The 57671-nt window shown below is 40.9% G+C and carries 57 protein-coding genes (2 of these 57 running past the window's edge); 26 read left to right on the forward strand and 31 right to left on the reverse strand.

The features are described from left to right. Both ctaD and coxB read right to left on the reverse strand, forming a co-directional pair. Positions 1-439 carry the beginning of a cytochrome c oxidase subunit I gene (gene ctaD / locus ACOFKR_RS04760; protein ID WP_419802874.1) on the reverse strand. It extends 1232 nt beyond the left edge of the window, so 439 of the gene's 1671 nt are visible here — the first part of the coding sequence; it begins with the start codon at positions 437-439; its stop codon lies beyond the left edge, outside the window. After that, a complete protein-coding gene (gene coxB / locus ACOFKR_RS04765; protein ID WP_419802875.1) occupies positions 439-1413 on the reverse strand; it encodes a cytochrome c oxidase subunit II in 975 nt (324 codons plus the stop codon). The genes ctaD and coxB overlap by 1 nt, the downstream gene beginning before the upstream one ends. A gap of 920 nt (positions 1414-2333) precedes the next feature. Between coxB and ACOFKR_RS04770 the strand changes: the two genes are divergently transcribed. Together ACOFKR_RS04770 and ACOFKR_RS04775 are read left to right on the forward strand one after the other, a co-directional pair. Then, positions 2334-3470, forward strand: coding sequence for a glycosyltransferase family 1 protein (locus ACOFKR_RS04770; RefSeq protein WP_419802876.1), 1137 nt, complete (start codon positions 2334-2336; stop codon positions 3468-3470). A gap of 210 nt (positions 3471-3680) precedes the next feature. Continuing rightward, the gene (locus tag ACOFKR_RS04775; RefSeq protein WP_419802877.1) at positions 3681-4130 is read left to right on the forward strand and encodes a PA2169 family four-helix-bundle protein; all 450 of its coding nucleotides are present in this window, start codon (positions 3681-3683) and stop codon (positions 4128-4130) included. Positions 4131-4284: 154 nt separating this feature from the next. Here ACOFKR_RS04775 and ACOFKR_RS04780 read toward each other — a convergent pair whose 3' ends face one another. Then, positions 4285-4878: a thymidine kinase gene (locus ACOFKR_RS04780; protein ID WP_419802878.1), complete on the reverse strand. Its 594-nt coding sequence runs from the start codon at positions 4876-4878 to the stop codon at positions 4285-4287. Positions 4879-4964: 86 nt separating this feature from the next. Here ACOFKR_RS04780 and ACOFKR_RS04785 point away from each other — a divergent pair, with 86 nt between their 5' ends. After that, positions 4965-5945, forward strand: a complete 981-nt coding sequence (locus ACOFKR_RS04785) for a hypothetical protein (RefSeq protein ID WP_419802879.1) — start codon at positions 4965-4967, stop codon at positions 5943-5945. Positions 5946-6025: 80 nt separating this feature from the next. Here the strand turns inward: ACOFKR_RS04785 and rodA are convergent, their stop codons facing one another. The 6 genes from rodA to purH form a co-directional block, all read right to left on the reverse strand. Further along, positions 6026-7294 (reverse strand): rod shape-determining protein RodA, encoded by a 1269-nt coding sequence (rodA, locus tag ACOFKR_RS04790; RefSeq protein WP_419802880.1) that lies wholly within the window; start codon positions 7292-7294, stop codon positions 6026-6028. Then, positions 7287-9275, reverse strand: coding sequence for a penicillin-binding protein 2 (mrdA, locus tag ACOFKR_RS04795; protein WP_419802881.1), 1989 nt, complete (start codon positions 9273-9275; stop codon positions 7287-7289). Before mrdA ends, rodA begins: the two co-directional genes overlap by 8 nt. Beyond that, entirely contained in the window at positions 9276-9791 is a 516-nt protein-coding gene (locus ACOFKR_RS04800; RefSeq protein ID WP_419802882.1) for a rod shape-determining protein MreD, read from the reverse strand. Beyond that, positions 9788-10615: a rod shape-determining protein MreC gene (mreC, locus tag ACOFKR_RS04805; protein ID WP_419802883.1), complete on the reverse strand. Its 828-nt coding sequence runs from the start codon at positions 10613-10615 to the stop codon at positions 9788-9790. The genes ACOFKR_RS04800 and mreC overlap by 4 nt, the downstream gene beginning before the upstream one ends. 90 nt (positions 10616-10705) lie before the next feature. Next, the gene (locus ACOFKR_RS04810) at positions 10706-11728 is read right to left on the reverse strand and encodes a rod shape-determining protein (protein WP_419802884.1); all 1023 of its coding nucleotides are present in this window, start codon (positions 11726-11728) and stop codon (positions 10706-10708) included. Between the two features lie 83 nt (positions 11729-11811). After that, a complete protein-coding gene (purH, locus tag ACOFKR_RS04815; RefSeq protein WP_419802885.1) occupies positions 11812-13338 on the reverse strand; it encodes a bifunctional phosphoribosylaminoimidazolecarboxamide formyltransferase/IMP cyclohydrolase in 1527 nt (508 codons plus the stop codon). Positions 13339-13503: 165 nt separating this feature from the next. On the opposite strand from purH, the gene ACOFKR_RS04820 reads away from it, so the two are divergent. Then, positions 13504-13920 carry a hypothetical protein gene (locus ACOFKR_RS04820; RefSeq protein ID WP_419802886.1) on the forward strand — a complete coding sequence of 139 codons (417 nt, stop codon included), beginning with the start codon at positions 13504-13506 and terminating at the stop codon, positions 13918-13920. 53 nt (positions 13921-13973) lie between these two features. Here the strand turns inward: ACOFKR_RS04820 and purN are convergent, their stop codons facing one another. From purN to ACOFKR_RS04840, 4 genes are all read right to left on the reverse strand, one after another. Continuing rightward, positions 13974-14576 carry a phosphoribosylglycinamide formyltransferase gene (gene purN / locus ACOFKR_RS04825; protein WP_419802887.1) on the reverse strand — a complete coding sequence of 201 codons (603 nt, stop codon included), beginning with the start codon at positions 14574-14576 and terminating at the stop codon, positions 13974-13976. Positions 14577-14607: 31 nt separating this feature from the next. Then, positions 14608-15096 (reverse strand): hypothetical protein, encoded by a 489-nt coding sequence (locus tag ACOFKR_RS04830; RefSeq protein ID WP_419802888.1) that lies wholly within the window; start codon positions 15094-15096, stop codon positions 14608-14610. 71 nt (positions 15097-15167) lie between these two features. Further along, positions 15168-15548 (reverse strand): response regulator, encoded by a 381-nt coding sequence (locus tag ACOFKR_RS04835; protein WP_419802889.1) that lies wholly within the window; start codon positions 15546-15548, stop codon positions 15168-15170. Between the two features lie 26 nt (positions 15549-15574). Next, the gene (locus ACOFKR_RS04840; RefSeq protein ID WP_419802890.1) at positions 15575-16171 is read right to left on the reverse strand and encodes a hypothetical protein; all 597 of its coding nucleotides are present in this window, start codon (positions 16169-16171) and stop codon (positions 15575-15577) included. On the opposite strand from ACOFKR_RS04840, the gene ACOFKR_RS04845 reads away from it, so the two are divergent. Beyond that, positions 16171-16311 (forward strand): hypothetical protein, encoded by a 141-nt coding sequence (locus ACOFKR_RS04845; protein ID WP_419802891.1) that lies wholly within the window; start codon positions 16171-16173, stop codon positions 16309-16311. The two genes, ACOFKR_RS04840 and ACOFKR_RS04845, sit on opposite strands and share 1 nt — an antisense overlap. A gap of 9 nt (positions 16312-16320) precedes the next feature. Here ACOFKR_RS04845 and ACOFKR_RS04850 read toward each other — a convergent pair whose 3' ends face one another. Both ACOFKR_RS04850 and ACOFKR_RS04855 read right to left on the reverse strand, forming a co-directional pair. Beyond that, positions 16321-17460 (reverse strand): lactonase family protein, encoded by a 1140-nt coding sequence (locus ACOFKR_RS04850; RefSeq protein WP_419802892.1) that lies wholly within the window; start codon positions 17458-17460, stop codon positions 16321-16323. 69 nt (positions 17461-17529) lie between these two features. After that, entirely contained in the window at positions 17530-18915 is a 1386-nt protein-coding gene (locus tag ACOFKR_RS04855) for a pseudouridine synthase (RefSeq protein WP_419802893.1), read from the reverse strand. Positions 18916-19160: 245 nt separating this feature from the next. On the opposite strand from ACOFKR_RS04855, the gene ACOFKR_RS04860 reads away from it, so the two are divergent. Then, the gene (locus ACOFKR_RS04860; protein WP_419802894.1) at positions 19161-19901 is read left to right on the forward strand and encodes a lytic transglycosylase domain-containing protein; all 741 of its coding nucleotides are present in this window, start codon (positions 19161-19163) and stop codon (positions 19899-19901) included. Positions 19902-20388: 487 nt separating this feature from the next. Next, a complete protein-coding gene (locus ACOFKR_RS04865) occupies positions 20389-20559 on the forward strand; it encodes a hypothetical protein (protein ID WP_419802895.1) in 171 nt (56 codons plus the stop codon). A 424-nt stretch (positions 20560-20983) separates the two neighbouring features. Here ACOFKR_RS04865 and ACOFKR_RS04870 read toward each other — a convergent pair whose 3' ends face one another. After that, positions 20984-21232 (reverse strand): hypothetical protein, encoded by a 249-nt coding sequence (locus ACOFKR_RS04870; protein WP_419803660.1) that lies wholly within the window; start codon positions 21230-21232, stop codon positions 20984-20986. On the opposite strand from ACOFKR_RS04870, the gene ACOFKR_RS04875 reads away from it, so the two are divergent. From ACOFKR_RS04875 to ACOFKR_RS04885, 3 genes are read left to right on the forward strand one after another with little or no spacing between them, the layout of a single operon-like run. Beyond that, positions 21179-21907 carry an acyl-CoA desaturase gene (locus ACOFKR_RS04875; RefSeq protein WP_419802896.1) on the forward strand — a complete coding sequence of 243 codons (729 nt, stop codon included), beginning with the start codon at positions 21179-21181 and terminating at the stop codon, positions 21905-21907. The genes ACOFKR_RS04870 and ACOFKR_RS04875 overlap by 54 nt on opposite strands. Then, positions 21907-23046 carry an alpha/beta hydrolase fold domain-containing protein gene (locus tag ACOFKR_RS04880; protein WP_419802897.1) on the forward strand — a complete coding sequence of 380 codons (1140 nt, stop codon included), beginning with the start codon at positions 21907-21909 and terminating at the stop codon, positions 23044-23046. Before ACOFKR_RS04875 ends, ACOFKR_RS04880 begins: the two co-directional genes overlap by 1 nt. A 54-nt stretch (positions 23047-23100) precedes the next feature. Beyond that, the gene (locus tag ACOFKR_RS04885; RefSeq protein WP_419802898.1) at positions 23101-23568 is read left to right on the forward strand and encodes a thioredoxin family protein; all 468 of its coding nucleotides are present in this window, start codon (positions 23101-23103) and stop codon (positions 23566-23568) included. A gap of 193 nt (positions 23569-23761) precedes the next feature. On the opposite strand, the gene araA is transcribed toward ACOFKR_RS04885, so the two are convergent. From araA to ACOFKR_RS04905, 4 genes are all read right to left on the reverse strand, one after another. Then, a complete protein-coding gene (gene araA, locus ACOFKR_RS04890; protein WP_419802899.1) occupies positions 23762-25252 on the reverse strand; it encodes an L-arabinose isomerase in 1491 nt (496 codons plus the stop codon). An 82-nt stretch (positions 25253-25334) separates the two neighbouring features. Next, positions 25335-26033, reverse strand: coding sequence for an L-ribulose-5-phosphate 4-epimerase (locus ACOFKR_RS04895; RefSeq protein WP_419802900.1), 699 nt, complete (start codon positions 26031-26033; stop codon positions 25335-25337). 20 nt (positions 26034-26053) lie between these two features. Beyond that, on the reverse strand, positions 26054-27733 hold the full coding sequence (locus ACOFKR_RS04900) for a ribulokinase (RefSeq protein WP_419802901.1): 1680 nt from the start codon (positions 27731-27733) through the stop codon (positions 26054-26056). 233 nt (positions 27734-27966) lie between these two features. After that, positions 27967-28674: an NUDIX hydrolase gene (locus ACOFKR_RS04905; protein ID WP_419802902.1), complete on the reverse strand. Its 708-nt coding sequence runs from the start codon at positions 28672-28674 to the stop codon at positions 27967-27969. Positions 28675-29072: 398 nt separating this feature from the next. Between ACOFKR_RS04905 and ACOFKR_RS04910 the strand changes: the two genes are divergently transcribed. The 6 genes from ACOFKR_RS04910 to ACOFKR_RS04935 all read left to right on the forward strand — a co-directional run bounded on the left by ACOFKR_RS04910 (position 29073) and on the right by ACOFKR_RS04935 (position 37548). Next, complete coding sequence (locus ACOFKR_RS04910) at positions 29073-30617, forward strand: alpha-N-arabinofuranosidase (protein ID WP_419802903.1); 1545 nt, start codon at positions 29073-29075, stop codon at positions 30615-30617. A 233-nt stretch (positions 30618-30850) separates the two neighbouring features. Continuing rightward, positions 30851-31456, forward strand: coding sequence for a hypothetical protein (locus tag ACOFKR_RS04915; protein WP_419802904.1), 606 nt, complete (start codon positions 30851-30853; stop codon positions 31454-31456). 121 nt (positions 31457-31577) lie between these two features. Further along, positions 31578-33449 (forward strand): DNA topoisomerase IV subunit B, encoded by a 1872-nt coding sequence (locus ACOFKR_RS04920; RefSeq protein ID WP_419802905.1) that lies wholly within the window; start codon positions 31578-31580, stop codon positions 33447-33449. 1010 nt (positions 33450-34459) lie between these two features. Beyond that, entirely contained in the window at positions 34460-35161 is a 702-nt protein-coding gene (locus ACOFKR_RS04925) for a peroxiredoxin-like family protein (RefSeq protein ID WP_419802906.1), read from the forward strand. Between the two features lie 234 nt (positions 35162-35395). Continuing rightward, positions 35396-35848 (forward strand): thioredoxin family protein, encoded by a 453-nt coding sequence (locus tag ACOFKR_RS04930; RefSeq protein WP_419802907.1) that lies wholly within the window; start codon positions 35396-35398, stop codon positions 35846-35848. A gap of 365 nt (positions 35849-36213) precedes the next feature. Continuing rightward, positions 36214-37548, forward strand: coding sequence for an alpha-L-fucosidase (locus ACOFKR_RS04935; protein ID WP_419802908.1), 1335 nt, complete (start codon positions 36214-36216; stop codon positions 37546-37548). A 16-nt stretch (positions 37549-37564) separates the two neighbouring features. Here ACOFKR_RS04935 and ACOFKR_RS04940 read toward each other — a convergent pair whose 3' ends face one another. Continuing rightward, positions 37565-37798 (reverse strand): hypothetical protein, encoded by a 234-nt coding sequence (locus tag ACOFKR_RS04940; RefSeq protein WP_419802909.1) that lies wholly within the window; start codon positions 37796-37798, stop codon positions 37565-37567. A 168-nt stretch (positions 37799-37966) separates the two neighbouring features. Continuing rightward, a complete protein-coding gene (locus tag ACOFKR_RS04945; protein ID WP_419802910.1) occupies positions 37967-38395 on the reverse strand; it encodes a nuclear transport factor 2 family protein in 429 nt (142 codons plus the stop codon). 305 nt (positions 38396-38700) lie between these two features. On the opposite strand from ACOFKR_RS04945, the gene ACOFKR_RS04950 reads away from it, so the two are divergent. Further along, positions 38701-41394, forward strand: coding sequence for a DNA gyrase/topoisomerase IV subunit A (locus tag ACOFKR_RS04950; protein WP_419802911.1), 2694 nt, complete (start codon positions 38701-38703; stop codon positions 41392-41394). 22 nt (positions 41395-41416) lie between these two features. Here ACOFKR_RS04950 and ACOFKR_RS04955 read toward each other — a convergent pair whose 3' ends face one another. The 8 genes from ACOFKR_RS04955 to ACOFKR_RS04990 all read right to left on the reverse strand — a co-directional run bounded on the left by ACOFKR_RS04955 (position 41417) and on the right by ACOFKR_RS04990 (position 48431). After that, a complete protein-coding gene (locus tag ACOFKR_RS04955) occupies positions 41417-41842 on the reverse strand; it encodes a hypothetical protein (protein ID WP_419802912.1) in 426 nt (141 codons plus the stop codon). Positions 41843-41844: 2 nt separating this feature from the next. Beyond that, the gene (locus tag ACOFKR_RS04960; RefSeq protein ID WP_419802913.1) at positions 41845-42069 is read right to left on the reverse strand and encodes a hypothetical protein; all 225 of its coding nucleotides are present in this window, start codon (positions 42067-42069) and stop codon (positions 41845-41847) included. A 74-nt stretch (positions 42070-42143) separates the two neighbouring features. Next, positions 42144-43523, reverse strand: coding sequence for an aspartate kinase (locus ACOFKR_RS04965; RefSeq protein WP_419802914.1), 1380 nt, complete (start codon positions 43521-43523; stop codon positions 42144-42146). 136 nt (positions 43524-43659) lie between these two features. Beyond that, positions 43660-44400, reverse strand: a complete 741-nt coding sequence (locus tag ACOFKR_RS04970) for a hypothetical protein (RefSeq protein ID WP_419802915.1) — start codon at positions 44398-44400, stop codon at positions 43660-43662. 379 nt (positions 44401-44779) lie between these two features. Continuing rightward, positions 44780-45820: a hypothetical protein gene (locus tag ACOFKR_RS04975; RefSeq protein WP_419802916.1), complete on the reverse strand. Its 1041-nt coding sequence runs from the start codon at positions 45818-45820 to the stop codon at positions 44780-44782. 166 nt (positions 45821-45986) lie between these two features. After that, positions 45987-46868 carry a class I SAM-dependent methyltransferase gene (locus tag ACOFKR_RS04980; RefSeq protein WP_419802917.1) on the reverse strand — a complete coding sequence of 294 codons (882 nt, stop codon included), beginning with the start codon at positions 46866-46868 and terminating at the stop codon, positions 45987-45989. An 82-nt stretch (positions 46869-46950) separates the two neighbouring features. After that, positions 46951-47703, reverse strand: coding sequence for an ABC transporter ATP-binding protein (locus ACOFKR_RS04985; RefSeq protein ID WP_419802918.1), 753 nt, complete (start codon positions 47701-47703; stop codon positions 46951-46953). Then, positions 47700-48431: an MlaE family ABC transporter permease gene (locus ACOFKR_RS04990; protein ID WP_419802919.1), complete on the reverse strand. Its 732-nt coding sequence runs from the start codon at positions 48429-48431 to the stop codon at positions 47700-47702. Before ACOFKR_RS04990 ends, ACOFKR_RS04985 begins: the two co-directional genes overlap by 4 nt. A 71-nt stretch (positions 48432-48502) precedes the next feature. Here ACOFKR_RS04990 and ACOFKR_RS04995 point away from each other — a divergent pair, with 71 nt between their 5' ends. From ACOFKR_RS04995 to ACOFKR_RS05010, 4 genes are all read left to right on the forward strand, one after another. Continuing rightward, positions 48503-49204 carry an SDR family oxidoreductase gene (locus tag ACOFKR_RS04995; RefSeq protein WP_419802920.1) on the forward strand — a complete coding sequence of 234 codons (702 nt, stop codon included), beginning with the start codon at positions 48503-48505 and terminating at the stop codon, positions 49202-49204. A gap of 21 nt (positions 49205-49225) precedes the next feature. Beyond that, positions 49226-49738, forward strand: coding sequence for a PspC domain-containing protein (locus ACOFKR_RS05000; RefSeq protein ID WP_419802921.1), 513 nt, complete (start codon positions 49226-49228; stop codon positions 49736-49738). A gap of 3 nt (positions 49739-49741) precedes the next feature. Beyond that, complete coding sequence (locus ACOFKR_RS05005) at positions 49742-50722, forward strand: LiaF transmembrane domain-containing protein (RefSeq protein WP_419802922.1); 981 nt, start codon at positions 49742-49744, stop codon at positions 50720-50722. A 365-nt stretch (positions 50723-51087) separates the two neighbouring features. Further along, on the forward strand, positions 51088-52305 hold the full coding sequence (locus tag ACOFKR_RS05010) for a peptidoglycan DD-metalloendopeptidase family protein (protein WP_419802923.1): 1218 nt from the start codon (positions 51088-51090) through the stop codon (positions 52303-52305). A 79-nt stretch (positions 52306-52384) separates the two neighbouring features. Here the strand turns inward: ACOFKR_RS05010 and ACOFKR_RS05015 are convergent, their stop codons facing one another. Further along, entirely contained in the window at positions 52385-52804 is a 420-nt protein-coding gene (locus ACOFKR_RS05015; protein ID WP_419802924.1) for a nucleoside-diphosphate kinase, read from the reverse strand. A gap of 123 nt (positions 52805-52927) precedes the next feature. Here ACOFKR_RS05015 and ACOFKR_RS05020 point away from each other — a divergent pair, with 123 nt between their 5' ends. The 5 genes in view from ACOFKR_RS05020 to ACOFKR_RS05040 are tightly spaced (at most 53 nt apart) and all read left to right on the forward strand, a layout consistent with a single transcriptional unit that may run on beyond the window. Further along, the gene (locus tag ACOFKR_RS05020; protein WP_419802925.1) at positions 52928-53938 is read left to right on the forward strand and encodes a DHH family phosphoesterase; all 1011 of its coding nucleotides are present in this window, start codon (positions 52928-52930) and stop codon (positions 53936-53938) included. Positions 53939-53940: 2 nt separating this feature from the next. Continuing rightward, the gene (locus ACOFKR_RS05025) at positions 53941-54930 is read left to right on the forward strand and encodes an FKBP-type peptidyl-prolyl cis-trans isomerase (protein WP_419802926.1); all 990 of its coding nucleotides are present in this window, start codon (positions 53941-53943) and stop codon (positions 54928-54930) included. A 50-nt stretch (positions 54931-54980) separates the two neighbouring features. Then, a complete protein-coding gene (locus tag ACOFKR_RS05030; protein WP_419802927.1) occupies positions 54981-55988 on the forward strand; it encodes an FKBP-type peptidyl-prolyl cis-trans isomerase in 1008 nt (335 codons plus the stop codon). Positions 55989-56041: 53 nt separating this feature from the next. Further along, complete coding sequence (locus tag ACOFKR_RS05035) at positions 56042-56809, forward strand: TatD family hydrolase (protein ID WP_419802928.1); 768 nt, start codon at positions 56042-56044, stop codon at positions 56807-56809. A gap of 44 nt (positions 56810-56853) precedes the next feature. Continuing rightward, positions 56854-57671, forward strand: the 5' portion of a protein-coding gene (locus ACOFKR_RS05040; RefSeq protein ID WP_419802929.1) for an asparaginase. It continues 202 nt past the right edge of the window; 818 of the gene's 1020 nt are visible here — the first part of the coding sequence; it begins with the start codon at positions 56854-56856; its stop codon lies off the right edge, out of view.

Consider the following 57671-nt stretch of genomic DNA (forward strand, 5'->3'; position numbering starts at 1 on the left):
CTGCATCAGGTGCACCACCTGCTATGAAACTGAAATAAAGAAGGCCGCCGCCAAAAAAAGTTGACCACAAGCTAAAAGCATTTAACCTTGGGAAAGCCATATCATTTGCCCCGATCATCAGCGGCAGTAAATAAGTTGCAAAGCCGAATATTGCCGGGGTCAGCACAAAAAATATCATGGTGGTGCCATGCATGGTAAACAACTGATTGTAAATTTCCGGTGCTACCAGGTGGTTGTTAGGTATAGCCAATTGCAGCCGTACTATCAATATCTCTATACCGCCTACAATTAGGAACAACACGGAAAGCCACAGGTACATGGTGCCGATTTGTTTATGGTCAACAGACGAAATCCATTGCAAAAGCCCTTGACTGCTGCTGAGGCTCAAATCAGGAATAGGCTGATCCGGTTCCGGTACTTCTAAATATCCTTCTTTCATTATTTCAGGTGCGACAAGTAAGCGGTTAATGCACGTAAACTATCTCTGCCAAAAATAAAGCGTGGCATGTTGGCACCTGGCTTAACTTTCTGTGGGTCTGATAACCAGCGGTATAAGTTTTCCGGATTATTGGCCATTAAGCCAGTTAGCATTGTGGTGCGGCTGCCAAAATGAGTAAGGTCAGGACCCTGCAAACCCTTTGCGCCACTGCCGTTAATGCTGTGGCAACTGCTGCACGAAGCATTAACAAACAAAGCCTGACCTGCTTTGGCCATAGAATCTGTAGGTGCTTTCCCGGCAAGTGCGTTGGCAGCAAGCCAACGCTTGTAATCAACAGGCTGCTGGGCCACTACCCGGATACGCATCCAGGCGTGCTGCTGCCCGCAAAACTCACTGCAAGCCCCTTCATAAATGCCTGGTTTATTAATTGTTACCCATAAATAATTAGTTACTCCTGGGATCATATCCATTTTACCGCCTAAAGCCGGTACCCACCAGTCATGTATCACATCTGCTGCATTTAATTGCAACAACAATTGCCGCCCAACAGGTAAATGTATTTCGTTAGCGGCTGTAACTTTCGCTGCCGGGTAATCGGCCTGCCACCACCATTGATGACCGGTGATGATAACATCCGGTTTCCGATTATCGCGGGCTGGCAACACGGCACTCATCACGCTTAACGACCAGAAGAAAAAACCAATAACCAATAGCATTGGGATACCTATCATCAGCATTTCAAGCTTACGGTTGCCGCCTGTTTGTTTAGGTTCGGCTGTACCGGTTTTGGCCCTAAATTTAACAGGAATATAAACAGAAAGAACAACTACCAGCAACATAACGGCCGAAGAAGCCCAGATGAAACCATTGGTCAGCCCTTTTATTTTTTCTGCCTGCGGCGACGCAGAATCAAAAATAGTTTGTGCATTGTGCAACAAGACATTATATAACACGCCCATCAGTTTGATTTCCAATTTGATTTGGCCATTAGCGTTAGATTATTTAGTGAAAAGTTTTAAAAAAAGTACCGGTAAATGTTATTTGTTTAAACCGCTAAAAAGAATGTATGGACTTGTCCGATGAGTTAAATGTACAACAAGGTACAAACAAAATTCATTAAGTTAATGAATATAAAATTTATTTTTATTCAATATGTTTTCAAAACAGATTGTGTATAAGAATTATTACACAATAACCTGTATGGCATTACTGATCTGTTTGAACTTCGTTCAAAAACTTTCTGTGCTTCTTTTACAGCCTAAAATTTGGCAGGTTTTTCTATCTGCAACAATTATAAAAACAAAATTTACCGGTATAAAAGAAGCATCGTCGATTTAATACCTAAATTTAAACAGACTATCTAATTTCATTTAAAACTTTACATGCTTCTTTTACCACATAAAATTTGGTGAGTGTTATGGATTTTACTATCGGCAATAATCAAAGGGCAAAAATCAGGCAGTAAAAGAAGTATTATAAACCCGTCAACATAAAATTGAACAGCTTCTTAAAATTGGATAAAATCCTGCTTTTTTCTTTGATCTAAAATTCCAATTCAAGAACAATTTTAAGGCGATAAAAGAAGTATTCAAATTGTACTATAATTTTTACAAAATTTCAGAAGTATAAATTTTGTAAAAACACTGGTTTTTTTTGGTGCTCCTGTTGCGGATCATAAAAAAGTTTGTATATTAGAAACCGATTTAATTTGTGTTGTTAATTGCATCTAAATTAACTTCTGTTTTAAGCTGATACACGTCATTAATTGTAGCTCGTTTTCTGATGTAAGTTACAATTAATCAGCCCTTTTTATTTTATAAAAAAATTTACGTGCAGCTCGAACAAAACATTTTAAATTCTGTTTAATCACATAATCTTTCAGTACATACAACACATGAAAAAATTACCAGCAAACCTGCTTTGCCTTTCGCACCTTAGATGGGATTTTGTTTATCAACGCCCACAACATTTATTGACCCGTTTTTCTGAAATATTCAATACTTATTTTTTAGAAGAACCCATGCACGATGCGAAAGATGATGCTTATTTGGATATATCCAAAAGGTTGCCAAACTTGTGGGTTGTTGTACCGCATATCCAATCCGGATTATCCAAGGCTGAAGAAAAGCTGGTGATGAAACAATTGATGGACAATTTTATGGAAAATGAAGATGGCGAAGATTTCCTGTTTTGGTATTATACGCCAATGGCCTTGTCTTTTACAGAACAATTAAACCCGGGTTTAATTGTTTACGATTGCATGGACGAACTGTCTTTGTTTAAAAACGCACCGGCCGAATTGAAAGATTTGGAGAAAAGGTTGATGGCAAAATCTGATGTTGTGTTTACAGGCGGCCAGTCTTTATACGAAGCCAAAAAACATCAACACGCCAACATTCATGCTTTCCCAAGCAGTATTGACAGAAAGCATTTTATAAAAGCAAGGACAAACAAAGTTCAGCCAGAAGATCAAAAAAATATTTCCAACCCTAAACTTGGGTTTTATGGTGTGATCGATGAACGTTTTGACATTGAGTTAATTGGTAAAATTGCAAATGCACGTCCAACCTGGCAATTTATGCTGATTGGCCCGGTTGTAAAAATAAACCGTGACCATTTGCCAAAAAACCCAAACATACATTATCTGGGCCAGAAAAATTATGAACAACTTCCGCAATATTTGTCCGTTTGGGATGTAGCTTTAATCCCGTTTGTGCTGAATGATTCTACAAAATTTATCAGCCCGACAAAAACACCAGAATATTTATCAGCCGGAAAGCCCGTTGTATCTACCGCAATCCGCGATGTGGTTAATCCTTATGGTAAAAACAAACTGGTTCATATTGGTGCTACTGCAGAAGATTTTATTGAAGCAATTGAATATGAATTGGCCAATAAGAACGATAAAAAATGGTTGGCCAAAGTTGATGCTTTTTTAAGTGAAAATTCTTGGGACAATACTTGTGCAAACATGATTACTTGTATCCAAAATTCGATTAAAGACAAACAAAAGATTTCTATCGCAAGTTAATACTTGGATGTCCAACTTCAAAAAAAGTGCTGATGTTAAATCGTTGGCACTTTTTTTATATCATGATGATTTTTATGTGCTAAAAACAGCATTGTTGATGCAATTAACTTTCATTTGATAATAAATTTAATCGATACAAGTCAAACTATATTTATTGCAGATAGTTAGAAACTCATATAAAGAAAAATATCAAATTTAGAAAAATAAGTTATGAGCTTGGATCAAAAATTAATCGGCAGTTTGGGACATTTAGTAACCATTGGCGTAGATGGCGAAGAAGGTTATCAAAAAGCAGCAGAAATGGTGAGCAACAAAAACCTACTGGCGCAATTTGAGCAGTTATCAACCGCGCGTAATATTCAGGCAGAAGCAATCCGGAATTATATGAGTGACCATGGTGTAGAAAAACCTGCTCACGAAGGTGGTTTCGGCGGTACTTTGCACCGTGCATGGCTGGATGTTAAAGGAACCTTGTCCAACCGCAGCGATAGTGTTTCTATCTCAAGTTGTTTAACCGGTGATGAGGCCGCGGTGAAAGCCTATCAGGAAGTTTTGGATGAACCAAATTTACCTGCCGATCTGCAAAAATTGTTAACAGAACATTTGCAGGATTTGAAAACAGATGTTCAGAACCTGGAAATAGCTGCTAAAGAAAGTTAAAGCCTGTTTAAGCTTGATCAAGAATATTTCGATGCTTCTTTTACCACCTAAATTTTGGTGGTTTTTTTATGAGATTTTTTCATCGGCAAAAAGCAAAATTTACAGGCATAAAAGAAGTATTACATTGCTTGTCGACAGAAATTTAAACAAGCTTTTAGCTGGCGTTAACGCTTTTGCCAAGCAAAAAACAATGTCTGCAGCGAGGTTCATAACTTTCTTTTTCGCCCAGTAAAATCTTGGTGTCATTTTCGATCAGCCGATAAGAATACAATGCCTGCTGGCCGCAAATCACACAAACCGCGTGTACTTTGGTCACAGATTCGGCCATGGCCATAATTGCCGGGAGCGGCCCAAATGGTTTTCCGGAATAATCCATATCCAAACCGGCCACAATCACCCGGATGCCTTTGTTGGCCAGTTTGTTGCAAACATCCGGCAATTCGTTGTCAAAAAACTGCGCTTCATCAATACCAACAATTTGCGCGTTGCTGCCTAAAAGCAGGATAGAAGAAGCATTATCAACAGGCGTGGAAGGTATGGCGTTGGCATTGTGCGAAACAATTGCCGTTTCATCGTAGCGCGTATCCGTTTTGGGTTTAAAAATCTCTACCGAAAGCCTGGCAATTTGCGCGCGTTTTAACCTGCGGATCAGTTCTTCTGTTTTACCGGAAAACATGGAGCCGCAAATCACTTCAATGCTTCCGCCGTGTTCGCTTTTTCTTCTGAAAACCTCTTCGTTAAACAACATTTATAATGTTCTTGTGCGGGTTCAATATCAGAATTTAATCTTATTTTCGAGATTTGATTTATCAACATCTTCTACAAAATTGGCTTATGAACCGGCAGGAAATATTGAAAAAAATTGGTGGTATAATTGCTGAACTGAAAGACCAGCACACTTATTTGAATGCGGCAGAAAATGGTTTAAATGATCTGGAATTAGAGCTTTTTTTGGCAAATGCCCATTTTCTGACAGATCATATCAATATTTTGCAGAAAATAAACCATCAGCCGACAGCAGTTTCTTTACCGCTTGCAAAGCCCGTACTACAGTTGGAAGAAGTGCCTCAAAAACCAACAGTCCCGGATTATTTTGCCGAACAGGATTTGCCTAAAGCAGAAGACCCCGTTGAGCCTGATACACCGAGTGCAGAAATAATTGAACCGTCTTTAGAGGAAATTTTGCCTGTAAAAGAAGCTATTATTTTACCTGAAACAATGCCGTTGGAAGAAGCTGATTTGCAGATACAGGAAGTTCCGATTATGCCGGAAGCCTTGCCGCAAACCAAACCGGAAGAAAGCCCGGAAGCCGATGCTTCTTTTATGGGGCAAAATTTGGCAACACCCGATTTTCTGGAAGAAGGTTTTGAATTGAACGACGCTCCGGCAGGACATTATACGGCCAGGCCGGAAACGGTTTCGTTAGATACAAAGCCGGAAATGGCTTCAGATTTTAGCATTTCATCCGGCCACGGAACAAAAAGCAGTACAGAACCTGCATTTTTAACTTTAAACGATCGGATTGCTGCCCAGAACGGCTTGGATCAAATTAAATCAAAGCCAGACAATCAGCCCAAAACCGTTCAGGATCTGCAATCCATAATCAACTTAAACGATAAACTGCTTTTTGTAAAAGAACTGTTTAACGGTTATAATTTGGCTTACGCTGAGGCGATCAACATTTTAAACAGGTACAATAATTTTGAGCAGGCGGAAAATTTCCTGAAGCAAAATTATATGCAAAAAAACAACTGGAAAGATAAACCGCTCACTTCAGAAAAATTTATGGATTTGCTGCGGAGAAGGTTTGCTTAAAATTGATAGCTGTCGGTTTTTAGCAATCAGCAATCAACTTTCAGTAAGAACGGATGCTTCTTTTATCAGGTAAAAATTGGTCAAATTATTCCCATCCGGTTAGAATCCAATTTTAGTAAAATAAAAATCAGGATCGTAAAACTCCACAGCGAAGAGCCGCCGTAACTAATCAATGGCAACGGAATCCCGATTACAGGGACCAGCCCAATCGTCATGCCTACATTGATAAACACGTGGAAAAAGATGATCGAGGCCACACCGTAGCCATAAATCCGGGAAAAGTTGGACCGCTGCCTTTCTGCAATAAAAATAATCCGGAAAAGCAAGGTCAGGTAAATTAAAATTACGGTTAAGGTACCGGCAAAGCCCCATTCTTCGCCAACGGTACAAAAAATAAAATCGGTGCTTTGCTCAGGCACAAAAGAGAACTTGGTTTGTGTGCCTTTTAAATAACCTTTCCCCCACAATTTGCCAGAACCAATAGCAATTTTAGATTGATTAACGTTATAACCGATTCCGCGTAAATCTTTGGTAATGCCCAGCCACTCGTCTATGCGCACGGTCTGGTGTTTTTTTAAAACATGCTGATAAAGAAAATTAACACTGAATATCAATCCAACAGAAAAAACAAAACCGGCAATTACCGTGATAATCAGCGTTTGGTTTCTGCGGAAAAGATAAACCAAAATACCGGCAATAATGGTAATTATGCCGATAAAATAAAGCTGATACTGGCTGAGTAATAAAGTAAGGATAAAAAGTGCAATGGCAACACCGATGGCAATCAGGAAAAGCGGTGAAATCCCTTCGCGGTAAAGTACAAAAATGAGTGAGCAAAAAACTAAAGTAGAACCAGCATCAGGCTGCAAAATAATCAGCAGCATGGGGAAGCCGATAATGGCTGCCGCAATCAAAAAAGAATTGGTATCTGATACCTTGATGTTTGTGCCGCTTAAATAACGCGCTAATAATAAACAGGTTGCAAATTTGGCAAATTCGGAAGGCTGCAACCGGAAACCGCCGCCAAGTGAAATCCAGGCCTGGTTACCGCCTACGTTCCGACCTATAACTAACACCAAGATCAGCAAAAGAACGGTGATGGAATAAACTGCGGGTGCGAGCGCGCTGAAAAAACGGCTTTCCATCAGCAAAATAATGGTTGCCAAAACAAGTGCCGAAAGAATATAGATAAACTGTTTGCCGTAGTTGGTGCTTAAATCTACAATGCTTGGGTGTTCCTCATCAAAAATAGCCGAATGAATGTTAAACCAGCCGATAATGCAAAGTGCAAGGTACAGGATCACCGTAAACCAATCTACATTAAAAAAAAAGCTGCGCTGGTTATTCATCCGGCTTTCTTTTAGGTTGATTGATAGCTAATTTTAGTGCAGCTGGCTTTTTACGGCCAGTATCACTTTTGATACTTTTATGATTGCTGTCTGTTGGAAACTTCTTTAAAGAATCACCTGAAATTTTTTTATTATATAATTTGGGTTTACTGCCCGGCATAGATGGCATCAGGTTGGCCTCCATATATTTTTTGGGGTTGATACCGGAAGGGCGCCGGGTGATCGAATCACGCAAGTATTTTTCGATCATAAAAGAAGCAATCGGGGCAGCCCAGGAAGCACCCTGCCCGGCATTTTCTACCACCACCGCGATGGCAATTTTAGGATGATCGCGCGGGGCAAAAGCTACAAACACAGAGTGGTTTTCGCCATGCGGATTTTGTGCCGTGCCGGTTTTGCCGCACATTATAATGCCTGGGATGCGGGAAGCAGCGGCCGTTCCGCGCTCTACCACTGCTTGCATCCCGTTGATAACCGGTTCATAATATTGAGAATCGATGCCAACATCAATCCGCTCTTTAAATTCAGGTTTGATCACATCTTTATCGCCTATCGCTTTAATTAAGTGCGGGCGATAATAAAAACCGCGGTTGGCGATGGTACATTCAATATTGGCCATTTGAAGTGGTGTGGCCAGTAGTTCGCCCTGGCCAATGGCCAGCGAAATAATGGTGTTTGCCCGCCAGTGATTTTTGCCGTAAACACGGTCGTAACGGGCCGGAGCAGGCACTAATCCTCTTTTTTCATTAGGCAGATCAACATCTAACTTTACCCCAAAGCCAAATTTATTTACCTTGTTTTTCCAATTCAAATAACTGGCATCAATATTTGGAAAGCCCGGCTGACTGATAACCTTGTTAAAAACATTACAGAAATAGGTATTGCAGGAGCCTTCAATAGCGTAACTTAAATTGGTTATGCCATGATGGTGAGTGCAGCCAACCCAATGCGCACCGGCCTGGTAACCGCCCGGACAAAAAAAAGTAGTTTGCGGGGTAATGATACCTTCCTGCAAAGCAATTAAAGCCGCTAATGGTTTAAAAGAAGAACCCGGCGGATAATAAGCTTGAATTGGGCGGATCAGCAATGGGCTGTACGGGTTTTTATACATGGCCGAAATATTGTTGCCGCGCTCATGGCCCACCAATTCGTTCGGATCGTACGTTGGGCTGCTTACAAAAGCCAGGATTTCACCGGTAGATGGTTCGATAGCCACAATGCTGCCCACTTTGTTCTGCATCAATTTTTCGCCCAATTTTTGGATGCGGATATCCAGCGAAGAAATTAATCTTTCACCGGCAACAGCAGCGGTATCGTACCGGCCGTTCATGTATTTTCCTTTTGGTACATTGCGCGAATCTACCAGCAGGTTTTCTATCCCGCGCTGGCCGCGCAGTACACTTTCGTATGCTTTTTCTACCCCGCTAAAACCGATATAATCTCCGGGATTGTAGTAGCCATGTGATTTTTCAATGATTTTATCGTTTACCTCACTAACGTAGCCCAAAAATTGTGCTGCAATAGAATCCGGATAGGTACGTACCGAGCGTGGCTGCACAAAAAAGCCGGGAAACTCAAATAAGTGCTCCTGGAAAGAGTTATATAATTTTGCAGACAACTGCTTTTCAAACACAGAAGCCCGGAAGTAAGAGCTTTTTTTTGCTTTTTCCCAGCGTTGATCAAAACCCTCTTTATCAATTTGTAACAGCTTGCAAAACTGCACGGTATCAAACTCGTGTACCTGTTTGGGGATCACAAGAATATCATAAACATGCTCGTTTTGCACTAAAATTTTACCTCTTCGATCCAGGATTGCACCTCTGTCCGGATACTTTACAAACCGGCGAAGTACATTGTTTTGTGCAAAAGCCAGGTATTTATCATCTACAATCTGGATGTAAAATAAACGGCCGATCAGCATCAGCATTACCAAAATAAAAATGCCGAGGATTACATATCGCCGCTCAAAATAACTATTCATTTAACGTACTTTCTTTTTGAAAAACATCAAGCCCGAAACCAGCATTAAAAGTACGGTAAAAACAGTACTGAAAATAACCTGTGTAGTGGTAAACAAAATTTCCGAAAGGCGGAAGGATTCCAGGTTCAGCAGGAAAAAATGATGTAAAAACGTAAGGATCAATGCGTATAAAAAAAACCATCTGAAACCCATAATGCCCAAAGTTGGTTCCGGTTCGTTGTCGAAACCTTCTTTTTGTACGGTTATGCTGATGAAAATGATCCGTACATAAGCCAGCAAAACGCAGGAAGCCGCATGTAAACCTGGTGTATCATAAAACGCATCAATGGTAATGCCCATTATAAAAGCCAATATATACAGCAGGAAATTTGGAATATCGAACGGTAAAAGCAGAATAAACAGGATGTAAAAATAAGGCGTGACCACATGGTACAACGAGATATTCTTTAGTAAAAAAACCTGGATAAAAACCAGCACAATGAAGCGCAATACATTATAAAGGATCGTCCGGCTCATTGCTTTTCCTGAGCCTCCAAACTCTGCTGCTCCAAAGCCAGCTTGTTTTTTACTACATAAACATACTGCAGATTGCTGAAATTGACAGACAAATTTACTTCAATACCGGTTCCGTTATTGCTGTCTTTTACATCCAGGTTGCTGATACGGCCCAACATCGTCCCGGTTGGAAAAAGAGAATATCCCGAAGTTACAACAGGTGTGCCGCGTTTAATTTTTACCTGCTTCATGTAATTTATCAGCATGGCTTTGGTTGGGTCGAGGTTGTTGTCCCAAATCAAAGAGCCAACATTGTTAGAATCGGCCAGCATTGCACTGATCCGGGTATTTTCGTGCAGTAATGATTGTACGGTTGACAAATCAGGACCTGTGTTGATAACAATACCAACCACGCCCGAACTGGAAATCACGCCCATTCCTTTGGCAATCCCGGCATTGCTGCCACGGTTGATGGTGAGGTAATTATTGCGGCGGTTAAAAGAATTGTTGATTACCCGGGCAGAAATATAGGTGTATTGCTGTTTGTAAACGGTATCAGATACTGTTTTTACCACCGAAGAATCAACATAAAAAGAAGATTTAAGCTGATTGCGCAACCGGGCGTTTTCCTGCGCCAGGCTATCATTGGTAATGCCTAATTTAAGATAATCTGTAAGCTGATCAACCTTTAAATAGATGTTGCCCACAATTTTATTGGAAGAACTGATGAAGGTTGCCTTCTGAAAATTGTTGTTCTTGACAAAAATGGTTAAAGCAATAATTTCAAAAATAACAAACAAAAAAAATGCGTTGTACTTGGTGATAAAAATCAAGAGGTTACGCATGGAAAGCTGAATTTTGAGTTTTAAGTTGTACGTTTTAAGTGGAACGTAAGCCGGAACTTATTACTTAAAACGCAAAACTCAATACTTCTTTTACTGCATTAAAAATTTAAAAGTACCAATGTTTTTCAGGGCAGTCCCGGTGCCGCGCACTACGGCCCGCAATGGATCTTCTGCCACATGAACCGGCAGTTTGGTTTTGGCAGCTACACGTTTATCCAAGCCGCGTAGCAATGCGCCGCCGCCGGTTAAATAAATGCCGGTTTGATAAATATCTGCCGAAAGTTCCGGCGGCGTAATTTCTAAAGCTTTTAAAATTGCTTCTTCGATTTTTGAAATTGATTTATCCAGGCAATGGGCAATCTCGGTATAAGAAACGGTAATTTGTTTTGGAACGCCCGTCATCAGATCACGGCCCTGAACAGCGAAATCTGCCGGCGGGTCAACCAGTTCGGGCAAAGCGGCACCTACTTCAATTTTGATTTTTTCCGCAGTACGGTCACCAATCATGATGTTGTGCTGGCGGCGGATATATTGTACAATGTCCGAATCGAAATTATCACCGGCCACACGGATGGATTGATCGCAAACAATCCCCGAAAGGGCAATAACTGCAATTTCGGTTGTGCCGCCGCCAATATCGATAATCATGTTGCCCATCGGTTCCTCCACGTCGATACCGATTCCAACAGCTGCCGCCATCGGTTCGTAAATCAGATATACTTCTTTTGCACCTGCAATTTCGGCAGAATCCCGAACGGCGCGTTTTTCTACTTCAGTAATGCCGGAAGGGATGCAAATCACCATCCGCAGCGAAGGGAAAAACCAGCCTTTACCTTTATTGATCATCTTGATCATGCCGCGGATCATGTGTTCCGAAGCATTAAAATCAGCAATTACACCATCTTTCAGCGGGCGCACGGTGCGGATATTATCGTGGGTTTTGCCTTCCATTTGCATGGCCTGGCGCCCGATGGCTATAATTTTATTGGTTGTCCGGTCAAAAGCAACGATGGAAGGTTCGTCCACCACTACTTTATCGTTATGTATAATCAGGGTATTTGCAGTGCCCAAATCAATGGCAATTTCCTGCGTAAAAAAGTTAAATAGACCCATTTGGTTTCATGTCAGAATTAGCTGCAAATTTTACGAAAAATTGTTCTATAAAAGAATTAACCGAACAGATTTATCGCGGAGTATCAATGTTTAAAATGGCGCACGCCGGTGGTAACCATCACAATGTTTTTCTGGTCGGCCATTTGGATCGAATCCTGATCTTTAATAGAACCGCCCGGCTGCACAACGGCTGTAATCCCGGCATCGGCAGCAATTTCCACACAATCATTAAAAGGGAAAAACGCATCCGAAGCCATCACAGAACCTTGCACCTCAAAACCAAAACTTTCGGCCTTTGCCAAAGCCTGTTTCAAGGCATCCACGCGGGAAGTTTGGCCAACACCACTGGCCACCAAGATACTGTTTTTAGCCAGTACAATTGTGTTTGATTTGGTGTGCTTTACAATTTTATTGGCGAAAAACAAATCTTTCAGTTCCTGCTCCGTTGGTTGTTTTTGGGTAACGGTTTGCATCTGTGCCGGGCCTTCAATTACGCTGTCTTTCTCCTGTTCGATCACGCCGTTTAAAAGCGTTTTGAACAGTTTTACAGGAAGTTCTGTTGGTTTCCGCCTTAAAATAATGCGGTTTTTTTTGGAAGTTAAGATAGAGACCGCTTCTTCACTGTAAGATGGCGCAATCAAAACTTCAAAAAAAAGCTTGCTGATTTCCGTTGCCGTTGCCCCGTCAATTTCTCCATTGGCAATAATTACGCCGCCAAATGCCGAAACCGCATCGCAGGCCAGCGCGTCTGTCCAGGATTGCAAAATGCTGTTTTTACTGGCAATTCCGCAGGCGTTGGTATGTTTTAAAATGGCAACTGTCGTTTCATCAAACTCATCAATCAAAGCAACGGCCGCATCTACATCAACCAAATTATTGTACGATAATTCTTTACCGCCCAATTTGTCAAAAAGGTGATCCAATTCCCCATAAAAAACACCTTTTTGGTGCGGGTTTTCGCCATAACGCAGCGTTTGCGCCTGTTCAATGCTTTGTTTAAATATGTCTTCGGGTTCTTCCTGATTAAAATAATCAAAAATTGCAGTGTCGTAATGTGAGGAAACATGGAAACCTTTTTTCGCAAAATGCCTTCGCTGTTCCAAAGTTGTTTCGCCGTTTTGTGTTTTCAGGATATTTTTCAGTTCGGGATAATCATTTTTAGATGCTAAAAGAAGCACATCCTGAAAGTTTTTTGCTGCTGCGCGGATCAGCGATATTCCTCCAATATCAATTTTTTCGATGATGTCGGCCTCAGCAGCACCGGATTTTACCGTTTCTTCAAAAGGATATAAATCCACAATCACCAGATCTATCTCTGGGATTTCATATTCCGTTAGCTGCTGCTGGTCGACTTCATTTCCGCGCCGGTTCAAAATACCGCCAAATATTTTGGGGTGCAATGTTTTTACGCGGCCACCCAAAATAGAAGGATAAGAAGTTAAATCTTCCACCGGGATCACTTCAACACCCAGGTTTTTAATGAAAGTTTCTGTGCCGCCGGTAGAATAAATGTTAATGCCCAGCCGCTTCAATTCCTGTATAATCGGTTCTAAATTATCTTTATAATAAACAGAAATTAAAGCATTTTTAATTTTAGCGGGCTGGCTCATACATAGTGTAAATTAAGCCGCAAAGGTAAAAAAATAATGATTTTGGATACTGTTTTTATAGGGATAAAAGAAGTAGCGGAATTTTGTCCAAAATTATTACTTTTAGAAATTAGTCAATCGCAGCGTTTTACTTTTAACGTTCGTATCTACTTTAAAAACTGATTTATGAAAAGCAGGATTAAATATTGTTTGATGGCCTTAATTGTTTTCGTTTGTTCATGCAAAAAAGAAAGTAGTAACAATGCTTTGATCGGAAAATGGAAACTTGCTGAATCTTATGTAGGCACGGGTTCCGGTAACACTGATAAATGGATGCCAGTCGATCCAAAAAGTAATTTAGATGTGCAGTTTTATAAAGATGGAAATTTAGGCGGAAACAGTTATCCCATCTACAAAAGTTATAGTATTAAAGACAATAAGATCGTAACTTTTTATAAGCCCGACGGAACTTACGAAGATTTTACTTACACAATTGCAAACAATTCACTTACACTTAGCCCTGCAGGACCAATAGTTTGTGTTGAAGGCTGTGCTTATCGTTATGTTAACGTTAATAATTCATTAAGACAACTTCTTCCGTAAACTGTTGATAAAGGTTTCGATACTGTTTTTACCCTTATAAAAACAGTATCAACCTACTTTAATTTCCTCAAAACCTGCTCAATAACTTTTGGATAATGCTGATGCTCCAACTGCTGGATTTTGAAACGGATGTTTTCCAGTTGATCTTGTGGCTCAATTTTGAAACGAAACTGCTGGATCATTTCGCCTTCATCAAAATGCGCGTTTACGAAATGGATGCTGATGCCGGATTCTTTTTCCCGCGCAGCCAGAACCGCCCGGTGGATATGATCGCCATACATGCCTTTTCCGCCATAATTTGGTAATAATGCCGGATGGATATTGATGATTTTATTAGGAAAAGCCTGAAGCAGATTTTGCGGGACCAGCCATAAAAAACCGGCCAGCACAACCAAATCAATGTTTAGTTTTTGCAGGATTTTTACCACTTCATCACTTTGATAAAATGCTTTTCGGTTAAAAATATGCGTTGGCGTTTCAAAGTTATCGGCCCGCTGCAAAACGTAAGCATCTGGGTTGTTGGTCAAAACCAGGCTCACTTCAGCCAGATCATTCCGCTTAAAATATTCCATGATTTTTTGCGCGTTGGAACCGGAACCGGAAGCAAAAATGGCAATCCGTTTTTTAGGGCTTGAAGCAGGCAGCGGTGCAGACATTTAAAATAATTTTACATCAACCAATTGATTTTCAATGGATAAAACCATAACGAAACACGATGACCGAATCAGTGATTTTGTGTATGGTGTTGATATCGCCGGCATCAAAAATCAGCGAATACTGGCCTAAATTGATAATCCGGGCAACGTTTTGTTTTGAAGGATTATTTGCAGTTGCCGTGGTAACAGAAATGACCGAATTTAAGTTCAGGTACAAATAATCCGGTGTAAAAGACCATGCCGAATTTAAACTTCCGTTGGCGCAACTGTAGTTTTGGTAAGTATATTTTCCGTTGTTGTTAAAGTTTAGCGTTTGGCTTAATTTACAGTTGCTTTCCAGCGTGTCGGTTTTTACCAGCGCGTTGTTTACGTACGCCAAACGCTGTTTTAAGGCCAGTTTCCAGGGCTGCCGTGTTAAAAAATCTTTGATCGATACCAGATCGTTTTTTTTGCACGAATTAATCGCGAAGCAAACCAGCAGCAGTATCGGTAAAAAAAATATTTTTGGCCTTTTGATCATAAACAACTTCAAAACTACACAAAAAAACAATGATGCGGTTTGATGCTGTTTTTACCTATGTAAATTCAGGCTCAGGCCAAAATCTCCAATAGTTTTGTTTTGAAAATCGGTTTGCTGATAAACTCTTTTACCAGCGGATTTTGCCGGGCTCGCAGCAGATCTTCTTCCCAAATAGAAGAACTGACCAGATAAATGCTGCTGTTTTTTTTGGGCTGAATAGCTGCAAACTGGCTTAAAAACTGCCAGCCGTTGATAACAGGCATGTTTAAATCCAGCAGTACAATATCCGGCCAGGCAGATGCTTCTTTTATCAGCATAAAATCAAGCGCGTGCCGGCCGTTTTCAAAAAACATAAACGGGTTTGGTATCTGCCAGGAAACGAGCAGGTTTTTAAACGCGTTGGTGTAAATCGGGTCGTCATCAACCAGGGCAACAGTTTTTAAAGGCAGCATAAATTTAGGTCGATAAAAACAGTATGTTAAATTTGCGTGAGCGTATTGAGGTAACTTACCGTTTCGTTCAAATTGCTGCTGATCAGCTTAATATCACCCAAAACATGGCGCATTTCTTTAGAGGAAGTTTTTGGGTTGATTGATTGCAGCACCATTTGCAAATTGCTGGTGTGCGAGCGCAGGTTATGCGAAATTACTTTGGCAAAATTTTCCAGCATAATGTGCAGTTCGTCTGCGTTTTCAGAAACGGTCATGGCAGATTTTGAGGTTGAATTTTCATTTGCATCCAACAAAACACCTTTTACGGCGATGCATTTACCATAATCATCATAAACCGGCGCAGCAATTGTGCCAACCAAAATCACTTTCCCCGAAGGCAAAACAGAAGGCAGCTCCAGTTCAAATGGAATGCCCTGATGCACGGCGCGCTGCAAATCCGGCCGGATGTTTTTTTCGGGCTGATAGAAGGCGATCAACTGCTCTAAAGTTGGTGTGTAAGGTTTGTTCAGGCCGAGCAAAGCAGCAAGCCCGTCAGACCAGTACAATTTTCCGGTGTATAAATCAAGTTCCCAAAAGCAGTTTTGCCGGTTGGTTTCTGCGGATAATATTGTTTCGGTTTTCAATGGTTTTAGCTTTACAGCCTATCGTCCATAATCAGGCCATGCCGGTTTTAGCTTCATTAAAGCTGAAATGGCCGGGGTTTCGGGCAAAATATTTCCCAAAATCTCAGGCCATTTCCCCGATACTGTTTTTATCGGTATAAAATTGGTGGCTACTTCATCGGTACAAATTTTAAACAAACCGGATGACTTACTTCTAACTTTGTACCGAATTGGGTTAATTTCCCGGTGGTTTTGTTTACTTTAAAAGTAAAAATATCATTGGAAATTTGATTGGCCACCAACAGAAAATCACCGCTCGGGTCAATTGCAAAATTGCGCGGGCCTTTGCCCAAACAGGATTGCCGCTGCACAAAACTTAGTTTCCCGGAGGCTTTGTTCACTTTAAAAACCACCAGATCATTTGCCTCGCCGCGGTTTGATGCGTATAAGAATTTTCCATCGGGGGATAAATGAATGTCCGCTGCTCCGTTTTGGCCTTTAAAAGAAGCATTATCCATTTCAACTGTTTGTGCAGCAGATAATTTGTTGTTGATATAATTAAAAACGGTGATTTTTGCGCCCATTTCCTGCACCAAATAGGCATGTTTGGCATCCCGACTGAACACCAAATGCCGCGGACCGTTGCCGGCATTTACAGAAACGGTTGGCTGTGCGGCAGGCGTTAAAGGTTGTTTTTGGTTGGGCTGATAACGGTATTCGTAAACTTTGTCTGTTCCTAAATCATCGGCCAGCAGGTATTTTTCGTCCGGGGATAATATCACGGCATGTACGTGCGCTGTTTTCTGCCGACTGGTATCCACACTTCCGCCGGTATGACGGATAGTTTGCAAAGTATCGCCCAAACTTCCGTTGGGCTTTAAAGAATATGCCGTTAAACTTCCGCTGGAGTAATTGGCCACAAACAAGTTTTTGTTTTTTCGATCCACAGTTACATAGCAGGGGTCTTGGCCGTACGTTGGCAATTGGTTTAGGTAAGTTAGTTTACCGTTGCGGTCATTAAACTTAAAAGCCGTAACACTATCACCGCTTGGATGATGGCTTTCGTTAACCGCATAAACATATTTTTGATCCGCAGAAACCGCTAAAAAAGAAGGATCGCTGGTTTTGGCCGATTGCTCAAATTTTGTTTTGCCGGTTTTGCCGTTAAACCGATACACGTAAATGCCTTTGCTGCCATCATTAGTGTAAGTGCCGATAAGCAAATGGTACATTTTGGGATGCTGCTTTTGTGCCCATAAAATTGAGGGCATAAAAGCAGTAATAACCATAAAAACAATTAGTTTTTTCATGTTGATTTTATAAGCAAATTGAAATCAAACGTACAAAAAAAGCCGCTTGCTGTGCAGGCGGCCGGTATTTTATTTCATCAGGTGTTTTAGCTGGATCACTTCTTTTTCTTCCAGATAACGCCAGCGGCCGCGGGTAAGGTCTTTTTTGGTGAGGTTGGCATAAATCACACGGTCTAATTTTACCACTTCATAACCCAAATGTTCAAAAATCCGGCGTACAATCCGGTTTTTTCCGCTGTGGATCTGGATGCCAACTTCGCGCTTGGTGCCGCCGGTAACATACGTTACGGTATCAGGTTTGATCAAACCGTCTTCCAGTTCCAAACCGAAAGCAATTTTGTTTAAATCGCCTTGAACCAAGTTTTTGTCCAGTTCAACATTGTAAATTTTGGTCACACTATTGCGTGGGTGCGAAAGTTTATCGGCCAGTTCGCCGTCGTTCGTCATCAGCAAGAGCCCGGTCGTGTTGCGGTCCAAACGGCCAACTGGATAAATGCGCTCGCGGCTGGCTTTTTCCACAAGGTGCATTACCGTGCGGCGTTCCTGCGGGTCATCGGTTGTGGTGATGTAATCTTTAGGTTTGTTCAAAAGCACATAAACCATTTTTTCGCGCTTCAATGTTTCACCATTGTAGCGGATCACATCCTTCATCGGGTCAATTTTCGCCCCCAATTCTGATACCACTTCGCCGTTGACCGAAACCACACCGGCTTCGATCAGTTCATCTGCCTTTCGGCGCGAACAAATCCCGGCGTTGGCAATATATCGGTTTAGGCGGATCAGCCCGTCTTTGCTGCTGCTGACACTATTGTTTTTGGTTGATTTTGCAGCGTCCGCAGGTTTGTTGCGGGCGCGCATGGTTGGTTTTACGGTTGACGGATCACTTGCCCGAACATAGCGTTTGGGCTTTTCGCCAAAATCCTTTTCGTAAGGGCGGCCATCAGAATTACTGCTTTTATAGGCTTTTGCTTTAAATCTTCCTTCCGAAAAATCTTCGCTATTTCTGCTTTTAAAAGGTTTGTCGGTACGCGGGTTGAACGATGGCCTGCTTTTAAAAGCATCACCATTGTCGCTTTTAAACGGTTTTCTTTCTCCTGAAAATGATTTGGCCGGACTTTTTTCCTGAAATGGCCTGCCTTCACTGCTGCTTCTGCGGAAAGCCGGTTTGCCGTTTTCCAAATTTTTACCTGTAAAAGAAGCATTGCTGTTGTCGCGGCTTTTAAAACGGGGATTTTCTGCGGATGGTTTACTGTACCGTTTTTCTGCGGAACCTTCTTTTGCGGCACTAAAGGCTTTTTTGGGTGCGCCAAAGGCAGAAGGTTTTTTCCGGAAGCTACCTTCGTTTCCGGGGTTTTCATTTCCGTGAGAAAAACTTTTACCGCCAGAAGGTCTTGCCGTTCTTCCGGATTTGGTGGATTTGTCATCACGACTGTTCCCTTGTTTTTTGTAAGCCATTTTTTGCGTTCAACCGTTTTTTTGTCCGGGCAAGCAAAGCTACGTTTTTCAAGCTTCACCGGCAACATTAATCGGTTTTCAAACAGGCGTTTATCCACCCAAAAACCACCTGTTTTTCTGCTGTATCCACAGCTATTTTTATGCTGGTTTTCTGAGGGATAAATGTAACTGTTTGACAATGTGAAATATATCTTTATCTTTGCGGCCGTTAATCAATATTTATAGTTAAAACCAAAAGAAAGACAATGTACAAAAAACACTTAATTACGTGCTCCGTAATCGTGGTGCTGTTTGTGATGTCAAAGTTGTTTATCTACAGTACAACGCTAAAAAAAGTAGTCGTAAAACCGAAGTCAAAAGAGGATAAAGACGTAGCCGTTTCAGATGCTGCGGCCCTCAATTTCGCCAATGAACCTGTGCCGGTTCATGACCCGAAAGTGGCCGGTAAATTAAATCATTCTTTAAAAAAACGCAACTTTAAACAGTTGAAAACCAATCTGCTGCATGAACGTGCGGCAAAATTATTTAAAGTGATTGAGCCAATCCTGAAAAAATATGGTATCCCGGATGATTTTAAATACATCCCGATCGTAGAATCCGGCCTGGAACAAGGAGTTTCGCCAAAAGGGGCAAAAGGTTTGTGGCAATTTATGCCCGGCACGGCCCGTACCTACGGTTTAAAAGTCAATTCAAAGCATGATGAACGGCTTAACCTGAGAAAAGCTACCGTTGCGGCCTGCATTTACCTGAAAGAACTGCACGGCGAGTTTCATAACTGGACGTTGGTTGCCGCGGCCTACAACAATGGGTCTATCAAACTGGCCAGGCAAATGAAAAGGCAAAAAAAGCACAATTATTTCCGCCTGCATTTGAACCATGAAACCGGACGTTATATTTACGATCTGGTGGCGGTAAAACAAATGATCACCAAACCCGGTGACATGGACTATAATTATGGCCAGCCCGCTTACATGGCACTTAATTAAAAACCACAAGGAGCACAAACAAAAAAGGCTTCGGAGTATTTTCCGGAGCTTTTTTTATGCGGTAAAAACAGCATCAGTATCAGGGCGGCTTTTTTTAAGGAGAGAATTTCTTTGTTCCAACGGTTGATTGATCAGCATTGGCAAAAAATATTAACCTAAACATACGGTTTCAAATCGAAATCTTTATAATCAACTTAAAAACTATAATTTTACAAAATGATAAAACGGATTTTGCCAGGTTTGATACTTTTGATATGCACTTTGCAAAGCTGTATTGTGGTAGGCGGCGTGTTTAGGGCTGGTTTTAAAATGGGCATTTATTCTGTTTTTATAATCATCGGTTTAATCATTTGGGTAATTTCTAAAAGATCTAAGCACCGCTGATTTTCGGCCTGAAAATTACCTCATAAAAGAAGCATCATGCCATCAGGTTTATTTTCGGCAAACAAACAATAAATCATCCTGTTAGCTTTTAAAATTTAATCACATGAAAAAAATAAACCTTTCCCTTTTAGTCTTGGCCGTAATGGTATTGAGCAGCTGTTCTGCCATTGCCGGAATTTTTAAAGCCGGTGCAGCCGTAGGCATTATAGCCGTTGTAGTTATAATTGCAGTAATCATCTGGGTGATTTCCCTTTTCAGAGGAAGAAGTAACTAAATTATTTATAATTGTTGCAGTTGATGCTGCATCCAATCCCGGTTTTTATACAATCCGGGATTTTTTATTTGGAAAAAAACCTTATAAAAAAGCAAAGCTCCTGATGGGCAGGAGCTTTTACTAACCAATTATAAACCTAAATTATGAGAAGGCAATTTACACTATCAAAAAATATTTATTGTTTTTTGATAGTGTAAATGTAACACTAAGTTTCAGAATAACAAATTTCTTAACACATTTTAACATAAATCTATAAAGTTATTTTAACAGAAGCAGGAAGAAAAATATCATTTCCAAAAAAACTTCAATTAAAAAGTAAAAAGTGGTAAAAAGACAATTGATTTTAAATTAGAAATGTTGAATGATAGGCAAAAAATTTAAATCATAAATTTAAAATTGCTGCCAGACACAAGTTTTTCATGATTTAATTAAGATAAAAATTGCTTTTGTGTAAAAATTTTAATCCTGCATTAATCCTCAATAAAAAATTAGCTGTAAAATCGGCTTTATTATGAATTTTCGCATAATTTCTATAAACTATAATAAATCCGGCATAAACCAACATTCTTAAATCCAAACTGTAATTTTGCCGTATTGTATCAAAAGCAATACTTTTTAAATGATCATCCTTGTTTTCTTTCTTTGCCACTGGTTTTTGTCGCTGTTTTTTCAAACATTTTTTTTGCATCGGTATGCATCACATAAAATGTTTAAATTAAACCCTTTTTGGGAGAAAACTTTTTACCTGATGACGTACGTTTTCCAGGGCTCGTCCTTCCTGAACCCGCGCGCTTATGCCATTTTGCACCGGATGCACCACACGTACAGCGATACCGAAAAAGATCCGCATTCGCCGCATTTTGCCAAAGACGTGATCGGGATGATGGTGAAAACCAAAAACATTTATATAGATTACCAAAAGCACCGCGTTGAACCGGAACCAGCTTTTCGCGGGGATTATCCAACCTGGAATTTTGTGGACCGGATGGGCGACAGCTGGATAAGCCGGATTGCTTTTGGCTGTTTTTACATTGCTTTTTATGTAGTTTTTGCCACGCATTGGTGGCTTTTTTTATTACTGCCGATCCATTTTTTGATGGGCCCGCTGCATGGTGCCATTGTAAACTGGTGCGGCCATAAATACGGTTATTCTAATTTTGACAATGATGACCACAGTAAAAACATGCTGCCGTTGGACTTTTTGATGCTGGGCGAACTGTTTCAGAACAATCATCATAAAAAACCAAACGACGCCAATTTTGCAAAACGCTGGTTTGAGGTTGACCCAACTTATCCGCTGATGAAACTGATGCACCATTTGCACATTATCCGGTTAAGGAAAATCTGATGCTTCGTTTCCTACTGATTTTGCTTTTATTGCTGATTTCGCTGCTGGCGGTTTTCCCCGCCCCCGAATATCATTTGTGGATTTTGGCCGTCATCGTTACCGGGTTTCCGTATATTTTTATCGGCATTTGCATCGTTTTCCTGATGATCCAAACCAAAAGCAAGTATCAAAAAGCCGGAAACCTCACTGCAATTGTTGCTTTGATACTGTTTTTATCACCTGTTTTTCGGGCTTATCTGGTTGCTGTAAAATTACCGGAAAACCTGGAAGCTGTTTTTGGAAAAAAAACTGTCAATCTGCCCGATCATCCGCTTAAAACGCCGTTTTCTTTTTTGGCGATGTTTTCGGGGATTGGAGGAAAAGCCGTTTCCCCGCAAACTTTCACTTACAAAACTTATCCCGAAATAAGTTTGCAGATTGATTTTTATGCCGTAAAAACAGCATCCAAGCAACCTTGCGTGGTGGTTGTCCACGGCGGCTCGTGGAGTGGCGGCGATGATAAACAATTGCCCGGACTGAACAGTTATCTGGCGCGGCGCGGTTATCAGGTTGCTTCTATTGATTACCGTTTGGCACCCGAATATAAAAGTACACAAGCATTGGAAGATGTGCAAAACGCGATAACGTATTTAAAAGCAAACGCCGAAAAATTGCAAATCGATACCAATAACTTCGTTTTGTTGGGAAGGTCTGCCGGTGCGCAACTGGCTTTGCTGGCGGCTTATACTTTCAAAAATAATGGCATAAAAGGAGTAGTTGATTTTTACGGTCCGGCAGATATGGTTTTCGGTTATTTTGTTCCTTCCAATCCAATGGTTTTAGATTCGCACAAAGTGATGGAAGCTTATTTGGGCGCCACCTATCAACAAGCCAAAAACCGGTACAAAGCCAGTTCGCCCATTTTGCATGTTAATGCACAATCTGTTCCAACGCTGATGATCCACGGCAAAAATGATGTGCTGGTTTCTTATCAGCATAGCGTCCGTTTAAAACAAAAACTGGATAGTTTGGGCGTAAAAAATTACCTGCTTACTTTGCCCTGGGCCACGCATGGCTGCGATTACAATTTAAACGGCCCGGGCGGACAACTGTCAACATATACTGTAGAACGGTTTTTGCACGTTGTTACTTCAAAATAAACCGGAGCAAAACCTGAAAGTTATTTTTGCGTAAATCAGCTTAAATCAAAAATTATGAAAAAACAATATTTATGGATGCTTCTTTTACCGGTGTTTTTTTCGGTTGTTTATTTAAAAGCGGCTCCGGAAAAACAATCAGTTGCAATATCTAAATCAGTTGCTGCTGATAAAATTGATTTCGTGGAGAACGACTGGAATGCGGCGGTAAAAAAAGCTTCGGCACAAAAAAAATACATTTTTGTAGATTGCTACGCCACCTGGTGCGGCCCGTGTAAAATGCTGAAATTGCAAACTTTTAACAATAAAAAAGTAGCTGATTTTTTTAATAAAAACTTTGTGAATATTTCTATCGATATGGAAAAAGGACAAGGCCCGCAACTGGCCGAACTTTGGAAAATTCAGGCTTATCCAACTTTAATTATTTTTGATGAAAACGCCAAGCCGGTTTTGGGCACAATGGGTTTTATGAAAGCCGATGATTTGATGCGTTTTGCAGAACAAGCTTTGGCCAAAAAGAACTGATACTGTTTTTATCGGTATAAATTTATCGCCCTCGCCAAACCCGGAAACTGCTTTTTTAAAAATGGTTCTGAAGCTTTTGAAGCCGCCAGGAATGCGGAAATAAAATACGTGGTTTTACCTACTTGCATGAAAGATTATTAGCAAGAGGAGCAAAGGTGATTGTTGAACAAAATGCTTCTTTTACCACCTAAATTTACTTGTAAGCCGCTTCATTCCACTTCAATTCATTTTTTAACTGGTTCAATTTTGTATCCGCATCGATGGTAATACATTCAACCCCGGCAATTGCCGCAAAATCCTGCAAGTGTTCAGCCGTTAAATTCTGGCTGAAACAGGTATGGTGCGCGCCGCCAGCATAAATCCAGGCGGCACAACCGGTTTTCATATCGGGCAGTGGTTTCCACAATACGCGGGCGACTGGTAGTTTTGGTAAATCATGTTCTATTTCTACAGCTTCCACAGTGTTAACCAATAAACGGAAACGGTTGCCCATATCTACAATCGAAGCATTTAAAGCTGCTCCGCCACCGGCGTTAAATACCAAACGAACCGGATCTGCTTTGCCGCCAATTCCTAAAGGATGGATTTCGCAAGTCGGTTTTCTATTAGCCAAAACCGGGTCAACTTCCAGCATGTGCGAACCTAAAACTAACGGGTTTTCTTTGTTAAAATGATACGTATAATCTTCCATAAACGCATTTCCGCCCGGCAAACCGCTGCCCATTACCTTCATGGCGCGCACCAAAGCTGCCGTTTTCCAGTCGCCTTCCCCGGCAAAACCGTAACCTTCGGCCATTAAACGCTGCACCGCGATTCCGGGTAATTGCGCCATTCCGTGTAAGTCTTCAAAAGTATCAGTGAAACCTTTAAAGTTGCCTTGCTGCAAAAAAGTACGTAAGCCAATTTCTATTTTTGCTGCTTCTTTTAAGGAGGAAAATTGTGCGCCGCCTTTTAATAAGCTTTCAGCCATCATGTAGCTGTCATTGTATTCTTCAATCAGCTGATCAATTGCCGCAGCCGAAGTGGCGTTAATCACTTTCACCAAATCGCCTATGCCATAAGTATTTACCGAATAGCCAAATTTTAATTCCGCTTCTACTTTATCGCCTTCGGTAACAGCCACAAAGCGCATGTTGTCACCAAAACGCGCAAATTTTGCACCTTGCCAATCATGCCAGCCCGCTGTTGCACGCGCCCAAGTCCCAATTTCCCGTTGCGCTTCTTCGTCTTCAAAATGGCCAACTACAACTTTGCGATCGATTCGCATCCTGGAAACAATAAAACCAAACTCGCGGTCGCCGTGTGCGCTCTGGTTCAGGTTCATAAAATCCATGTCCATCGTTTCCCAGGGGATATCGCGGTTAAATTGCGTGTGTAAATGGAGCATCGGTTTTTGCAGGATTTTGAGGCCGTTGATCCACATTTTGCCCGGCGAAAACGTGTGCATCCAGGTAATCAAACCAATGCAGTTTTTTGCGATGTTCGCATCCTGACAAATGCTATAAATTTCTTCCGTGGTTTTTACCGTTGGTTTGAATACTACTTTTACCGGTATTTCTTTGGAAGTATTTAAAGCTGAGGCAATTTGCTCCGAATGCTGCGCCACCTGATTCAACGTTTCTTCACCGTATAAATGCTGGCTGCCGGTGACGAACCAAACTTCCAGTTCTTTTAAATTGATCATATTTTCGGTTTGTTGATTTTTTGGGAAGGATAAATAACGACACCAATTTTATACCGGTAAAAGAAGCATCTGTAAAAGCGGTTTATTGCCCGTAGTAAGCATCTTTTCCATGCTTACGGTCATGGTGTTTTTGGATCAATGCTGTTTTTAGGCGTTTAACTTCGGGGTTGATCTGTTCTGTGAGATAAGCGATGCGGGCAACTTCCTCTAAAACCGTGCTGTTGTAAACCGCTTTTTCTGCCGATTTTCCCCAGGTAAAAGGAGCGTGGCTGCCTACCAAAATCATCTCCATTTCCCGGTAATCCATTCCTTTTTCCCGCAAGCAATCCATAATCTGGAAACCGGTTTGGTATTCATAATTTCCCTCGATCATGTCATTTGCCATTGGCGGCGCGCAAGGAATATCTGCAGTGCAATGATCTGCATGTGTGGTTCCGTAAATCGGAATATCACGCTGCGATTGTGCCCAGGCCGTGCCATAAGTAGAATGTGTATGCACAATTCCGCCAATATTTTCCCAATGTTTGTATAATACGGCGTGTGTTTTGGTATCGGATGATGGCCGCATCAAACCTTCCACCGTTTTGCCATCAAAATCCACGATCACCATATTGTCCGGCGAAAGTTCGTCATAAGGCACTCCGCTTGGTTTTACGGCGAAAACACCTTGCTTGCGGTCGGCTGCGCTCACGTTCCCGAAGGTAAAAAGCACCAAACCAAGCTTTGGCAACTGCATGTTCGCTGTATAAGCACTCAGTCGGATTTCATCGTATTTGCTCATTTTGATGCTGTTTTTATCGGTTAAAAATCCATCGTTTGGCTTTCGATGGCTTTGCCGAGGTTGATATATTTTTGATAACGTTTGGCGTATATTTCCACCTTCTGCAAATCGGGTTGATATTCCGCATCAAAACCTTGCCCCATCGCCGCCATTGCATCTTCCACTTTTGGATAAATTCCGGCAACCGTTGCGGCAAACATGGCCGCACCAATAGCGCAGGTTTGTTCCGATTTGTGGATGCGGATTGGCATGTTCATTACATCGGCCATCATTTGCATGATAAAAGGCGATTTTTTGGCCACGCCGCCCATTCCGATCAGTCCTTTTACCGGCACGCCTTCTTTTTGGAAACGATCAACAATGCTTTTCGCCCCAAAACAAGTTGCTTCGGCAATCGCCCGGAAAATAGAAGGCGCGTTGGTGCCCAAACGTAAATTGGCAATTACGCCTTTTAGTTCCTGATTGGCGTCCGGCGTACGGCGGCCGTTCAGCCAGTCTATCGCAAGTTCGGTTTTTTCGTTTATGTCGATTTTTGCCGCTTCTTTACTTAGCCCGGGGATGATTTTATCCGTCATCTCCTGTACAAGGTCCGCCGCCGTTTCCTGATCTATAATTTTAGTCGATAAAAGAAGCTCTTTCATCGGCCAGACCAGCAATTCGCGGAACCAGGCGTAAGAATCACCGAATGCAGATTGCCCGGCCTCCATGCCCGTCATCCCCGGAATGATCGATCCCGGAACCTGACCGCAAATGCCTTTTACCAAAGTCCCTGCAACTTCTGCTGTTGGCGCAACCAGCATATCGCAGGTAGAAGTGCCCATCACTTTGCTTAAATAATAAGGTTCGATCTGGCCGCCAACGGCACCCATGTGGGCATCAAAAGCACCAACGCCAATCAAAACATCGGTTGATAAGCCTAATTTTTCTGCCCATTCTGCGCTTAAATTCCCGGCGGCTTGATCAGCAGTATAAGTTTCTTTAAATAAACGGGAAGTAAACCCTTTTAAAAGCGGGTCCCAGGATGAGAAAAATTCATCAGGAGGCAAACCGCCATATTCCTCGGCCCAAAGTGCTTTATGTCCGGCTGCACAAACGCTGCGCTTCATCTCCGAAATATGTTTTCCTCCCGAAAGTAAAAACGGAACCCAATCGCAATGTTCCACCCAGGAATAGGTTGCTGCACGAACTTTTTCATCAACCCGTAAAATATGTAAAAGCTTCGCCCAAAACCATTCCGAAGAATAAATGCCGCCGACAAACTGCAGATAATTTATTTCCGATTTTTGCGCGTGTTCGTTTAGTTCTGCAGCTTCTTTTAACGAAGTATGATCTTTCCAAAGCACAAACATGGCGTTTGGGTTTTCCGCAAAATCTGGCAACAGGGCAAGCGGCGTTCCGCTTTCATCAACCGCAACAGGCGAAGAACCGGTTGTGTCGATGGAAATTGCCTTTACGTTTTTTGGGTCGATATCCGATGCTGTTTTTAGGCACTCTTTTATCGTAAACTCCAGTCCTTCAATATAATCCAGCGGGTGCTGGCGGAATTGATTGAGCGATGCATCACAATATAAAACCTGTTTCCAACGCGGATAATAGTAAACGGATGAAGCAATTTCCTGTCCGTTTTCTGCATCTACAATTACAGAACGAACGGAATCTGTGCCATAATCCACGCCAATAACAAACTGTTTGTTTTCCATGATTACAATTCGTGTCTAATTAACATTTAATTATTCGCATAAGGAAGATTATGGCATAATAAAATGACTGACAACTTAAAAGGCCGGTTTATACGATCGCAAACGGATTTGCAATGCTTCTTTTATCACTAAAAATTTGCTTTTGCAATAGTTGTCGATAAAAAAAATCACCAAAATTTAGGTGATAAAAGAAGCATGTAAAATTTGTAACTTAGATTTTAAGCAGCTTTAAATCAAAAAATCAAACTTTCCGGGTTTGGGATGAAGTTGATAAAAGACCGAAATTTTTCTTTATACTGCGTTTTGTCCAAAGTATAATAAAAAGCTCCTTTTTTGGAGTTCTCTTTGTGCTTATCGTCCAGCCGGATCAGCAAGCCGGTCGATAGCAGTTTCCGGCTAAAGTTCCGCTTGTCAAAAGTAGTCCCGTAGATGCCTTCATAAAGACTTTGCAACTGCGGGATGGTAAATTTTTCGGGCAATAATTCAAATAAAATTGGGTGCAGGGCAGCTTTGTAACGCAGTTCGCGCTTGGCTGTTTCTACCATTTCCTGGTGGTCAAAAATCAGTTTGGGCACTTCATTCAGCAAAAACCATTCGGCATGATAATCCTGGCTGATTTGTTTTTCATACTGATGGATATCGATCAGCGAAAAATATGCAATACCAATGGTACGTTCCAGCGGATCGCGTTTGGGCTCGCCAAAGCATTTCAATTGCTCCAAAAAAACACCTTCCAGGCCGGTCAGTTGTTTCAAAATCCGGTTTGCTGCTGCGGTCAACCCTTCATCGGGCTGAATAAAACCGCCCATCAAACTCCATTTTTTTGCTTCCGGTTCAAAACCACGCTGAATAAGCAGCAGTTTTAAATTGTCGCCATCAAATCCAAAAATAATACAATCCACCGCAACCAGAATTCGGGTTTGACCAAAATATCGGACCATGTTTTTTTAATTGTGACTGAAAGCTGTTTTCATAGAGTTAAGTGCCTGTTTAAATTTTGTTTAAAGGGTTTTTGTATGCTTCTTTTATCGCCTAAAATTTGGTGGTTTTACCTGATTTTTTTCCATCTACAACATTTATGAAAACGAAATTTATTGGCATAAAAGAAGCATTGTAATCCTGTTGGCAAAAATTTAAACAGGCTCTAAATATAATTAATACTTCGGGAAAAAATTTTATTTCAAAATTATTTTAATTGTTGTTTTGACATTTATATAATATTGATACATTTGGATGTGATTGCCAATGAAACGTGCAATCTGTTATCAAACATAAAATTAAATACAGCTTCTTTAAAAAATACCTTTTAAAAGAAGCATCACACCAAAAAACCTACAAGATGAAGCCATTGTTTACTATAATTTCTTTGGTGTTTTTGCTGCATCAACGTGCTGATTGCCAGCAAACCGCACAAGCCGTTTTAAACGGAAAAGATGCCAAAACGCAGATCAGCAGGCATATATACGGCCAGTTTTCAGAACATTTGGGCAGAAGTATTTACGATGGTTTTTGGGTCTCTGAAGGCTCAGCGATCCCGAATAAAGGCCGTATCCGCACCGATATTGTAGCAGCTTTGAAAAAAATCCACATCCCGAACCTGCGCTGGCCGGGCGGTTGTTTTGCAGATGAATATCACTGGCGCGATGGCATTGGCGAGAGAACAAAACGGCCAAAAATGGTGAACACCAACTGGGGCGGCGTAACAGAAGACAACAGTTTTGGCACAAATGAATTTTTAGAATTGTGCGGAATGCTGAATTGCGAACCTTATATTTCTGCCAATGTGGGCAGCGGCACGGTTGAAGAAATGTCTAAATGGGTAGAGTACCTCAATTTTGACGGCGTAAGCCCGATGGCGGCCTTGCGTACAGAAAACGGTCATCCGAAACCTTATAAAGTAAGTTTTTGGGGCGTGGGCAATGAAAGCTGGGGCTGTGGCGGCAGCATGACACCGGATTTCTATTCAGATCAATTTCGGCGATATGCCACTTACGCCCGTAATTATCCCGGTGCGCCGCTTAAAAAAATCGCCAGCGGTGCCAACAGTGATGATTATCACTGGACGGAAGTTGCCATGAAAAACATTGGTAACAGGGCCTGGGGTTTATCGCTGCATTATTATACGGTGCCAACCGGCAACTGGGGCGATAAAGGTTCGGCCACTAATTTTGATGAGAAGCAATACATTTCCACAATGCGCAACTGCCTGCACATGGAAGAATTGGTAAACAAGCATTCGGCCATTATGGACAAATATGACCCGGCAAAAAAAGTGGCCATGGTGGTGGATGAATGGGGAATCTGGACGAATGTGGAACCAGGCACCAATCCAGGGTTTTTATTTCAGCAAAACAGTATGCGCGATGCACTGATTGCAGGCACAACACTGAATATTTTTAATAATCATGCAGACCGCGTGAAAATGGCCAACCTGGCGCAAACGGTCAACGTGCTGCAATCTTTAGTGCTTACCCAAAAAGAGAAAATGATCCTGACGCCAACATACCATGTTTTTGATCTTTATCAGGTTCATCAGGATGCCACTTTGCTGCCCATCACTATTCAATCTCCTGATTATATGGTTGATGATATAAAAGTTCCTGCCGTAAATGCTTCCGCCTCGCGCGATAGTAACGGTGTGGTGCATATTTCTTTTGTGAACCTCAACACCAAAAAAATGACGGTCAGCACTGTTTTGCAATCTGTGGATTACAAATCTGTGCAGGGCCGGATGGTGACTTCAGCAAAATTTACCGATTACAACTCTTTTGATCAGCCTGATAAAATAACCGTTACTGCTTTTACCGGTGCAAAAAAACAAGGTGCACAATTGGTTGCAGAATTGCCAGCACTTAGTGTTGTAATTTTAACATTGAAAAAGTAGTTCTTAAGTTATAGTCTTGACCGTGAAATGCTGGCTAAGGTTCGGTTTAAGCTAATCTGATTCCGATAGGCATCAGCAACTTGTGATAATGCTGTTTTTACCGGTAAAAATTTCAATATATAATGGGCAATTGATTTTTATTCCGCAGCAATTAACATTGTTTTAACATATAATATATTAAGTTTGACTGGCAGATTTATGAAATAGGATTTATAAGATTTAAACCGGGCTACATGAAGAAGTTTTCAAAAATTCTTGTTGTTCTACTTATCTTCGGCGGAAGCAGTTACACGCAAACCGTGCAACTTTATTCTCAGCTTAAAACCTTTCAGCAATCACTCTCTGCAACCGGTTTGCAATTTGCCATACCCAAAGGGTTTAGGGAAATAAAAGCCTTGCACCAGGACAATATTGACGTGGATTATGCGATGGAACTGCCTGATGAAAATTTCCAGATTTGGTATCAGGTGAGGAACACGCAGCAATCCTGGCCAAAACGCAGGATTTTAGAAGACAATGCCAAACATGTTCTCATCAACCCTGATTCTGTTTATAATCTTGCAGCGCAATCTGCAGCGGGAATGCTGGCCGGAAAAAATAATTACATCACCAAAAAACTGCCGCAGGAAGTGCTGAATACTTTTCATGCCGATGAAGGAAAATCATATCAATTAGAGCTGTTTGACCGCCCCGAAACCAATCATTTTCAATATGGACTGTTGCTAAGTCTGCAAAAAAATGGTTCCGGTTTTATTTCGATGCTGTTTTTGAGCAATGATAACGGGCCGGATTTCTATAAAAAAGTAAACAAAGCTTACTACGCCGTCAGGTTTAACTGATGCTTCTTTTACAGGATAAATTTATCCACATTTTATGTAAACTTTCAAACAAAGACCTGTAACATAAGGCAGAATCTTTTGATTTTGATAAATTTGTGCTAAAATTAGTAGCAAAAAAATCATGCCGGCAAGCCTTTCCAATACTTCAAATCCTGTAAATTATAGTGAAGACAGCATCCGTTCGTTGGATTGGAAGGAACATATCCGCTTGCGGCCGGGCATGTATATTGGCAAATTGGGCGATGGTTCTGCTTATGATGACGGCATTTATGTTTTGCTGAAAGAAATTGTAGATAACTCTATTGATGAATTTGTGATGGGTGCTGGCCGAAGCATCGACATTAATTTAAGTGAACACAAAATTGCTGTACGCGATTATGGCCGCGGCATTCCGTTAGGGAAAGTGATCGATTGCGTTTCTAAAATCAATACCGGTGGAAAATATGACAGTAAAGCTTTCCAAAAATCGGTTGGTTTAAATGGTGTTGGAACGAAGGCTGTAAATGCGCTTTCCAGTAATTTTATCGTGCAATCTTACCGCGATAACCGCACCAAAATCGCTGAATTTAGCAAAGGCGAACTGATCCGCGAAGAAGAAAAAGACACCACGCAGCGTAATGGTACGGCCATCAGTTTCTTGCCGGATGACAGTATTTTCCGGCATTATCGTTTTATCCCGGAGTTTGCCGAAAACATGATCTGGAATTACGTTTTTTTAAATGCCGGGCTAACGATCAATTTTAACGGACAAAAATACCATTCTGAAAAAGGCCTGCACGATTTGCTGGTGCGCAATACCGATACTGAAAACCTGCGTTATCCGATCATCCATTTAAAAGGGGAGGATATTGAAATAGCCATGACGCATGGGCAGCAATATGGCGAAGAATATTATTCTTTTGTGAACGGCCAGCACACCACGCAGGGCGGCACGCACCAGGCAGCTTTCCGTGAGGCCGTTGTAAAAACCATCCGTGAGTTTTATAAAAAGGAATTTGACGCGGCCGATGTGCGCGCTTCTATTGTGGCTGCGGTTTCCATCCGCGTGCAGGAACCTGTTTTTGAATCGCAAACGAAAACCAAGTTAGGTTCGCAAAATGTGGCCGAAGATGGTCCGTCGGTACGTTCTTTCATCAATGATTTTGTGAAAAAAGCACTGGACGACCATCTGCATAAAAATCCATCAACGTCGGATGGTTTGCTGAAGCGCATTTTACAATCAGAACGCGAACGAAAAGATATTGCCGGCATTAAAAAACTGGCCAACGAACGCGCCAAAAAAGCATCGCTGCACAACAAAAAGCTGCGCGATTGCAAGTTGCATTTTGAAGATACGCACGAACGGAAACAGGATACCACGCTGTTTATTACCGAAGGCGATTCTGCAAGCGGTTCCATTACTAAATCCCGTGATGTACAAACGCAGGCAGTTTTCAGCTTAAAAGGAAAACCTTTAAACTGCTTTGGCCTCACCAAAAAAGTAGTTTACGAAAACGAAGAATTTAACCTGCTGCAACACGCGCTCAACATTGAAGATGGTTTGGATGGATTGCGCTACAACAACATTGTAATTGCAACCGATGCAGACGTAGATGGTATGCACATCCGACTGCTTTTAATGACGTTTTTTCTGCAGTTTTTCCCGGACTTGGTAAAAGCCGGCCATGTTTCTATTTTGCAAACACCGCTTTTCCGTGTGCGTAATAAAAAGGAAACTATTTATTGTTACAGCGACGAAGAACGCCAGCGCGCGATCAGAAAATTGGGCAACAAACCGGAAATCACACGATTTAAAGGTTTGGGTGAGATTTCGCCGGAAGAATTTGGTTTGTTTATCGGAAAAGATATCCGGCTGGATCCCGTGTTGTTAAAAGAAGCCAACATTAAATCGTTGTTAGAATATTTTATGGGCAAAAATACGCCGGACCGGCAGCAGCATATTATCCAGAATTTGAGGGTAGAGGTTGATATTTTGGAGGAGGAAGTTGTTTGATGCTGTTTTTATGGGTATAAAATTTGAGTTTTTGAAGGATTAAAAATCCTTAGTTCAGAGGACGGGATCATAAATCCCGACCAACGAGATGTTATTAATTGCGAAATGAAAGAATATTATATCAAAAAGCTTTATATATCATTATTAATAATTATTATAAGCTTAAGCCTATACAGTTATATTCTTGATTGCATTATAAGTTTTAAATATACCTCCCAAAATTTTAACTTTATTTTTTTATACTTAATCGACTATTCAATCTTCCATAGCTGGATGTTTTTAATATATTGTGTATTTTATTACTATTTGACTCGGAATATTAAACTAGGGGATTTCATAGTTTTTAAAATTACTATATCTTTAATTATATTCTACAATATCGCCAATATAATGGCTAAAGATGATTACAGTATAGTTACAAGTGATTTTAAAAAAACAAAGATAATAATGTCTTATTGTTTAGCTATTTTAACAATGGTTTTAGCAAGTGAATTCAGTCCATATTTTAAAAGAAATATTAATTAATCTAACAATTTTTCTTTGAGAAAATTTCAAAATGTTTTATGTGATGATGATGTATTTTAGTATAATTATCAGTCTAAATTCCGCCGATCGTGATTTGCAATCCCGTACTTTAGAGCTAATGATTTTCAATCCAACAACAATGCTTCTTTTATCACCTAAAGTTACGACTCATCAAAATTTATCTTATAAAAGAAGTATTGATGATTGATTTTTAATACCGGCAAGGTTTTTAAAACCTTGCCGGTATCGTGCTATTTTCGGGAATAAAGTTCAGGTTGCTTGATCATGTTGTTCAAAAAAAGTAAAACCCATCATTCTAAAAGATTGGTATAAAAGCGTAACCATCTGGCCTGCAAACTTTTAGGAAATTTTCAAAATCAATTCTCAAACCTAAAACTTTGTACAAATAAAAATTAAAATAATTTGTAAGGTTTTTACTTAAAAGCCGACAAAACCATTAAAACAAATAACTAATTAAACATTCTATGACACACAACTTATTTAATTCGGCCAAATTAAAACATTATACTAAGGCTTTGCTTTTGGCGGCTTTTAGCTTATTTGTGTTTTTTACGGTAAAGGCAAACCCTTTAACTATTGATACTCTAAGCACAATCAAAACACTGCCAGGCGAAATCATTCCCGCCAATCCCACTGACATCAGCCCGCTGCTGATTGGGGAATCTATCCCAACTGTTAATTTAACTGATTTTAATGGTAAACCTTTCAATTTAAACGAAGAAGTGGCCAAAAAACCAACTGTTCTTATTTTTTATCGTGGCGGATGGTGTCCTTTTTGCAACAGGGAACTATCCGGAATTCAAACAATTGAAGGAAGTTTGAGAGCAATGGGATATCAAATTGTTGCCATTAGTACAGACAGCCCAGAAAACTTGTCGAAAACGATGGGAAAAGATCAGCTTACCTATACTTTATTATCAGATAGTGAATTATCTGTTTCTAAAGCGTTTGGGTTAGCTTATGTAGCTCCGAAAGCTTACGAAAAATTGTTGGTCAACAGTTCTAACGGTAAAAATATTGATAAACTTCTGCCTGTACCTTCTGTTTTTATTTTAGATACCAAAGGTACAATCCAATTTGAGTATATTAATCCTGATTATAAACAACGGATCAACCCGGATTTGCTACAAGCAGTTGCTGGTGCTTTAAAGAAAGAATCAAAATAAAAGCTATTGTACTTTTATTTGTAAAAAAGATGTAGATGCTCAATCTTAATATCGATAAAAAAAACTTAATGATCAGTTCAAGTTAATTATTGCATACTTCTTATATCAGCCATAAATCATTGTATGGAACACGTTTTTGTATTGATGTTGTAATCGGTCATACAAATTTTAGGTGATAAAATAAGTATGTTTGTTAAATCAGGATGTTGACAGAAACTTAAACAAGTGCTACCAATGAATAAAAAACTTCAACTTAATCTGTTAAGCCTGAGCTGGCTAATATTTTTCCTGAATTTACCATTAATCGGGAAAAGTCAAATTAATACCAAGCCCGCTGCACAAATCAACTTTGTCAAAAGTTCTTGGGCACAAGCGTTAAAAAAGGCCAAAGAAGAGCATAAATATGTTTTTGTTGATGCATATGCTACTTGGTGCGCCCCGTGTCGCCAGATGAAAGAAACAACATTTAAAAACAAAGAAGTAGCAGCTTTTTTTAATAAAAATTTTATAAACCTTGCTATTGATGCAGAAAAAGGCGAAGGTATCGAACTTGCAGAAAAATGGGGTTTAGAATCTTATCCAACGGTTTATATATTAAATAGTAAAGGAGTTATAATTTCAACAAAAGAAGGGTTAACAGATGCAGCAGATATGATCCGTTTTGGGAAAAGTGCCCTCGTAAATTAAGCAATATTATTATTCGATAAGCTGATTAACTTAAGTTAGTTTGATGTATAAGCGAGTAGAAACAAAAGGAATTGTAAGCAGAAATTCCTCAAAAGCAACGGCCTGTATATTATTAAGGAACAGTGCTTTGATGGAACTGAAATCTATCTAACCCGTTAATATTTGTTTTATAAAAGAAGTATTGATGATTGATTTTGAACCAGCAAGGTTTTTATAATCTTGCTGGTTTGTGTTGATCTTTAAAGATGTAAATTTTCATCCTGCCGAACTATACTTCTTTTATCACCTAAAAATCACAACTCACTAAAATTTATGCCCTAAAAGAAGCGTTGATAATTGTATCTTTAATAAACTTTCAACCCAAAATGAAAAAATATTTTAGTACGTTATTGATTTTGCTTTTGGCAATTTCACTTCGGGCGCAAACAGCAGGTTATGTTCCCACCAAACAAAACCTGGAAGCACGTAACTGGTTCAGCAACAATAAATACGGTTTGTTTATCCATTGGGGGCCGTTTAGTATTCCCGGAGATGGCGAATGGGTGATGAACAACCGCAACATCACCGTGAAAAATTATACGCGGCTGGAAAGATTTTTCAACCCGATTGATTTTAATGCGGCTCAATGGGTTTCGATGGCCAAAAACGGTGGCATGAAATACATTACGCTAATCACGCGCCACCATGATGGTTTCAGCATGTGGAATACCAAATATTCGGATTTTAACATTATGCAAACGCCTTATAAAAAGGATATTGTTAAGCAAATGGCGGATGAATGCCACAAGCAGGGCATCAAACTTTTTTTATATTATTCTTTATTAGACTGGCGCAGAGATGATTATCAGTATTGGACTGGACGAACCGGTAAAGGAACCGGACGAACAAAGCATGGTGATTGGAATGAGTATATTCAATTTATGAAAAACCAGCTGACCGAATTGCTGACGAATTACGGCGAAATTGGCGGGATTTGGTTTGATGGTTATTGGGACCAAATGGATGCGGAAAGTAAGGATAGAAAAGACAATGCGACACGAGCGGACTGGCACATGCGGGAAATTTATGATCTGATCCATAAATTACAGCCGCAGTGTTTGATCGGCAATAATCACCACATGACGCCTTTAGCCGGAGAAGATTTCCAGATGTTTGAGCAGGATTTGCCTGGCGAAAATACAAACGGATTAAGTTTTCAGAAAATATCCAATCTTCCGCTGGAAACTTGCGCTACTATTAATAACAGTTGGGGTTTTAATTTAACGGATACCACTTACAAAACACCGGCTCAAATTGTCAATCTTTTAGTAAGATCAGCCGGAAACGGCGGCAATTTATTGTTGAATATCGGACCGATGCCAAACGGCGAAATCCAGCCGGAGTTTAAAGAACGGATCAGTTGGATGGGCAATTGGTTAAAAACTTATGGCGAAAGTATTTACAATACCAAAGCCGGATATTTGCTGCCGCAAAATTGGGGTTGTTTAACGCAAAATGCTAATAAAATTTATGTCCATCCTTTAAATCCTGTTGGCAAAAATATTACTTTGGCGGATGCTTCTTTTAAGCATATAAAAAAGGCATATCTGTTAAAAACCAAACAACGTGTAAAAGTAATCTTAAAAAATAAAACTTGGATCGTTCCGGTTGTGCAACCAACGGCAGAAGATCCTGATCCGGTAGTTGTGTTGGAGTTGTAAAATTTGCTTTTGAAGACTACTTTTTTAAAAAAAGCAAAATAAAGCCGAACGTTGCAACAATTTGACCAATCCAAAAAACAAACATCCACTTAATTGTATCAGCTTTACCTTCAAGGAACTTTTCTGTTAACTTGGTTTCAAGTTTTGCCAAATCTTGTTTAGTAGCTAATAATTCAGAATTTCTTTCAAATTCGTCTTTAATCCTACTTTCTATGTACCCTGTTAAATTTTCAGCAGTTTCTTTGCCCACTTTTTCATTTAAAAGTTAATACAATTGCGTAATGCTTACAGATGCCATGGTGTAAATATAAGAAATAAATTATAACTATCATTTCTGTAATAAATAGTTATAACTACCGTAAAAGAAGCATCCAAGCATACAAACTTGGATGCTTCTTTTATCAGGTAAAAAATCTAATTAACTAAACACACTTGCAACATTTGTAATTTTCCAACCATTACCGGTATCCGTCATGGTTACATAATTAGTACGTGAAAAGTTTTGATATTTCATTTGTACTTTGTACACAACCAGGTTGGTGGCACTTTCAATAATTTTTGTGGTAGTTGTGCAATTTTGTTCTACATATTGCTCACTTTCAAGGCTTTGCAATATTTGATTTTTGCTGAAACTAATTACTTGTTGTCCGCGGTTATGAGAAAACTTGGCATTGTCATCAATGATTTCAGCCAATCCGGCAGTTTTTCCATGTGTAAAAGCATCAACATATGTGTTGATTGCATAACGCATCGTTAACCTTTCTTTCAGGTTTGGCGTGTTTGCTTTTGCAGCAGTAAAAGTTAAAGTAACCAGTAAAGCAATGAAGATAGTTTTTAAAGTTTTCATAGTATTTTAAATTTAAGTTTTTGTGGTTGTTTTGATGTATAGACGCTGTTGGGTATTGCTGCGTTACAAAAAAATCGTATTATTTTTTAATAAGTTTTCATGTTGTTTAAATTTAACTTTTTGTGGTTGTTTTGATATGTAGATACTACAAACTTGTATTTTTTACAAAAATCCATATTAATTTTTTGTTAAATTATAATACTGTTTTTAGCCATATAAAATCTAATTTTAATAGCATTTTAGGATATTGTATCAAGCTAAATTTATTACTATATCTTATATTTGTATCCTTTAGCCAATACCAAATGAATGACGATTTAAGTCAGCAAAACGAACAACTTTCAAACATTACTTCCCTTTCGGGTTTGTACGAAAACTGGTTTCTGGATTATGCTTCTTATGTAATCCTTGATCGGGCCGTACCACATATCCACGACGGTTTAAAACCCGTGCAGCGCCGCATCCTGCATTCTTTGAAAGAAATGGACGATGGCCGTTTTAACAAAGCCGCCAATGTAATTGGCAACACAATGAAATACCATCCGCACGGCGATGCTTCCATCGGCGATGCGATGGTGCAGATTGGCCAGAAAAGCCTACTGATTGATTGCCAGGGAAACTGGGGCGATCCGGTTACGGGCGATTCTGCTGCGGCACCGCGATATATTGAGGCGCGCTTGTCCAAATTTGCGTTGGATGTTGTTTTTAATCCCGACACAACCGAATGGCAATCCAGTTATGATGGCCGGAACAAAGAACCGGTAACGCTGCCCGTAAAATTTCCACTTTTATTGGCGCAAGGTGCAGAAGGTATTGCGGTTGGTTTGGCCACCAAAGTGATGCCGCATAATTTTATCGAACTGCTAAATGCTTCCATCGAAATATTAAAAGGAAAACGTCCGGATTTATTGCCGGATTTTCCAACGGGCGGTTTGGCAGATTGCTCAGCTTATAACGAAGGTCAGCGCGGCGGAAAAATCCGTATCCGGGCTAAAATTGAAGAACGGGACAAAAAAACGCTTGCCATCACCGAAGTCCCGTTTTCTACCACAACCGGAAGTTTGATCGACAGCGTGATTGCGGCCAACGACAAAGGCAAAATCCGCATTAAAAAAATTGAAGACAATACGGCCAAAGATGTAGAAATAATCATCCATTTGGCCCCCGGGATTTCGCCCGATGTTACCATTGATGCGCTGTATGCTTTTACGGATTGCGAAGTTTCCGTCTCACCAAACACCTGCGTCATCAAGGAAAACAAGCCGCACTTTATGAGTGTGAACGACATCCTGACCGAGAGTACTCTTTTTACCAGGGAATTATTGAAACAGGAACTGGAAATCAGGCTGGCAGAACTGAAAGAGAAGATTTTTTTCAGTTCGCTGCTGAAAATTTTTATCCAGAACGGGATGTACAAAAATCCGGATTATGAAAGCTCGGGCAATTTTGAAGCGGTTGTAAAAGTGCTGAACAAGCTTTTTGCCCCTTTTATGCCACAATTTTACAGGCCGATTGAGCCGGAAGATTTCAAAAAGCTGATTGATAAACCGATGAGCAGCATCACCCGTTTTGATGTAAAAAAAGCGGATGAGCAGATGAAATCACTTGAAAACGAGATCAAAGAGGTAAACAAACACCTGAAGCAACTGACGGAATATGCCATCGACTGGTTTCTCAAACTAAAAGAAAAATTTGGCAAAGGCCGCGAACGTAAAACCGAACTTCGCATTTTTGATAAGGTTGAAGCTGCACAGGTGGCCTTGGCCAACGTTAAAATCTACATGAACCGGGAAGATGGTTTTATAGGGACGGCCTTAAAAAAAGATGAATTTGTAGGCGATTGCTCAGATTTGGACGAGCTGATTGTTTTCCGGGAAGACGGCAAATTTTTGGTGACCAAAGTGCAGGAAAAAGTTTTTGTAGGAAAAGACATTATGCACGCGGCCATCTTCAAAAAAAATGATGAGCGCACGGTTTACAATTATATTTACAAAGACGGCGAAACCGGTACTGCTTTTATCAAACGTTTTTTTGTGCAGGGTATTACGCGTGATAAAGAATATGATATGACCAAAGGCACAAAAGGCACGAAAACGCTTTACTTCACCCATAACCCAAATGGTGAGGCGGAAGTGGTAAACGTGCAGTTAAAACCGCATTCCAAGCTCAAAAAACTGACTTTTGACCTGGATTTTGCAGAAGTGGTGATCAAAGGCCGAAGTTCGCAGGGCAATGTGGTGACCAAATATCCTGTCAAAAAAATCACGCTCAAAACAAAAGGCATTTCTACTTTGGCCGGAAGGAAAATTTGGTACGATGAAGTTTTGAAACGTTTAAATGTGGATCATCGCGGTATGTTTTTGGGCGAATTTGACGGGGAAGATAAAATCCTGAAAGTGCTGGGCAACGGCGTTTGCGAGATCACAAGCTTTGACCTGACCAATCATTTCGAGGATAAAATGATACGGATTGAGAAATTTAACCCGGACCAGATTTATACCGTTGTACATTTTGAAGGCAAACTGAAAAACTATTTTGTAAAACGTTTTACATTTGAAAGTCTGGTTTTGAACAAACCGGTCAGTTTAATAAGTGAAGAACATGGTTCTAAAATGATCCTGATTTCCGGTGCTTCACAGCCGGTAATTAAGGTTGAACTATCCAAAGGAAAAAACCATCTGCCGGAAACTACCGAACTGAACCTGGCCGATCTGATCGATGTAAAAGGCATTAAAGCGCAGGGAAACCGGCTTTCCCCACATGAAATTAAAAATATCGAATTGATTGCGGAGCACGATGATGAGGAAGATGTGCCTGATCCGGTGGCAGATGTTTCGTTGAAAGAAGTGATTTCCGAAGAACACCAATCAGAAGCGGCAGAAAAAGAATTGCCGCAGAAAGAAGAAAAACAAACTTCTCCAGCCAAAAAAATCGAACTGGAAATTACCAACCCGGATGAAGTAGAGATAAAAGGGAAGGGGCAATTGCCTTTGTTTTGATGCTGTTTTTATGGGGTAAAAATCAGGCAGTTTTTGAATCACTCCGCGAACCGAAAATATAGCCCAAAACAGCCGTTAATATAGGCAGAAGCAGATTGAGCAGCACCATCTGGCTTATTTGTAGCACAAAATCCCTGGAGGCCTTTTTCTCTTCCTGTAAAACTTTGATAATACTAAGTTTTTTGCTGAAAGTGCTGTCTGCAATGTTTGCCTGCGCCGGAACTGTAATTTGTGCCGATGCATCTGTTTTCACAAAAAGCATATATAAAATCAAAAACAGCAGGAAAACAGAAATAATGCTGAGTAAAAACAGCGATAGTTTGAACCCGACTTTAGGCAACGGCGGCAGGGCATCAACCTTGGGCAGGTTTATTTTAGAGGTATCAAACTCTGCTGCTTCCTGCAAATTAATAACCGGTTTTACACCGTTTATTGATCCATCGGCCATAATTAAGCGGTTTGTTTCAAGCGTTCTAATGTTGGGGTAATGTATTTTACCGGGTTTTGCCCATCCTGATCAACGCTGACCAAAATCCTTCCTTTCTTGGCTTCAGATACCGCCCAATTGAACAACGTCAACGCATCCGCCGTTAATTGCGAAGGGACCTCAACACCGGTTTTACTGCTCAGGTCATCCATAAATGACTGGTTGATCGATAATCTTACATCTGCCATAATTTCAATTTTATCTTTAATAAAGTTAGCATAATTTCAATTACAAATCTATTTGCAAATACTGTTTTTATCCCCTAAAAAAACATGGCTTTGTTTAAGGCGATGATGGATTTTGCAAAATCTTCGCGCGCTACCACAAATTGGATATTTACCTTCCGTAACGAAAACCCGCAGCTTTTGATGTTGATGCCTTCATTGGCCAAACCCGTGGCCGAACGGGCCAGCAAACCCGGCTGATCGATATTAGAGCCGATGATGCAAACCATGGCCGCTTTTTCTACCGTAACTTTTTCAAACTTTTCTTCCAGTTCATCAATAAGTTTTTGCTTGAAATCTTTTTCCCAAATCACTACCGAAATACTGTTTGCACTGGTTGCTTTAAAGCTGTAACTCACACCGTGGCCAAAAAAAACCTGCATAATCTGCAAATCCGAACCCACGTTGCCCACCATCAGCGGATCATAAATATCAATGATCAGCACTTTTTCGGTGCCGGTTATCACTTCCACGCGTTTTTCTCCGGAAATATAATCCTGCGTAATCAGCGTTCCGGGATGTTCGGGTTCAAAAGTATTTTTTATACGGAGATTGATATTGTTGATTTCCAAAGGTTTAGAAGCTTTTGGGTGAATTGCTTCCATGCCTACGTCCGCCAGCTGATCGGCCACGTCATAATTGGTAAAGCCAACCGGTTTGCAATGTTCTAAACCAACCAGCATCGGGTCGGCCGTGCACAAATGGTATTCTTTGTGGATGATCGCTTCCTGCGGCTTAACGGCAACGGCAATTTTGCTGAACGTGACTTCAGAATAACCACGGTCAAATTCGCGCATAATACCTTCCGTGCCTTTGGCGTAGCCGGTAACAATACAAATGGTTTTGCCGAAATCAATATTTTTAAATGCTTCTTTTATCCGCTGATCTATTGTGTACGATTGATGATCGTCGAAACCGCTCAAATCAATACAAATGGCGTTGATGCCTTTATCTTGCAGGATGTTGGTGAAGTTAAAAGCCGAATGCGTTTCGCCGATGGAAGCCAGGATTTCGCGCGCGGCCTGCAAAATCCCTTCCTGGCTTACATAACCCGAAGCCAGGATATTTACCAGGTTTTCGAGGTAATTTTGTGCATCACGAACGCGTTTTTCGATAAACTGATCTGCAGCGGCCAAATCCAAACCTAAATCAACATAGTTTTTGTTGAGGTTTTGCAGTTGAACAATCAAATCGTTTAAAGCCGAATGAAAATCCTGATAATTGGCGATCAGGTGGTACACGCCCGGTGCACCTGTTTTCTTGTTTTCCAATAATAAATTGGTTACACCGGAAAAGGCAGAAACTACAAAAATGCGGTTATACAATTCATCGCCGCTACGGTTAAAAAAGATGATATTTTTGAGCACATCGTGCAAGGCCGTCATGGAAGTGCCCCCGATTTTTTCTACAGTCAGCATGTTAGAGTCGAAATTTTATGCGGTAAAAACAGTATGTTAATGGCTGTTCCTACCAAATTTCAAAGCTATCAAAAAAGCTGAAAGGTGTTAATCTATGTTTAAGGAAATTTGGGTGATAAAAGAAGTGTTGGCTTGATTACTTTTCGTTGAGTAGCTTTTTGAAATCAATTTTATCAAAATCAAATTCGGGTACTTTGCTTTCTTTACAGTAGTTAACAACAATATCAAAAGCTTTAGCATGTTCTTTCGATACAAATAATCCATATCGATATTCTCCTTTTTTATTCCAATATTTCCAAACGCTAATGTTCTTTTTAAGATCAATAATATAAATACTTAGTTTTGCTGGTTTTACATAAACATCACTGTTATCAAAAAAATCTTTACTTGTAAGTTTATAATGATTTAGATTGATTTTGGAAAAAGAAGTTAATATACAAGGATATGGGCCATCGAGATACCAATAAAACAATAAAGAATTCGTGATCATTTTTCTGTTTCCCCAATCAGATGGAGCATACAAGTAATATTTGTCTTTGTATTTGTAAAGTGGTAACCACTCTTTTACAATATTTTGAAGATTGAATTTCTTTACTGGTGCAGATCTTTTTTTGAATAACTTGTAATATTCATTTATAAATTCTAAATCACCCTTACTAAATTTAAAATTTGTTAAAAGCTTATAATAGTTAGATTTTCTGTTTTTTTCAATATAAATTTTATGATAATAGGAAGAATCTTTTTCCTTCAATATAAAAGTAGTATCCTTATAACTATTACTTATAAAATTATTTATTGTAGGAAACGAAACAGTATTTGAATAGCAATAAAAAATATTGGATAAAAAAAGTGTTAAAACAATTAATTCTTTTTTCATACTTATTATGGCGGCCGATTAATTTATATAGAAAGTGTTTTCTCAACTAAGAACCTTCATTCAAAATTTTTAAAAATAGCTTTTGCATCAACCAGATTTTCTTCGTTTTAAGATTCTTCATAAGTTAACAAAACTTCTTGTTTCTGTTCATCAATCAAATATGCCCAGGTTAAGCCATTTGCTTCATTGCTTTTTAAATGTAGTTCGTTTTAACAATTCAACCGCCTTTTTTACCCATCTGTTCAGAAATGTAATTAACTTCCTCGTCTGGAATTTGAATTAACATCTTTGTTATAAACTTAGGTTTTATGAATGAATATACAAAAAGAAGCACCTGCTTTTAAACAAATGCTTCTTTTATCACCTAAAAATCAGCGTTTTACTGATACTGGATATAAATCGGCTTAGGTTTTAAAGCTAAAACTTCCGCAGGCGTCATCATATGGTGCGGTGCTTTTTTCAGATCGTTTTTATAGAAAAGTTTGAAACCTGTAAACTGCACAGGTTCTGCAAAAATGTGGTTGCGGTAAGTGCCTTTTTTCAGTTCCGGCTCGCCCCAGCCGTCCATGTCCATTACAAACTGTACTTCCGGGTGTAATTTAATGTTTTTGTAATTGGTAACCATATTTTTGGTGAAACGGTGCAAAACCAAAATTTTTGGCGGCAGGTTATTGGCTTTCACTAATTTGGCTAAATAATCAGAGGCAAAATTTACATCATCCGCATCATAAGTGCCGATTTTGCTTCCGGGCCGGGCACCTGTTTTCATCGAAAATTCCGGGTCCATGGCAAAATGAACGTTCGGCATTTTCAAATATTTTTCAAACAAAGGCAATTCTGCACGGATGTTACTCAATGCCACTTGTACATCAATAAAAACCAAAGCATTTCGGGTTTTGGCCATAGCTAAAACCGAATCGATTTGTTTAAAAGGCATCCGGTAACGAAATTTGCCGTCCTTGCCGCCATCGCCCTGCGCTACCACGGCAATATAATGCAGGGCCGGGATTACAGGCGTTGTCGGATCGGCTTTTTCCCAGCTTTTTACTTCGCCGTCCAGCTTTTTCAGCATTTCGTTTGGTGGCAATTCACCCAAAATCCCCATCTTTTTAGAATACAAATTACCATAAAAAGCTACCACACGTTTGTAAGGAAAAATAGCGCCCGCTAACGGATAAGGTGTATTTTTGACCGGAAAATGCCCGGTTGTGTCTCCGTTGGCCAGCTTTTTCATCAGCGCATCATATTCTTGCGGGTTTACGGGCTGCAAGGCTGGCTTGGCAACTACAGTATCTTTTTTTGTTAAAGCAACTGTTGCAGTGTTGGTTTTTCCCGCTTTTGTGGTTTCGCTGCAATTAGTGAGCAAGATAACGCAAGAAGCGGCAAATGTCAGGGAAAAAAGTAAAGGTTTAAGGTTCATTTCGGTTTTTGGTGATGTTACAACTGAACAATTAAGTTTAGATTTTAACAAAACGTTAAAATTTTATACTGATACGGTTTTTTTACAAATGCAGTTTCATCAACTGCAAAACATCCGGCGCAAACATAACAGCTTTTTTTGCCGGTGCATCATGTTTTCAGGCTGATTATAGATTATTGAATTTCCCGAACACGCCCAACGGCAATTTGCTGCCTGCAGTTGCCTGTAAATAAAGTTCGCCGGTTTCCAGGTTTTGGGCTTGTGGATAAGCACCACGGATCAGGTTTTCTACAATCACCGAAGAAAAACCAAGCGAGTAAGTGTTCGAAATCAAAAAATGTTCCTGCGGATCCAACAACTGCACTACATCGTTCATCATCTCCAGGATATTATCTTCCAGTTTCCATTTTTCGCCGTTCGGGCCGTGGCCAAAAGCGGGCGGGTCCAGGATGATGCCATTATAAGTATTGCTTCTTTTAAGCTCTCTTTTTACAAATTTCAGCGCATCTTCCACCACCCAGCGAATATTATCGAGGTTTGATAACTGCATGTTTTCGTTTGCCCAGGTTACAACCTGTTTGATCGAATCTACGTGCGTAACTTCTGCACCGGCCGCTCTTGCTATCAGCGATGCCGCGCCGGTATAAGCAAAAAGATTTAAAAATTTAGGCTGAGGTGTTTTGAGTTTTTTGATGTTGGAGGAGATATAATCCCAGTTTACGGCCTGCTCCGGGAAAACGCCCACATGCTTAAAGGATGTTAAACCCATGCGCAACCGGATGTCCACTTCCGGGTTTTGATATTCAATCTGCCAGCGGTCTGGCGTGGATTGGCTCTTTTTCATCCATTCGCCGGAAGTGGCCGAGCGGCCTTTAAATTTAATATGATGCTGTTTTTGCCACTCATTTTCCGGTAAAGCTTTGGCCCAAACGGCTTGTGGTTCCGGCCGGATCAGGATTATATTGCCAAAACGTTCCAATTTTTCAAAATCACCGCAATCAATCAGTTCGTAATCTTTCCAGTGTTGTGGTGTGAGGAGTTGGATCATTATTCAGGAGTGAGGTATCAGATGCGAGGAGCGGACTATTGGTACGGTAAAAACTTAAAACTTATAACCCACAACTTACAACTCAAAGTTTCTCTTTTGCTGCTTCCATAAATTTGCTGGCAAACACAAAGCTGTTTAATTCTGCATTATCGGTATGGGCAATTTCTTTGTTGGAGCCTTGCCACCATTTTTCGCCGTTGTACAGAAAGAGGATATTATCGCCAATGCCCATTACCGAGTTCATATCGTGCGTAACAACAACAGTTGTAATTTTTAATTCGTCGGTAATTTCTTTAATCAAATCATCAATAACGATAGATGTTTTTGGGTCGAGGCCAGAGTTCGGTTCATCACAAAACAAATACTTGGGCTCCATGGCAATTGCACGGGCAATACCTACCCGTTTTTTCATCCCTCCGGAAAGTTCTGCCGGAAAAAGATCGTTGTTGCCTTTTAAATTTACCCGTTCTAAGCAAAAATTTACCCGGTCTAATTTTTCTTTTTTAGATTGATCTGAAAACATATTCAGGCCAAACATGATATTATCCTGAACGGTAAGTGAATCAAACAAAGCTGAGTTTTGAAAAAGCATCCCGATTTCTTTACGGATGTCTATCCTTTCGGTAAAACTCATCTTGGTAAAATCCCGCCCGTCGTACAAAACAGAACCTTCGGTAGGTTCGTGCAAACCAACAATGCATTTAAGCAAAGTAGTTTTCCCGGAACCGGAACCACCGATGATCAGGTTGTTTTTCCCGGTTTCAAATGTGCAGGATATATCTTTTAAAACTTCGTTATCTCCAAATACCTTGCGTATATTTTTAACTTCGATCATAATAACATTTGTGTAACAGCGTAATCTGAAGCTAAAATGGAAATACAGGTTACCACAACCGCACTTGTACTTGCCTGAGAAACTTCTACCGCACCGCCGTTTACATAAAATCCTTTATAAGCCCCAACAGTTGTAATTATAAAGCCAAAAACAACCGCTTTTACCAAGGCTACCACAATGGTATAAGAATTAAAGTTAGTAGTAATGCCTAAAATATAATCTGCAGGTGATACTGCCCCGGATAATGAACCACCAAAATAGCCGCCCAAAATACTTAAAAACATGGCAAGGATAACCAAAACCGGCATCATTGTAATACCGGCAATAATTTTTGGCAAAATTAAGTAACCCGGAGAATTGATGCCCATGATTTCCAAAGCATCAATTTGCTCGGTTACGCGCATTGTACCAATCTCTGATGAAATAGAAGAACCAATTTTACCGGCCATAACCAATGCAGTAATAGTTGGGCTGAGTTCTAAGATACTCGAATCCCGGTTTACCTGGCCGATAATTGTTCTCGGGATCAGATCACTTGTTAACTGGAAAGCGATTTGCAGCGTCATTACTGCACCGATAAAAGTAGAAATAATAGCAATCAGACCAATAGACTCAACGCCGATATAGGTCATTTGCGTAGCAATTTGCTGCCAGTAAATTTTCCATTTTTCGGGACGTTTAAAACTCAACTTTAATAAAAGGATATACTTGCCTAAGGGTGTAAACATTTTTTTTTAAATTCAATTGGGTAAAAATAGTTGTTTTTATTATTTTAAACTCAAAACAATAAATTAAAAATATGAATTCGATCATAACCGGTGCCACCAAAGGCATTGGCCTTGCAATTGCTAAAGCCCTTGCCAAAGAAAATATCAACCTGGCAATATGTTCCAGAAATAAGGAAGATTTATTATCGGTAAAAGAAGCATTATTGCGCATCAACCCAACTATAAAAGTTTTTATAAGTGTGGCCGATTGCAGTTTGCGGGCAGATGTCATCCGTTTTGCTATGGAAGCAGAGCAGGAACTCGGACCGTTTCAGGTTATTGTCAACAACGCCGGACTGTTTTTACCGGGCAATATTTTAGACGAACCAGAAAATGCCTTGCAAAAACAGCTCGACTTAAACCTGATAGCAGGTTATGAGCTATATCGTTACTTCGGTAAAAAACTGATGGCAGCGCGCTCCGGCCACATCTTTAATATCTGTTCGGCGGCCTCTAAAAACGTTGTTGTAAATGCAGGCAGTTATTCTGTAACAAAGTTTGCGCAGCTGGGTCTTAATCATGTTATGCGGGAAGAAATGAAAGCGCATCAGGTAAAAGTAACGGCTATCTTACCAGGATCAACTTTAACAAATTCCTGGGCTGGGACGACGGTTCCGCCCCAAAAATTTGTACTGCCGGAAGATGTGGCCGAAGCTGTAATTAATTGCCTGAAAATGAGTGCAGGAGCTAATGTTGATGAGCTGATTATCCAGACCGCAACAGGAGAAATTTGAAAAATAACCGATAAAAACAGTATGGAAAAGAAATTGTACCGGGACGAATCCCGGAAGGTGATTGCCGGTGTTTGCGCTGGCCTGGCTGATTATTTCAGCATTGATGTTACAATCGTTCGTTTGCTTTTTGTGCTTACGCTGATTTATCATGGCGGCGGCACGCTGGTTTACATTGTTTTGTGGATTGTAATGCCGAAAAGAATGGGCGTTTTTAATGATCCAACGGTGGATTACACGGTGCACAACGAAAACGCTCTGTTTCAATCCTTCAAAACCAAAAGATCCTTCAAAAACAATAAAGATGTAGCTCAAATAGGCGGAATAGTATTGATTTTGCTGGGCGTTTTCTTCCTGCTGGATCAGTTAAATATTATCCCGTACTGGTTTGATTTTGAAAAATTTTGGCCGGTAATCCTGGTGGTGATTGGTTTGGCACTGATCTTCAAATCCAAAACAAAAACCGTTGAACCGGAAAAACCAAACGATAAGGAAGAATGGTCTGGCATGAACCCAGCCGAACCCAAAGATTTATAAGCCATGAAACGCGACAGATTATTTACCGGTATGTTTTTGCTGGGCATCGGCATACTGTTTTTACTGAACAATTTTAACATAATCAGTTTCCATTGGGGCAATTTGCTGGGTTTATGGCCGATATTGCTGATCATTTCCGGTGTGAACATTGTTTTCCCGCATTACAATTCCAACGGGGCAGCGGCGGTGAAAGTGCTGGTGTTTTTAGCTCTGTTTTCGCTGGTGGTTTATCGTGGCGTGATGCCGCCCGACAATCATTTCTGGAACCGCAATTTTAATGGCCATACTTTTTTTAACGATCAGAATAATGATGATGAAGATGGTTCAGACAATAAAAACGTGGTGAAAACAGAAAGCAGCGGCACTTACAATGAACCTTATACGCCGCAGGTAAAAGTGGCTAACTTAAACATCCGCGGCGGCGGCGTAACATACGTTTTGCAGGACACGACAAATGATCTGTTCAGCGCCTCTACACAGGAAATGGGCGGGCGGTTTTTGTTCAGTACCACGGCTTCTGATTCTGGCAAAACCATCAACTTCAACACTAAAAACAACAGCCATTCCATGAATTGGGATACCGATAACGGCAACAAAGCCAGCATCAAACTCAACCCAAACCCGGAGTGGAACGTGGATATTTCTGCAGGCGCAAGCAAGCTGGACATGGATTTCAGTAAGTTTAAAATCAGGAATTTGCGTGTAAAAGGCGGTGCCGCTTCCATGGATTTTAAGCTGGGCCAGCCCACAGCCGGCAATACCACGGTTGAAGTTGCCACCGGCGTTTCCGAAGTGAGCATCAGCGTGCCCGAAAATGCAGCCTGCCAAATTAATAGTAAAACCGGCCTGTCGTCCAAAAATTTTGAAGGCTTTCAATCCAAAAACGATGGCCAGTACCAAACGGCCGGTTTTGATGCGGCACCAAAAAAAATCTACCTTAATTTAAAAGGGGGCATTTCTGATTTCAGTGTGAAGCGTTATTAAGGAAATCCTTTTGATTGCTTTGAATGGGCGATGCTGTTTTTATGCCGGTAAAAACAGTATCGTTTTTTGTTTTACGCTGTTGTCATTGCGGTAACAACGTGCTGTTATTCCGACGGTAGAAGGAATCTACATCGAAGTTATTTGATGGCGATGCAAAACTGCTAAATTACAAATCCGGTTTTTATAAAGTATTGGCAGAAGAACAAAGTACACAAACATTCATCTGTTTATCAAGTTAGGACGAGGAGATATCTTTGTTTATGAATTGCATCACCTGCTCAAAATATAGAAGTACTATTTCGATGCTGTTTTTAGCCACCTTTTTTTCGTGCAACAGCATTGGGCCTGCTGGATTGTTTAAAAAAATGTCTCCGCACGAAACCTACGGAAACCGCTTGAAAACCGCCGGACTACAGCAAACCGCAATGGGGCTTGCCTGGCTGCAAACGGCCGATCAGAGTTTAAGTAAAGCATTGAAAATCAGTATTCCGTATAAAGAAACCGGTTTTTTTGCTGCCGAACGGGTTCAGGCCGCAACCTATCAGTTTGAAGCCAAAAGAGGCGAAAAGCTGTACATCAGCCTGAGCAAAAACCCGGCGCAAAATTTCAATGTTTTTGCAGATGTTTGGCAGCAATCCAACTTAAACCGTGTGCTGGTTTCGGCTGATACCACCGGCAAACCTTTTGTGCTGGAAGTGAAACAAACCGGTACTTACCTGCTTCGTTTGCAGCCGGAATTATTGCGCAGCGGCGAATACACGCTGACGGTGCAATCCGGGCCGACGTTGTCGTTCCCGGTGGCCGAATCCGGCAAACCAAATATCGGCAGTTTTTTTGGTGCCGATCGGGATGCCGGGATCCGCAAACATGAAGGCATTGATATTTTCGCCAAAAAAGGAACGCCAGCCTTGGCCGCCGCAAACGGGATTGCCCAGCCCGGCGAAAATAAACTGGGCGGAAAAGTGGTTTTTCTCCATCCGGACGATGCGGATTATACGTTATATTACGCACATCTGGATTCGCAGTTGGTGCACAACGGCCAGCGTGTTTCTATCGGCGATACCATTGGTTTGGTGGGCAATACCGGCAACGCGCGCACTACGCCTTCGCATCTGCATTTCGGGATTTATACCAATAGCGGCGCGGTCAACCCGCTCACGTTTGTGGCACCGGTTACCAAAAAAGCGGCCTCGGTGCTGGCTTTAGCCAAAAACCTGAACGCAACGGTTCGGACGGAAAGTAAAAATAATAAATTGTATGAATCGCCCAACGAAAAAAGTAGTGTAAAAGAAGCATTGCCCGAGAACACCATTTTGCACGTTGATGCGGCCACCGGAAATTATTATAAAGTAATACTTCCCGACGGAAAAACGGGTTTTATCAACAGCAAAACGGTGGATGAAGTGAATGAACCTTTACGGAAATTTACGCTAAAAATACGACAACCCATTTATGATCAGCCGGATACGTTATCGCCCAGAAAATTAGTGCTGGCGGCCGGAAAGCCGGTAAGCGTGCTAGGCAGTTTTGAAAATTTTTATCTGGTGGAAGACGGAACAGAAATGGGCTGGCTGAAAAAGTAAAATTTAGGTAGATAAAAAAAGCATCCAAATCATTTCAATTCGGATGCTTTTTAAATTAGTGTGATGCTTCTTTTATCGGCTAAAATCTCTCGAAAGCAGAGAAAAAGAAGTTGCCTTCAATCATGGCATTATCATCAGAATCAGAACCGTGGACCGCATTCTTTTCGATGGATTCTGCAAATTCTTTACGGATGGTACCTTCTTCTGCCTGTGCCGGGTTGGTTGCACCGATCAGTTTGCGAAAAGAAGCAACGGCATCATCTTTTTCTAAAATGGCGGCCACAATCGGCCCGGAAGACATAAAGCCGACCAAATCTTTATAAAACGGCCGCCCGGCATGAACAGCGTAAAATTTACCGGCCAATTCCGGCGATAATGACGTATATTTTAAAGCCACGATTTTAAAACCGGCCTCGGTTATTTTGTTTAAAATTGCCCCAATGTGCTGACTGGCAACCGCATCCGGCTTAATCATGGTAAAAGTTTTGTTGGTTTCCATAGTGTTGATTTGTAAATTGTGGCAAAAGTAAGTTTTTAGTAAGGAAACCGAAAACCAAGTTTAATTAGAGAACCTGTAATTCATTTATTTATTTAGCTTTGCATTCCGTTTTTAAAACTGTAGATGTTGAACCTTGCTGAGCTGAAGGAAATCCTGGCCCAACCCAAAAATATCGTGATTACCACGCACCATAAACCAGATGGTGACGCGCTGGGTTCTTCGCTTGGTTTGTGGCATTATCTCCGGCAGAAACAGCATCACGTTCAGGTAATTACGCCTACGGATTATCCTGATTTTCTGGCCTGGATGCCCGGAAACGCGGACGTAATTATTTATACAGACAAAAAAGAATTATCCGCCCAGCTGGTGGCGCAAGCAGATCTAATTTTTTGTCTGGATTTTAATTCTCTTTCCCGCATCAATGGTTTAGGTGAACTGGTACAGGCTTCACCGGCTAAAAAGATCATGATCGATCATCACCTTGACCCGGAAAATTTTGATGATTTCCGCCATTGGGACACGCGCGCCTGTTCTGCCGCACAACTGGTTTATGAGTTTATTGCCCAACTTTTAGGTGATAAAAACAGCATCGATGCTGATGTGTCCACGTGTTTATATACCGGGATTATGACAGATTCCGGATCGTTCCGTTTCCCAAACACTACTTCCAACGTGCACCGGATTACGGCTGATCTGATTGATTTGGGTGCTGATAATGCCGAAATCCATCAAGCGGTTTACAATCATTCCAGTGAAAACCGCCTGCGTTTTCTGGGTTATTGCCTGAGCAACAAACTGGAGGTTTTGCATGAATACAATACAGCCCTGATTACGGTAAACCAGAAAGAATTAAAGCAGTTTGACAGTAATACCGGTGATACAGAAGGGATTGTGAATTATGCCTTGTCGATAGATGGCATACGTTTGGCTGCTTTTATTGTAGAGCGAAAAGACAAGATCAAGCTTTCGCTGCGTTCTACCGGCACGTTTCCGGCTAATGAAATCTGCAAAAATTATTTTCATGGCGGCGGCCACCGCAATGCGGCCGGCGGCCAGTCAGAAGATACTTTGGAGCAGGTTGTCCATCAATTTAAAACTTTATTACCTGAATATAAAAATCTTTTAACAAAATAAAAATGAAGAAAAACCTGATTTTTTTTACCCTTGCGGCCCTGGCTTTTGCAGGTTGCAACGGCGGCTTTACCAAAAGCAGTAGCGGCACTTTGTACAAAATTATTAAAGATGTGCCCGGGGAAAAAATAAAAACCGGCGATTTTATAAGCGTAAACGTAATTGCCAAAACAGATAAAGATTCTGACCTGGTAAACACTTATGATATAGGCCGCGCATCACAATTGCTGGTTGCCAAACCGATGTACAAAGGCGATTTGTATGATGCTTTGATGTTGCTGAGCGAAGGTGACAGTGCCGTTATCAAGATTGATGCCGATACGCTGATGAAGCACAGCGGACAGCCAAAGCCGCCGGGTTTTAAAGGAAAATACTTTAACTACACTATTAAAATCGAAAAGGTTTTGCCTAAAGGAAAGCTGGACGACAAAGCTTTTCAGGAAAAAATCGGTCAGTATTTTAAAGGTGAAGCCGACAAGGCCAAAGCTGCCGAACCGATCAAAATCAAAAAATATATTGCTGACAAAAACCTGAAACCGATCACTACGCCATCCGGCTTAAACTACGTGATTACGCAGGTAGGCAGCGGCCCGAAACTGGAAATCGGCGATACTGCCGTGGTTGATTATACCGGCCGGTTGATGAATTCGAAAGAAAAAGTTTTTGACACCAGCGTTAAAGAGGTGGCACAAAAAAGCAACATGTTTGATAAAATGCGCCCTTATGCACCAATCAAAATCGAGGTTGGTAAAAAAGCAGTAATCCCCGGTTGGGACGAAGGTTTGCAATTGCTGAACAAAGGCGAAAAAGTAACTTTTATCATTCCGTCTTCACTGGCTTACGGCGAGCAGGGCTATGGCCCGATTGCACCGTTTTCGCCATTGGTTTTTGAGGTAGAAGTGAAAAATATCATCCACCCAAACCCAAATGCGCCAAAACCACCAATGCCGCCGATGCAAATGCCGCAGGCACCAACCAACCCGGCAGCAAGATAATTAACTAAAATATCCGGCCTCCGCCAAAAGCGGGGGCTTTTTTCAACCACATGAAATTTCGCTATTTCCTATCTGTTTTCCTGTTTGCTTTTTGCGGACCCGTTTGGGCACAAAACCCTGTAAAAACCACTGCAAAAGGAGCACGCTATCAAATTGTTGATGCGCACACGGGCGACCGTATCAAACTAAATGATGTAATCACATTTAACCTCGCCATCAAAACAGAAAAAGACTCGGTTTTGATGAGCAGCTACCAGCGTGGCAAACCGTTTACGGCGCAGGTGCAGGCTTCCCAATCGGTGGATGACCTGATGGATATTTTTCCGCAATTAGCGTTAAAAGACAGCGTGCGCATCACAGTCCCGTCTGATTCGCTTTTTAAAAACCGTGAAGAGCAGCGGCCGCCGTTTATGGCCAAAGGTTCATCAGTTGTTTATCTGTTAAAAATTGAAAAAGTACAATCCTTGGATGAGGCCATTGCAGAAAGAAAAGTGGCCGAAGCAAAAATTGCCGAAGGAAATGAAAAACTGAAAGCGGAGGAAGCTCAGCGTATTGCCAAATATGTGGCCGTTTTAAAGCCTGCAGCAAAAGTTACGCCTTCCGGTTTGTATTATCAAATTTTAACGCCATCCGCCAAACCAAAACCTTTGCCCGGCGATACGCTGCGGGTGAACTATATCGGGCGGACTTTAGAAGGAAAAGTTTTTGATACCAATTTGCAAAACGAGGCGCAGAAAGCAGGCGTATTGCAACCAGGAAGACCGTATGAGCCACTTCAGTTTGTGGTAAAATCCGGACAGGTGATTCCGGGTTGGGACGAAGGTTTTTTACTGCTGAACCAAGGCTCAAAAGCGCGGCTGATTATTCCCTCAAAATTAGCTTACGGCGGAAATCAGTCTGGGCCAGATATTGCACCATACAGTCCGCTGGTTTTTGATGTCGAGTTGCTCAGTATCAAACCCGGCAAACATCCTGTGGCCACCAAAAAAATACCGGTAAAAAAAGCATCTGCTAAAAAGCCGGTCAAAAAGCCGGTTTCAATAAAAAAGAAAAAATAAGCAAAACGTGCCTTCTGTAACCATCAGGAGGCATTTTTTTTAGTTTTGAAACGATGGTACTCACCGATACACATACACATTTATATTACGAGGCCGACCCGGCTGCCCGAAACGCCATGATGCAGCGTTGTACTGATCAGCAGATTAGCCGCTTGTTTTTGCCCAATGTTGATGCCGCTTCGGTGCCGATGGTGGCGGATCTTGTTCAAAATTATCCGCAAAACTGTTTCCCGATGCTGGGTTTACATCCTTGCAGCGTTACCAAAAACTGGGAAAGGGAACTGCAGGAAATCAAGGTAATTTGGGGCGGTCAGAAATATTATGCCGTTGGTGAAATCGGCATTGATTTGTACTGGGCGCAGGATTTGCTGGCCGAGCAGCAGGCGGCTTTCCGGGCGCAAATTACCTGGGCAAAAGAAGCATCGCTACCTATTGTAATCCATTGCCGTGCTGCTTTTAACGAGGTTTTTTCGATCCTGAAAGAAGAGTATGACGAAAAACTGCGTGGTATTTTCCATTGTTTTTCAGGAGATTTAACGCAGGCAAATCAAATTATAGAACTTGGTTTTTTCTTGGGGATTGGCGGCGTGGTAACGTATAAAAATGCCGGTTTGGATAAAGTGGTGCAGCAAATCGATCCAAAATACTTGGTTTTAGAAACAGATTCGCCGTATTTGCCGCCTGTACCTTTCCGCGGAAAACAAAACGAAAGTGCTTATTTAACTTATATTGCCCAAAAAATAGCTGATCTGCATCAGGTATCGGTAGAAAAAATAGCTGAAACCACTACGCTGAATTCTGAAAAAATTTTCGGAATTTAGGGTATAATTATATATAAATCAATGCTTTATCGAGTCGCTTTATTATGACGAACATCCTCATCATCTATACTGGCGGAACCATTGGAATGGTGAACGACCCGGCAACGCAAATGCTCCGTCCGTTTGATTTTAACCAGATCATCCTGAATGTACCTGAACTGGCCCGGCTCGATTACCGTTTAACGGTTCATTCTTTTGTGCCGATCATTGATTCATCCAACATGAAACCCGCAACCTGGGTGGAAATCGCAACGCTTATCGAAATCAATTACAACGATTACGAAGGTTTTGTGATTTTGCACGGCTCGGACACGATGGCTTTTACCGCTTCGGCATTGAGTTTTATGCTGGAAGGACTAAATAAACCCGTCGTGTTGACCGGATCACAACTGCCTATCAGCCAGATACGTACCGATGCAAAAGAAAATTTGATCACTTCGCTGGAGATTGCCGCTTCCCAAAAAAACGGCAAGGCTTTGGTGCCCGAAGTTTGTATTTATTTTGATTCGCAGCTTTTCCGCGGCAACCGTTCTTTCAAATATAATTCGTCAAAATTCGAAGCTTTCCGTTCGCCCAATTATCCGGTTTTGGCCGAAGCCGGCGTCCACCTCAGCTTTAACGAAGCTTTTATTTTGAAGGCTACAGATCAGCCTTTCCAGGTACATAAAAACATGTATGCCGATATTGCCGTGTTGAAATTATACCCCGGCATCAGTCAGAAAACGGTGGAAAGCATTTTAAAAGCGGATGCCAAAGCGTTTGTGATGGAAACTTTTGGTGCCGGAAATACAACAACAGACGAATGGTTTATCAAAGCACTGAAAAAAGTGATTAGAAAAGGCAAAATTATCCTGGATATTTC

Source organism: Mucilaginibacter sp. (assembly GCF_965201005.1).
Lineage (GTDB): Bacteria > Bacteroidota > Bacteroidia > Sphingobacteriales > Sphingobacteriaceae > Mucilaginibacter_A.

Bases quoted from the DNA above. Each gene is read 5' to 3' on its own strand.
- ACOFKR_RS04920 (WP_419802905.1), top strand. From the start codon at position 31,578: ATGCCGGCAAGCCTTTCCAATACTTCAAATCCTGTAAATTATAGTGAA.
- ACOFKR_RS04970 (WP_419802915.1), bottom strand. From the start codon at position 44,400: ATGAAAAAAGAATTAATTGTTTTAACACTTTTTTTATCCAATATTTTT.
- ACOFKR_RS05020 (WP_419802925.1), top strand. From the start codon at position 52,928: ATGTTGAACCTTGCTGAGCTGAAGGAAATCCTGGCCCAACCCAAAAAT.
- purN (WP_419802887.1), bottom strand. From the start codon at position 14,576: ATGTCTGCACCGCTGCCTGCTTCAAGCCCTAAAAAACGGATTGCCATT.
- ACOFKR_RS05010 (WP_419802923.1), top strand. From the start codon at position 51,088: ATGTCTCCGCACGAAACCTACGGAAACCGCTTGAAAACCGCCGGACTA.
- ACOFKR_RS04820 (WP_419802886.1), top strand. From the start codon at position 13,504: ATGAAAAGCAGGATTAAATATTGTTTGATGGCCTTAATTGTTTTCGTT.
- ACOFKR_RS04770 (WP_419802876.1), top strand. From the start codon at position 2,334: ATGAAAAAATTACCAGCAAACCTGCTTTGCCTTTCGCACCTTAGATGG.
- ACOFKR_RS04780 (WP_419802878.1), bottom strand. From the start codon at position 4,878: ATGTTGTTTAACGAAGAGGTTTTCAGAAGAAAAAGCGAACACGGCGGA.
- ACOFKR_RS04910 (WP_419802903.1), top strand. From the start codon at position 29,073: ATGAAGCCATTGTTTACTATAATTTCTTTGGTGTTTTTGCTGCATCAA.
- araA (WP_419802899.1), bottom strand. From the start codon at position 25,252: ATGATCAATTTAAAAGAACTGGAAGTTTGGTTCGTCACCGGCAGCCAG.
- purH (WP_419802885.1), bottom strand. From the start codon at position 13,338: ATGAGCCAGCCCGCTAAAATTAAAAATGCTTTAATTTCTGTTTATTAT.
- ACOFKR_RS04785 (WP_419802879.1), top strand. From the start codon at position 4,965: ATGAACCGGCAGGAAATATTGAAAAAAATTGGTGGTATAATTGCTGAA.
- ACOFKR_RS04915 (WP_419802904.1), top strand. From the start codon at position 30,851: ATGAAGAAGTTTTCAAAAATTCTTGTTGTTCTACTTATCTTCGGCGGA.
- ACOFKR_RS04880 (WP_419802897.1), top strand. From the start codon at position 21,907: ATGCTTCGTTTCCTACTGATTTTGCTTTTATTGCTGATTTCGCTGCTG.
- ACOFKR_RS04945 (WP_419802910.1), bottom strand. From the start codon at position 38,395: ATGAAAACTTTAAAAACTATCTTCATTGCTTTACTGGTTACTTTAACT.
- ACOFKR_RS04835 (WP_419802889.1), bottom strand. From the start codon at position 15,548: ATGCTGCCTTTAAAAACTGTTGCCCTGGTTGATGACGACCCGATTTAC.
- ACOFKR_RS04895 (WP_419802900.1), bottom strand. From the start codon at position 26,033: ATGAGCAAATACGATGAAATCCGACTGAGTGCTTATACAGCGAACATG.
- ACOFKR_RS05015 (WP_419802924.1), bottom strand. From the start codon at position 52,804: ATGGAAACCAACAAAACTTTTACCATGATTAAGCCGGATGCGGTTGCC.
- ACOFKR_RS04965 (WP_419802914.1), bottom strand. From the start codon at position 43,523: ATGCTGACTGTAGAAAAAATCGGGGGCACTTCCATGACGGCCTTGCAC.
- mreC (WP_419802883.1), bottom strand. From the start codon at position 10,615: ATGCGTAACCTCTTGATTTTTATCACCAAGTACAACGCATTTTTTTTG.
- ACOFKR_RS04975 (WP_419802916.1), bottom strand. From the start codon at position 45,820: ATGAACCTTAAACCTTTACTTTTTTCCCTGACATTTGCCGCTTCTTGC.
- ACOFKR_RS04810 (WP_419802884.1), bottom strand. From the start codon at position 11,728: ATGGGTCTATTTAACTTTTTTACGCAGGAAATTGCCATTGATTTGGGC.
- ACOFKR_RS05000 (WP_419802921.1), top strand. From the start codon at position 49,226: ATGGAAAAGAAATTGTACCGGGACGAATCCCGGAAGGTGATTGCCGGT.
- ACOFKR_RS04935 (WP_419802908.1), top strand. From the start codon at position 36,214: ATGAAAAAATATTTTAGTACGTTATTGATTTTGCTTTTGGCAATTTCA.
- ACOFKR_RS04885 (WP_419802898.1), top strand. From the start codon at position 23,101: ATGAAAAAACAATATTTATGGATGCTTCTTTTACCGGTGTTTTTTTCG.
- mrdA (WP_419802881.1), bottom strand. From the start codon at position 9,275: ATGAATAGTTATTTTGAGCGGCGATATGTAATCCTCGGCATTTTTATT.
- ACOFKR_RS04995 (WP_419802920.1), top strand. From the start codon at position 48,503: ATGAATTCGATCATAACCGGTGCCACCAAAGGCATTGGCCTTGCAATT.
- ACOFKR_RS04850 (WP_419802892.1), bottom strand. From the start codon at position 17,460: ATGAAAAAACTAATTGTTTTTATGGTTATTACTGCTTTTATGCCCTCA.
- ACOFKR_RS04830 (WP_419802888.1), bottom strand. From the start codon at position 15,096: ATGATCAAAAGGCCAAAAATATTTTTTTTACCGATACTGCTGCTGGTT.
- ACOFKR_RS04845 (WP_419802891.1), top strand. From the start codon at position 16,171: ATGGTTTTAGCTTTACAGCCTATCGTCCATAATCAGGCCATGCCGGTT.
- ACOFKR_RS04960 (WP_419802913.1), bottom strand. From the start codon at position 42,069: ATGGCAGATGTAAGATTATCGATCAACCAGTCATTTATGGATGACCTG.
- ACOFKR_RS04860 (WP_419802894.1), top strand. From the start codon at position 19,161: ATGTACAAAAAACACTTAATTACGTGCTCCGTAATCGTGGTGCTGTTT.
- ACOFKR_RS04985 (WP_419802918.1), bottom strand. From the start codon at position 47,703: ATGATCGAAGTTAAAAATATACGCAAGGTATTTGGAGATAACGAAGTT.
- ACOFKR_RS04950 (WP_419802911.1), top strand. From the start codon at position 38,701: ATGAATGACGATTTAAGTCAGCAAAACGAACAACTTTCAAACATTACT.
- ACOFKR_RS05035 (WP_419802928.1), top strand. From the start codon at position 56,042: ATGGTACTCACCGATACACATACACATTTATATTACGAGGCCGACCCG.
- ACOFKR_RS04875 (WP_419802896.1), top strand. From the start codon at position 21,179: ATGATCATCCTTGTTTTCTTTCTTTGCCACTGGTTTTTGTCGCTGTTT.
- ACOFKR_RS04955 (WP_419802912.1), bottom strand. From the start codon at position 41,842: ATGGCCGATGGATCAATAAACGGTGTAAAACCGGTTATTAATTTGCAG.
- ACOFKR_RS04855 (WP_419802893.1), bottom strand. From the start codon at position 18,915: ATGGCTTACAAAAAACAAGGGAACAGTCGTGATGACAAATCCACCAAA.
- ACOFKR_RS04980 (WP_419802917.1), bottom strand. From the start codon at position 46,868: ATGATCCAACTCCTCACACCACAACACTGGAAAGATTACGAACTGATT.
- ACOFKR_RS05005 (WP_419802922.1), top strand. From the start codon at position 49,742: ATGAAACGCGACAGATTATTTACCGGTATGTTTTTGCTGGGCATCGGC.
- ACOFKR_RS04925 (WP_419802906.1), top strand. From the start codon at position 34,460: ATGACACACAACTTATTTAATTCGGCCAAATTAAAACATTATACTAAG.
- ACOFKR_RS04800 (WP_419802882.1), bottom strand. From the start codon at position 9,791: ATGAGCCGGACGATCCTTTATAATGTATTGCGCTTCATTGTGCTGGTT.
- rodA (WP_419802880.1), bottom strand. From the start codon at position 7,294: ATGAATAACCAGCGCAGCTTTTTTTTTAATGTAGATTGGTTTACGGTG.
- ACOFKR_RS04990 (WP_419802919.1), bottom strand. From the start codon at position 48,431: ATGTTTACACCCTTAGGCAAGTATATCCTTTTATTAAAGTTGAGTTTT.
- ACOFKR_RS04930 (WP_419802907.1), top strand. From the start codon at position 35,396: ATGAATAAAAAACTTCAACTTAATCTGTTAAGCCTGAGCTGGCTAATA.
- ACOFKR_RS05030 (WP_419802927.1), top strand. From the start codon at position 54,981: ATGAAATTTCGCTATTTCCTATCTGTTTTCCTGTTTGCTTTTTGCGGA.
- ACOFKR_RS04900 (WP_419802901.1), bottom strand. From the start codon at position 27,733: ATGGAAAACAAACAGTTTGTTATTGGCGTGGATTATGGCACAGATTCC.
- ACOFKR_RS04905 (WP_419802902.1), bottom strand. From the start codon at position 28,674: ATGGTCCGATATTTTGGTCAAACCCGAATTCTGGTTGCGGTGGATTGT.
- ACOFKR_RS05025 (WP_419802926.1), top strand. From the start codon at position 53,941: ATGAAGAAAAACCTGATTTTTTTTACCCTTGCGGCCCTGGCTTTTGCA.
- ACOFKR_RS04775 (WP_419802877.1), top strand. From the start codon at position 3,681: ATGAGCTTGGATCAAAAATTAATCGGCAGTTTGGGACATTTAGTAACC.
- ACOFKR_RS04865 (WP_419802895.1), top strand. From the start codon at position 20,389: ATGAAAAAAATAAACCTTTCCCTTTTAGTCTTGGCCGTAATGGTATTG.